Below are 46,118 nucleotides of genomic sequence, written 5' to 3' on the forward strand. Positions count from 1 at the left end.
TTAAGGAAACTGCCGGTGATAAGCCGGAGGAAGGTGGGGATGACGTCAAGTCCTCATGGCCCTTACAGGCTGGGCTACACACGTGCTACAATGGCATCTACAGTGGGCAGCTATTCCGCAAGGATGCGCTAATCTCCAAAAGATGTCTCAGTTCGGATTGTCCTCTGCAACTCGAGGGCATGAAGGCGGAATCGCTAGTAATCGCGGATCAGCATGCCGCGGTGAATACGTTCCCAGGCCTTGTACACACCGCCCGTCACACCATGGGAGTTGGATTCACCCGAAGGCAGTGCGCTAACCGCAAGGAGGCAGCTGACCACGGTGGGTTCAGCGACTGGGGTGAAGTCGTAACAAGGTAGCCGTAGGGGAACCTGCGGCTGGATCACCTCCTTTCTAAGGATACTTGCGAAAGCGCCGATGCTAGCCATCGGAAGTACTTCGCAGTCTTCCAAAGAACATTGCCGTCGTCCTCATGTCCTTTCATCAATCGGAATACAGCCTGCAGGCATGGAATGTTCCATGGTAGCGGGTTGTGTGCCTTCGCCGGCTCACGCCCTCGCGGCAGCCTGTTCCTTCGGGGATGGCGGCCGGTCGCAGTGGAGTGGGCCTGTAGCTCAGTTGGTTAGAGCGCACCCCTGATAAGGGTGAGGTCAGAGGTTCAAATCCTCTCAGGCCCACCATTGTCTGCGCGGGGCCTTAGCTCAGCTGGGAGAGCGGTTGCTTTGCAAGCATCAGGTCATCGGTTCGATCCCGATAGGCTCCACCAGGCACATCAAATTCCGATAGATGAAACGAAACCAGATCCTGCTTCCGCAGGTCAGGCGATCGTGCTGATTAGTCAGCGTCGCCGATCTTTGACATTGTGAATGGGTTTTTAAATCGATGCCGTGGCGCATGGATTGTAACGCGCAAGCTTTCGGGCTTGTGGCATACGATCGTGCATCACAAATCAATCAAATTGATTATCTGGCTGAGATAATTCTCCCACCATCTTCAAGCGTCCGGCTTTTATGCAGGCCTGACGTTGATGGTGTGGATTCTCAAGCGTGAGGTAAGAGCATTTGGTGGATGCCTTGGCATGTACAGGCGATGAAGGACGTGGCACGCTGCGATAAGCGTCGGGGAGTTGTGAGCAAACTTTGATCCGGCGATTTCCGAATGGGGAAACCCACCTTCACCATTTCTTCCAGTTGGCTTTCGGGCCGCCTGGGCGAGGTGGATAAGGTATCACCGAGCTGAATATATAGGCTTGGTGAAGCGAACCCGGGGAACTGAAACATCTCAGTACCCGGAGGAAAAGACATCAACAGAGATTCCCGTAGTAGTGGCGAGCGAACCGGGACTAGGCCAGTGCCTTCTTTTCAACTAGCAGAACACTCTGGAAAGTGTGACCATAGCGGGTGACAGTCCCGTATGCGAAAGTGATGAAGAAGGACTTGAGTAGGGCGGGACACGTGTAATCCTGTCTGAACATAGGGGGACCACCCTCTAAGCCTAAATACTCGTACATGACCGATAGCGAACACAGTACCGTGAGGGAAAGGTGAAAAGCACCCCGATTAGGGGAGTGAAACAGTACCTGAAACCGGATGCTTACAAGCAGTTGGAGCTCCATAGGGAGTGACAGCGTACCTCTTGCATAATGGGTCAGTGACTTAATCTAGCATGCGAGCTTAAGCCGTTAGGTGTAGGCGAAGCGAAAGCGAGTCTGAATAGGGCGACTGAGTATGTTGGATTAGACCCGAAACCCGGCGATCTAGGCATGAGCAGATTGAAGGTGCGGTAACACGCACTGGAGGATCGAACCGTTGCATGTTGAAAAATGCTCGGATGACTTGTGTTTAGGGGTGAAAGGCCAATCAAGCCGGGAAATAGCTGGTTCTCCGCGAAATCTATTGAGGTAGAGCGTCAGATGTATGCCGATGGGGGTAGAGCACTGGATGGGCTAGGGCTGCGCGAGCGGTACCAAACCTAACCAAACTCCGAATACCATCGAGTCTTGTCTGGCAGACAGACGGCGGGTGCTAAGGTCCGTCGTCAAAAGGGAAACAGCCCTAACCTACAGCTAAGGTCCCCAAGTCATATCTAAGTGGGAAAGCATGTGGGAATCCCAAAACAACCAGGAGGTTGGCTTAGAAGCAGCCATCCTTTAAAGAAAGCGTAACAGCTCACTGGTCTAAGTAAGGGTTCCTGCGGCGAAGATGTAACGGGGCTAAAGATATGCACCGAAGCTTAGGGTTGCAGTTTACTGCAGCGGTAGCGGAGCGTTCCGTAGGCGAGTGAAGGAGAAGGGTAACCGACTCTGGACGTATCGGAAGTGCGAATGCTGACATGAGTAGCGACTAACAGGGTGAGATACCCTGTCGCCGAAAGACCAAGGGTTCCTACGCAATGCTAATCAGCGTAGGGTGAGCCGGCCCCTAAGACGAGCCCGAAGGGGGTAGTCGATGGGAACCACGTTAATATTCGTGGGCCTGGTGGTGTGTGACGGATCTCGTAAATTGTCCTTCCTTATTGGATTGGTTGGGCAGTGAAGAGGTTCCAGGAAATAGCCCCACCGTATAGACCGTACCCGAAACCGACACAGGTGGTCAGGTAGAGTATACCAAGGCGCTTGAGAGAAGTATCCTGAAGGAACTCGGCAAATTGCCTCCGTACCTTCGGAAGAAGGAGGCCCCATCTTAAGGCAACTTTTGGTGGGGGGCACAGGCCAGGGGGTAGCGACTGTTTATCAAAAACACAGGACTCTGCTAAGTCGGCTTCAAGACGACGTATAGGGTCTGACGCCTGCCCGGTGCTCGAAGGTTAAGAGGAGGAGTGCAAGCTCCGAATTGAAGCCCGAGTAAACGGCGGCCGTAACTATAACGGTCCTAAGGTAGCGAAATTCCTTGTCGGGTAAGTTCCGACCTGCACGAATGGCGTAACGACTTCCCCACTGTCTCCAGGATATGCTCAGCGAAATTGAATTCTCCGTGAAGATGCGGAGTACCCGCGGTTAGACGGAAAGACCCCGTGCACCTTTACTGCAGCTTCAGAGTGGCATTAGGAAAGAGTTGTGTAGCATAGGTGGGAGGCTTTGAAGCACCGGCGCCAGCTGGTGTGGAGCCATAGGTGAAATACCACCCTGCTGTTTTCTGATGTCTAACCACGCACCGTTATCCGGTGCTGGGACCCTCTGTGGCGGGTAGTTTGACTGGGGCGGTCGCCTCCTAAAGAGTAACGGAGGCGCGCGATGGTAGGCTCAGGACGGTTGGAAACCGTCTGTTAGAGTGCAATGGCATAAGCCTGCCTGACTGCGAGACTGACGAGTCGAGCAGAGACGAAAGTCGGTCATAGTGATCCGGTGGTCCCTCGTGGAAGGGCCATCGCTCAACGGATAAAAGGTACGCCGGGGATAACAGGCTGATGATTCCCAAGAGCTCATATCGACGGAATCGTTTGGCACCTCGATGTCGGCTCATCACATCCTGGGGCTGGAGCAGGTCCCAAGGGTTTGGCTGTTCGCCAATTAAAGTGGTACGTGAGCTGGGTTCAGAACGTCGCGAGACAGTTTGGTCCCTATCTGCCGTGGGCGTCGATACTTGAAAGGAGTTGCCCCTAGTACGAGAGGACCGGGGTGAACGTGCCTCTGGTGTACCTGTCATCCTGCCAAGGGTGCCGCAGGGTAGCTATGCACGGACGGGATAACCGCTGAAAGCATCTAAGCGGGAAGCCTCCCTTGAGATTAGGTATCTTTGAACCGTGATAGACCATCACGTTGATAGGCCGGGTGTGGAAGTGCAGTAATGTATGGAGCTAACCGGTCCTAATAGTTCATATCGCGCTTGAGAGTCTGCACTATCAACGTCAGCCCTGCCTCGGCAGTGCGCGTTGGTGGAGAAAACTCCAGCCAGATACGCCTTCAAACCACTCTCTTGAGTGTGCATCGATTTGAAACCCGCATCCACTGGTCCCATTGCTTGGTGGCCATAGCGTCTGTGACCCACCCGATCCCATCTCGAACTCGGCCGTGAAACCAGACAGCGCCGATGGTACTAACGCTCAAGCGTTGGAAGAGTAGGTCGTCGCCAGGCATTGCGACCAGTGGGAGCGGGGTTGACCCATTCACAAGTCAACAGGGCTGAGCCGCAAGGGCGGCCCTTTTGGCGTCTGTGGTGCCCTCGGGTGCCATAAGCGCTTCCCTCGCTGGTAACAGCTTCCGAGGGGTGGGCCTCGGACCCGCAGGGTCCGCAAGGCCGGCTTGGCCGCCCGCAGCGATGCGACCACAGGTCGTGTGAGCGAGGAAAGCCAACAAAAACGGTATCGCGGGATGGAGCAGCCCGGTAGCTCGTCAGGCTCATAACCTGAAGGTCGTTGGTTCAAATCCAACTCCCGCAACCACCGTTCAAAACCCATCACAGATCGACGATCGAACGCCCGTAGCCTCGCTGCCGGGCGCTTTTGACGTATCCGGAAGTGCAGCTCTGACGCCGAGCCAGGAGAGTGTTCCGGATAAGCACGAATCAGCCTTAGGCCTCAGTGGCGCAGCTTCAGCCGCATGGCTTCAGGCGACCCGAGGGCATACCGGTCAGGCATCGCTCCAGTAAAGCCGCATGGGATTATCCACAAGGAGGCGCTGCTGCAGGGCGGCCGTAGGCGCGATCTGCGGGATGATGTCCACGAGGTGCCCGTCGTCGGGAACGACGTCCTGCATATTGGGATGGGGCCAATCCGTGCCCCACAGGCACCGCTCGGGATAATCAGATACTAACGGTGCCACGCTTCGGACGAAACTCTCCCAAGGAGGCCCGGCAGGGTCCAGCCGGTCCGGACAGGTCGCCTTGAACCAGATGTCCTCGCGGCTCTCGAGCAGCCGGCGGAAGGCCTTCATGTCCGCTCCGTCCGGTCCCTGCGTCACGTCGGGGCGGCCCATGTGATCGACGACGAGCGGCACCGGAATCGCGTCGATGAACCCACGCAGATCCTCGAGGATATCGGCTTCGAAATAGATCACCACGTGCCATCCTCTGGGCAGGCGCCGCGCCAATTCGAGGAAACGGTCCCGCGGCGCATCATCGACCAGACGCTTCAGGAAATTGAACCGCACGCCCCGGATGCCGCCTGCGTGCAAGGCGTGGAGATCCGCCTCGCCAATCGCGGGGTCGACCACCGCCACCCCGCGCGCGCGGCCTTTGGAGCGGGCGATCGCATCCAGCGTCGCGGCATTGTCGGTCCCGTGGCAGCTCGCCTGGACGATGACATTGCGCGCGAAGCCGAGATGATCGCGCAAGGCGAAGAGCAGATCGGGACCAGCATCGGCGGGCAGGTACTTCGCCTTGGGGCTGAAGGGAAAGCGCGCGGCCGGGCCGAACACATGGCAATGGGCGTCAACCGCGCCGGGGGGCGGCACATAGCGTGGCTTGGACGGATTTCCGTGCCAACTGACGGTGCGACCTTCATCCGCGACGTTCATGCGAAGATCAATCCGTCCATCAGTTTTCGCGCCGTCCGCAGCAACGCCGCGCTGATCACCGAGCCGTCCTCTGCGACCTCGAGCATACAGCTGATCTCGCCGGTCGGGTGCTCGACCGACAGCAGCTTGGCGGGACCCTCGGGAACGACGGCGACGGCAGCCGCCGGCGAGCCGGGGAACAGGCAGGCGGTCGCCACGCTGACCGCGCCGAGGACGCCGATCGCGGCGTGCGCGCGGTGCGGGATGAAGCTGCGCACGGTGACCACTCCACCATGACGCGGGGGCGCCACCAGCATCATCTTGGGCACGGACTTCTCGCGCACGTCGCCGAGGTTCATGAGGGGACCGACCGCGAGCCGGATCGCCTCGATCCGCGCCTTCAGCTCCTCCGCGCCGTCGAGCCAGTCGCGGTCCTCGTAACCGGTGATGCCAAGATCTGCCGCCTGCATCACCACGCAGGGCATTCCGTTGTCGATGAGGGTCACGCAAATGCCCTCGACCACGTCCACCGCGCGGCCCGTGGGCAGCAGCGCGCCGCAGGACGATCCGGCCGTGTCGCGGAATTCGAGGGCGACGGGAGCGTGGGTCCCAGGCACCCCGTCGATCCGCGCCTCGCCCGCATAGCGCACCGTGCCGCCGGGCGTGCTGACCGTCGCAACCGCGTGCTGCCCGGTGTTCTCCATCCAGATCGCGACGCGGGTCTCCTCGCCTTGGGCGGCGACCAGCCCGCGCTCGATCGCGAACGGGCCCACCCCGGCGAGGATGTTGCCGCAGTTCTGTGCGTCGGTGACGATCGCCTGATCGACGGACACCTGGAGGAACAGGTAATCGACATCGATTCCCGGCCGGCTCGAGCGGGACACGACCGCGACCTTGCTGGTCAGCGGATCGCCCCCGCCCATGCCGTCGATCTGGAGCGGGTCGGGGCTGCCCAGCGCGGAAAGCAGGAAGGCATCGCGCGCCGCCGGATCGGCGGGAAGATCCTCCTTGAGGAAGTAGCCGCCCTTCGACGTCCCGCCGCGCATCCACATGCAGCGGATCGCGCGCGTGGCCTCAGACATACCTGAGGCCCAGCGCCGCCAGCCTCTCGCGCATCTTGTACATGTCCAGCCCCAGCTCGCCCGCAGCAAGGCGGGCGCGCTTGTCGCTCTCGTTCGCCTCGCGTGCCTGTGCGGCGGCGAGCACCTCGGCGGCCTTTTCGCGCTTCACCACGCACACGCCGTCGTCGTCGGCGACGATGACATCGCCCGCCTCGATCGCGGCGCCGGCGCACACCACCGGCACATTCACGTTGCCGAGCGAGGCCTTGATTGTGCCTTGTGCGAAGACCGCTTTCGACCAGACCGGAAAGCTCATCTCGGTGAGATCGCGTACGTCGCGCACGCCCGCATCGATCACTAGTCCGCGGCAACCGCGCGCCTGCGCGCTGGTGGCCAGCAGATCGCCGAAATAGCCGTCCTCGCAAGGCGAGGTGGGGGCGAGCACGAGGATGTCGCCGGGCTGGAGCTGCTCGATCGCGACGTGGACCATCCAGTTGTCGCCCGGCGGGGCTGAGATCGTCACCGCGCTCCCCGCGATCCGCGCACCCGCATAGATCGGCCGCATATAGCTCGCGAGCAGGCCGGTGCGCCCTTGTGCCTCGTGCACGGTCGCGACCCCGCAGGCGGCGAGGGCGTCGATGACGGCGGTGGGGGCGCGTGGGATGTGCTGGATGACGACGCCCGGCATGAGGTGCTCCTGGAATGGAGCGCCGACCATGCGCCCGGGCTGCGTGGGCTTGCCAATCCGAAGTTGGCGCGGGGTATAGAAATTTGCTAATCGTCACCCATGGCCGAGCGCCCCGTCAATGTCCGCCACTTTGCCGCGCTGGCCGCGACGGTGCGCCACGGCAGCCTCAGCCGGGCGGCGCGGGCGGTGAACCTTTCGCAGCCCGCGCTGACCCAGGCCATCAACGGCCTCGAAGCGAGCCTCGGCGTCGCGCTCTTCGCGCGCGGCCCGCAGGGCATGGCCCCGACCGAGCCGGCGCTCCTCCTCGCCCCCCGTGCCGAGGCGGCGATCGCCCACATCGGCAGCCCGCGCGTCACCGGCACGCAGCTGCGCGCCTTCCTCGCGGTGGTGCGGGCCGGCAGCTACGCCGCCGCCGCCGAGGCGACGGGGATCGCCCCGGCATCGCTCCACCGCGCGGTGGCCGACCTGTCGGTGGCGCTCGGCCAGCGGCTGATCGACCGGCGCGGGCGCAGTCTCGCGCTCACCCCGGCGGGCGAGCGGCGCGCGCGCGGCTTCGGCCTCGCCATGGCGGAGCTGCGCGCGGGTCTTGCAGAGGTCGCGGCCTGGCAGGGCAAGGCAGGCGAGCGGATCGCCATCGGCGCGATGCCGCTGAGCCGCGCCCGCTGGCTCCCCGAGGCGATCGCCCGCTTCGCCGCCGCGCACCCGCAGGTCGACATCGCGGTGCACGAGGGCAGCTTCGCCGAACTGGTCGGCCCGTTGCGCGACGGCGACATCGACATGACGCTGGGCGCACTGCGCGAGGACACGCTGGCGCCCGACCTGACCCAGACCGCCGTCTTCGAGGATCGCCCGGCGCTGATCATGCGCGCGGGGCACCCGCTCTTGGCGCAGCAAGGCGACCGCACCGAAGCGCTGTTCGCCTACCCCTGGCTGATGCCCGCGCGCGAGACGCCGCTGCGGCGCCAGTGGGAGCAGATGGTGCGCGCGCTCGGTCGCGAGGTGCCGCACGTGCGTATCGAGTGCGGATCGGTGATCATGATCCGCCAATTGCTGCTGGCAGGCGACGGGCTCACCCTGCTTTCGCCCGATCAGGTGGCGGTCGAGCTCGCCTCGGGCGTGCTTAGCGCATTGCCCCCGCCGGTGCCGGTGCGGCGCACCATCGGGATCACCACCCGCACCGACTGGCGGCCCACGAGGGCGCAGGCGGCGTTCCTTGCGCTGCTCCACGAACTGGGGCGGCAGATCGCATGAACATTCGCAAAATCCGATAGCCCCGCCGCGCAATCGATTGGGCAGCAAAGCGGGCTTTCGACAATCATCCGCAGCGATGAAACAGGCCTGCGCCGTGATCGGATTCGGGGAAGCCGGGTCCACTTTTGCCGCCTCTGGGGGGTGGCTGGGGCGTGCCAAGGGGTGGGATAAGGCCCCGCAAAGGCGGGCTGGCGTGGGTCTGGCAGGGGCCAAAACGGGGCTGGAAATGGCTGCGAGCGCGGCCGAGGCGCTCGCCGATGCGCCGTTGGTGCTCTCGCTGGTGACCGCCGATCAGGCGCTGGCGGCGGCCGAGGCCTATGCCCCGCTGCTGGCGCGGCACGCGCTGTGGTGCGACGGCAATTCGGTCGCGCCGGACACCAAGCGGGCGGCGGCGCGCGCGGTCGAGGCTGCGGGCGGGCGCTATGTCGACATGGCGATCATGGCGCCGGTCCAGCCTGCCGGCCTCGCGGTGCCGATCCTGCTGTCGGGGGCCCATGCCGCCGCTGCCATGCCGTTGCTCCGCGATCTCGGCTTTGCCAACCTGCGGGTCGTCGGCGCTGACGTGGGCCGGGCGAGCGCGATCAAGATGATCCGTTCGGTGATGGTCAAGGGGCTCGAGGCACTGTCCGACGAGATGATCGCGGCGGCGGACGCAGCCGGGGTCGCCGAGGAGGTGCTCGCCTCGCTCGATGCGAGCAGCGATGGGCGCCCATGGCGCGAGCGGGTCGCCTACAACCGCGAGCGGATGTCCACCCACGGCACGCGGCGCGCGGCCGAGATGGAGCAGGCGGCGCTCACCCTGCGCGCGCTCGGCGTCGCACCGCTGATGACCGAGGGCACCGTTGCCCGGCAGCGGGCCGCCGCCCGGGAAAGGCTGCCGGCATGACGATGGTGATCGACTGCCACGGCCACTACACCGTGCTGCCCGCCGCGCACGATGCCTGGCGCGAGGCGCAGAAGGCCGCCTTCAAGACAGGCACGCCGTGTCCGCCCTATCCCGACATCAGCGACGACGAGATCCGCGCAACGATCGAGGCCAACCAGCTGCGCCTGTTGAAGGAGCGCGGCGCGGACATGACGATCTTCTCCCCGCGCGCCTCGGCGATGGCCCCGCACGTCGGCGACCAGAGCGTCGCGGTACCCTGGGCGCGGGCCTGCAACGATCTGATCGCGCGCGTGGTCGGCCTCTATCCGGAAACCTTCGCGGGCGTGTGTATGCTGCCGCAATCGCCCGAGGCGGACATGGCGAGCTCCATCGCCGAGCTGGACCGATGCGTCACCGAACTCGGGTTCGTCGGCTGCAACCTCAATCCCGATCCGGGCGGCGGGCATTTCAAGCACCCGCCGCTGACCGATCCCTACTGGTTCGGCTTCTACGAGAAGATGGTGGAGCTCGACGTCCCGGCGATGATCCACGTCTCGGGCAGCTGCAATCCGGCGATGCACGCGACCGGCGGCTATTACATCGCCGCCGACACGATCGCCTTCATGCAGCTGCTCGAGGGCGACCTGTTCAGCCGCTTCCCCACCTTGCGCTTCATCATCCCGCATGGCGGCGGCGCGGTGCCCTATCATTGGGGGCGCTACCGGGGGCTGGCGGATATGTTGAAGAAGCCGCCGCTCGACGCGCATCTGATGAACAACATCTTCTTCGATACCTGCGTCTACCACCAGCCGGGCATCGACCTCCTCGCCGAGGTGATCGACACCAGGAACATCCTGTTCGGCAGCGAGATGGTGGGCGCGGTGCGCGGGATCGATCCGACCACCGGGCACTATTTCGACGACACCAAGCGGTACATCGACGCGCTCGCCATCGGGGAGGAGGAGCGGCACATGATCTTCGAAGGCAATGCAAGGCGCGTGTTCCCGCGGCTCGACGCGCGGCTCAGGGAGCGCGGGCTGTGAGCACCTGGCCGAAGAACGCCTGGTATGCCGCCGCCTGGGATCACGAGGTGGGCGCAGGGCTGCTCGCGCGCACCATCTGCGATACGCCGGTGGTGCTCTACCGCACGCTGGCAGGCGAGCCGGTGGCGCTCCACGATGCGTGCCCGCACCGGCTGCTGCCGCTGTCGATGGGCTTTCGCGAGGGGGATTCGGTCCGCTGCCGCTATCACGGGCTGAAGCTCGGCGCGGACGGGGTGGCCGAGGAAATGCCGCTCAGGAACGCGTCCGTAAACCGCAAGGTCTGCACCCGCACCTACCCGCTGGTCGACCGGCACCGGCTGGTGTGGATCTGGCTGGGCGATGCCGACAAGGCCGATCCGGCGCTGATCCCCGACCTGTGGCCGTGCAGCACCGACGGCTGGGTGTTCGACGGCGGATATTACCGCGTCGCCTGCGATTACCGGCTGCTGATCGACAACCTCATGGACCTCACCCACGAGACCTGGGTCCACCAGACCTCGATCGGGCAGAAGGAAATCGTCGAGCACCCGCTCGAAACCGTCGTCGAAGGCGACAGGGTGCTGGTCAAGCGCTGGATGCCCGAGATCGACCCGCCGCCCTTCTGGCGCAATGCGCTGGGCAAGCCGGGGAAGGTGGATCGCTGGCAGATCTGCGAATTCGTCGCGCCGTCCAACGTCATCATCGATGTCGGCGTGGCGCCGGTCGAGGACGGGGCGACGCTGGAGGATCACGACACCGGCGCGCGCGCCTTCGTGATCGATTGCATGACGCCGGAGACCGCGACCTCTTGCCACTATTTCTGGGGCATGAGCCGCCATTTCGGGCAGGACGACCGGGGCCTCACCGGGCGGCTCCAGGCCGGGCAGGCGGGGGTGTTCTTCGAGGATGTCGAAGTGCTGGAGGCGCAGCAACGCTCGATCGAGGCCAACCCGCACCTCAAGATGACGGCCTACGAGATCGACAGCGGCGGGGTGAAGTCGCGGCTGATCATCCAGCGCATGATCCGGAGCGAACAGGCGCCATGACCCGCGACATCCACGAATATCTCGCCGAGTTCGAGGACATCCCGGGCACCCGTGTCTTCACCGCCGCGCGGGCGCGGAAAGGCTACCACGTCAACCAGTTCGCGATGAGCCTGATGAAGCCCGAGAACCGCGCCCGCTTCAAGGCGGACGAGCGCGCCTATCTCGATGAGTGGCCCATCACTGAAGAGGCCAAGGCCGCCATCGCTGCACGCGATTACAACGCGCTGCTCGACATGGGGGGCAACATCTACTTCCTCTCCAAGATCTTCTCGACCGACGGCATCGCCTTCGCCGAGGCGGTCAGCACCATGACGGACATGAGCTGGCCCGAATACCGCCAGATGATGCTCGACGGCGGGCGCCCGCCCGAGGGCAACCGCTCGATCCGGGAGGGCAACTGACATGGCGCGCATCACCGCCGGCGTGGGATCGAGCCATGTGCCGCTGCTCGGCGTGGCGGTCGATCAGGGCAAGACGGGGGACGACTACTTCGGGCCGATCTTCGCCGGGTACGAATGGACCAGGGCGTGGGAAGCGAGTGAAAAACCCGACGTCGTGATCCTCGTCTACAACGATCACGCCTCGGCCTTCGATATGCGCTTCATCCCGACCTTCGCCATCGGCTGCGGGGAGCGCTACAGGCCCGCTGACGAAGGCTGGGGCCCGCGCCCTGTGCCGGACGTGGAGGGCCACCCGGACCTCGCCTGGCACATCGCGCAGAGCCTGATCCTCGACGAATTCGACATGACCATCATCAACGAGATGGATGTCGACCATGGCCTGACCGTGCCGCTCTCGATGATGTTCGGCCAGCCTGCCGCATGGCCCGTGAAGGTCGTGCCGCTGGCGGTCAATGTCGTCACCTACCCCGTCCCCTCGGGCAACCGCTGCTGGGCGCTGGGCGAAGCGATCGCGCGGGCGGTCTCCAGCTTCCCCGAGGAGATCAACGTGCAGATCTGGGGCACCGGCGGGATGAGCCACCAGCTCCAGGGGCCGCGTGCCGGGCTTCTCAATCGCGCATGGGACAACCGCTTCCTCGACCTGCTCGAGGCCGAGGGCGACGCCGCCCGGCACATCCCGCACATCGAATACCTGCGCGAGACGGGGAGCGAGGGCATCGAGATGGTGATGTGGCTGATCATGCGCGGTGCCCTGGGCCCGCGCGTGCGCCGGCTCCACCGCCATTACCACATCCCGTGCAGCAACACGGCCATCGGCCACATCGTACTGGAACCCGCACCATGAGAATTGCCCTCGCCGGCGCCGGCGCCTTCGGAGAGAAGCACCTCGACGGCCTCAAGCTGATCGACGGCGTGGAGATCGTCTCGATCATCAGCCGCCGCGCCGAACAGGCCGCCGCCGTCGCCGCCAAGTACGGCGCGCGCCATTCGGGCACCGACCTCGCCGAGGCGCTCGCGCGCGACGATGTCGACGCGGTGATCCTGTGCACGCCCACGCAGATGCACGCCGCGCAGGCCATCGCTTGCATGGAGGCGGGCAAGCACGTGCAGGTCGAAATTCCGCTGGCCGACAGCTGGGCGGATTCGCAGGCGGTGCTCGCCAAGCAGCAGGAAACCGGCCTTGTCTGCATGGTCGGCCACACGCGGCGCTTCAATCCCTCGCACCAGTATGTCCATAACCGCATCAAGGCGGGCGAATTCAACGTCCAGCAGATGGACGTGCAGACCTATTTCTTCCGTCGCCAGAACATGAACGCCAAGGGCGAGCCGCGCAGCTGGACCGATCACCTGCTGTGGCATCACGCGGCGCACACGGTGGACCTGTTCGCCTATCAGGCCGGCCGGATCGTCAAGGCCAATGTGATCGAGGGGCCGCACCATCCCGAGCTCGGCATCGCGATGGATATGTCGATCCAGCTCAAGGCCGAGAGCGGGGCGATCTGCACCCTGTCGCTGTCCTTCAACAACGACGGCCCGCTCGGCACCTTCTTCCGCTACATCGGCGACACCGCGACCTATATCGCGCGCTACGACGATCTGGTCGACGGTCGCGAGAACCCGATCGACGTGAGCGGGGTCGATGTCAGCATGAACGGCATCGAGCTGCAGGACCGCGAATTCATCGCCGCGATCCGCGAGGGGCGCGAGCCCAATGCCTCGGTCGCCAAGGTGCTCGATTGCTACCGGGTGCTGGGCGAGCTCGAACAGCAACTCGGCAGATGAAGACCGAGGTCGCGATCATCGGCGCGGGGCCGGCCGGGCTCCTGCTCGGCCACCTGCTCAGGGCCGAGGGGATCGAGTGCGTGATCCTCGAAAGGGCAAGCGCCGACTACGTGCTCGGTCGCATCCGCGCAGGCGTGCTCGAACGCACCACCACCGACCTCATGCACCGGCTGGGGATCGACGAGCGGCTGAAGAAGGAGGGCCTGCTCGAGGAGGGCTTCTGCCTCGCCGACGGGGAACGCCTGATCCGCATCGACACCCTCGCGCTCACCGGCAAACACGTGACGGTCTACGGCCAGACCGAGGTGACGCGCGACCTGATGGGAGCCGCGCCCGAACGCGGGCTCGATATCGTCTACGAGGCCGAGGACGTGACCCTGCACGACGTCGACAGCGATGCGCCCTACGTCACCTATGCGAAGGACGGGCGCACCCACCGGATCGACGCGCGCTTCATCGCCGGGTGCGACGGCTATCACGGCGCCTCGCGCAGGGCCGTTCCGGCGAGCGCCGGGCGGAGCTTCGAGCGGGTCCATCCCTTCGGCTGGCTCGGCATCCTTGCCGACGTGCCGCCGTGCCATGACGAGCTGATCTACGCCAACCACGCAAACGGCTTCGCGCTCGCCTCGATGCGGTCGAAGACACGCAGCCGCTACTACATCGACGTGCCGCTGACCGAGCGGGTGGAAGACTGGCCCGACGAGCGACTGTGGGACGAGCTCGCGCTGCGGCTCGGCCCCGAGGCCGCCGCGCGCATCACCCGCGGCCCGGCGATCGAGAAGAGCATCGCGCCCTTGCGCTCCTTCGTGTTCGAGCCGATGCGCCACGGCAGCCTGTTCCTCGCCGGGGACGCGGCGCATATCGTCCCGCCGACCGGCGCGAAGGGGCTGAACCTCGCCGCCTCGGACGTCGCCTACCTTTCGGACGCGCTGATCGGCTTCTTCCGGCGCGGCTGCAACGAGGGGATCGGGGACTATTCGGCCAAGGCGCTCGCGCGGGTGTGGAAGTGCGAGCGGTTCAGCTGGGCGCTCACCAAGCTGATGCACCGCTTCCCCGACGACGGCCCCTTCGAGCGGCGGATGCAGGTGGCGGAGCTGGACTATATCGCCAGCAGCCCCGCCGCCCAGACCGCGATCGCGGAGAATTACGTCGGCATCCCGCTCTGACGCCAAGGCGGCGTCAGAAGCGGTTCAGCAGGTTCTCGCACCATTCCTGACGGCCCGAACGCGGCGCCGGGGCGAGGCCCTTGCCGACGGCAAGATCGGCGATGGCGCTCAGCGTGGTGCCGGGGGCGTGGATCATCCGCCCCAGATCGCCCTGCCATCCGGCATAGCGCTCGGCCCGGAAATCCTCGAGCCGCCCGTCCTCGATGATCGCTGCGGCCCGCAGCAGCGCGCGGGCGATGGTGTCGACCCCGCCGATATGGCCGTGGAACAGGTCGGCCGCGTCGATTGACTGGCGGCGCACCTTGGCATCGAAATTGAACCCGCCGTTGCCGAGCCCGCCTGCGCGCAGGATTTCCAGCATGGCGAGGGTCAATTCCTCGACCGAGTTGGGAAACTGGTCGGTGTCCCAGCCATTCTGCGGATCGCCCCGGTTGGCGTCGATCGAGCCGAGGATGCCGAGCGCCCGCGCCATCGCGATCTCGTGTTCGAAGGTGTGGCCCGACAGCGTCGCGTGGTTCGCCTCGATGTTGACCTTGACCTCGTTCTCGAGCCCGAAGCGCTTGAGGAAGGCGAACACGCTCTGGGTGTCGAAATCGTACTGGTGCTTGGTCGGCTCGTGGGGCTTGGGCTCGATCAGGATCGTTCCGGCAAAGCCGATGCGGTGCTTGTGATCGACCACGAGGCTGAGGAAGCGGCCGAAATTCTCCTGCTCGATGCCGATTTCGGTGTTGAGGATGCTGTCATAGCCCTCGCGCCCGCCCCACAATACGTAGTTCGCCCCGCCGAGCCGGTGCGTCGCCTCCAGCGCGTCGCGCACCTGGCTGGCGGCCCAGGCAAAGACCTCGGGATCGGGATTGGTCGCGGCGCCGGCCATGTAGCGCGGGTGGCTGAACAGGTTGGCGGTGCCCCACAGCAGCTTGCGGCCATGGCGGGCCTGCAACTCCTCGAGGTGATCGACCGCTTCGGCAAAGCTCCTGCGGAAGTCGCCGATGGTGTTGGCTTCGGCCATCACGTCGACGTCGTGGAAGCAGTAGAAGGGCAGGTCGAGCTTTGCGACGAAGGCGAGCGCCGCTTCGCGCTTGGCGGCGGCGTTGGCGGCGTCCATCGCGCCCTTGAGCCACGGGCGATCGAAGGTGCCCGCGCCGAACACGTCGCTGCCCGGCCAGCAGAAGGTGTGCCACATGCACACCGCAAAGCGCAGGTGGTCCTCCATCCGCTTGCCCAGCACCACGCGGTTCTTGTCATACCAGCGATAGGCGAGGTCGTTGTCGCTGTCCGGCCCCTCGAAGCGGACGGGGGCGAAATCGGCGAAATAGTCGGCGGACATGGGGCTTTCCTCTCAGACGGTCTTGATGGCGGCATAGGCGGCCCGGAAGCGGGCGAGCTTGGGCGCGAGGCGCTCGGCAAGGGCAGGGTCGGGGGTGATGCTGTGCTCGACCGGTGGGGCGATGCAGATGTCGGCAGGCGCGGCGCCGGTCGCCGCGATCTGCGCCAGCCGCGCAGCGCCCAGTGCCGGCCCGACTTCGCCGCCTGCGAGATAATCGAGCCGCACGCCCAGCGCCGCAGCGATGATCGTGCCCCAGAAATGCGAGCGAGCCCCGCCGCCGATCACGGCCAGCCGCTCGATCCGGGTGCCCGCCGCCGTGAGCGCGGCGAGGCCGTCGGCATGGGCGAAGGCGACGCCCTCCAGCACGGTGGCAGCGATCCGGCCGGGGCTGCTGTCGAAGCCTAGTCCCAGCAAGGCGCCGCGCACGGCGGGATCATTGTGCGGGGTGCGCTCGCCCGACAGGTAGGGGAGGAACAGCTCATCCCCCCGGCCCGCTCCCTCGGCCTCGGCGGCGGCGATGAGGTCAGCCGGGGCGAGGCCCATCATCGCCCCCGCCCAGTCGAGGCACGATGCGGCGGACAGGTGCACGCTCATCTGGTGCCACATGCCCGGCAGGCAGTGGCAAAAGGCATGGACGGCCCCGGCCGGATTGGCGCGCAGCTGGTTGGTGGCGACGAAGATCACCCCCGAAGTGCCGAGCGAAAGCAGCGCCTCGCCATCGCGCACCACGCCGACGCCCGCGGCCCCAGCCGCGTTGTCGCCCGCGCCGCCTGCCACGGGTACCCGGCCCATGCCCCAGCGCGCGGCCACCTCGGCGCGCAGCGTCCCGCCGATGTCGGTGCCTTCGACGAGGTGCGGCATGTGCGAACGATCGAGGCCGGTGGCAGCAAGCAGGCGGTCGGACCAGCAGCGTCCCGCGACATCCAGCCACAGGGTGCCCGCGCTGTCGGACATGTCGCTGACGGCCTCGCCGGTCATCAGCAGGCGCAGATAGTCCTTGGGCAGCAACACCTTGCGCGTCGCCGCGAAAATGCGGGGTTCGTGCGCGCGCACCCAGGCGAGCTTGGGGGCGGTGAAGCCGGGCATCGCGATATTGGCCGCCACTTCGCGCAGATCGGGCACCGCGGCTTCGAGCGCGGCACATTCCGCTGACGAGCGTCCGTCATTCCACAGGATCGCGGCACGCAAGGGCCGGTGATCCGCACCCAGCAGGGTCGCCCCATGCATCTGCCCGGCCAGCCCGATCGCCTTGACCTGTGCGCGCAGATCCCCCGGCAATTGCAGCACCGCCGCCTCGGTCGCCGCCCACCAATCGTCTGGGTCCTGCTCCGACCACAGCGGCTGCGGCCGGGACACGGTGAGCGGGGCGCTGGCCTGCGCCGCGACCGCTCCGTCATCGCCGATCAGGACCGCCTTGACGCCCGATGTCCCGAGATCGATCCCGAGATACACGGCGCTTACCCGCGCGCATCCTCTAGGATCAACTCGGCGGCGCGCTCGGCGACGGCGATGGCCGGGCCGTTGGTGTTGCCCGAGACCGGCGTCGGCATGATCGAACAGTCGACCACCCGCACCCCGCCGAGGCCGTGGACCCGGCACCGCGCGTCGACCACCGAGGTCGCAGGGTCGGTCCCCATCGAACAGGTGCCCGTGCCGTGCAGGCCGCATTCGGTCATCTTGCGCACCTCGGCGACGAGCGCCTCCTCGTCCTGCACCTCGGCGCCCGGCATCCGCTCCGCGCCGATGAAGGGCGCGAGCGCGGGCATGGCGGCGAGGCGGCGGAACAGCTGGAACAGTTCGAGCGCCTTGGTCTGGTCGTAAGGATCGCTCCACATCTTCGGGTCGACCACCGGCGCATCGCGGTGGCTGGGCGAGACGAGGGTGACCGTGCCGCGGCTGCGCGGACGCAGGTGATAGCCCGAGAAGGTCAGCCCCGGCCGGTCGGTGAGCGGGCTGCCGGGCCGCTCGGCCATCTCGTTGATGGTGCGCATCGCGAAGGGCGCGGCGGCGACCTGGAATTCGGGCCAGTGCTCCAGACCCTCGGTCGAGACCAGCCCGGTGATCGGCATCCCCACCCGCGCGAGCGGACCGCTGCGGGTCAGGAAATAGCGCAAAGCATTGCGATAAAGCCGCCAGCCGAGAAATTCGCGGTTGTTGCCGGGGTCGTTGTGGAGATCGAAGGACACGCCCATCTTCTGGTGATCGGCGAAATTCTGCCCCACCGCCGCATTCTCGTGGACGACCGGGATGCCGAGCCTTTGCAGCTCCGCTCCCGGTCCGATGCCCGACAGCTGGAGCAGCTGCGGCGAGCCGTAAACCCCGGCGCTGACGATCACTTCGCCCGCTTCGATGACCTCCTCGGCGCCGCCACGCTCGCACACCACGCCGGTGACCCGGCCCTCGGCGATGGTCAAGCGGGTGACGACGGCGGGGTGGATGACGGTGAGGTTGGGGCGGTGGCGGATCGGTTCGACGAAGGCTTTATAGGTCGACTGGCGCTGGCCCTTGCGGTCGACGGTGTATTGCGACCGGCCCGCGCCGGTGATGCCCGGTGTGGTGATGTCATCGACCCACGGCATCCCGCCTTGCGCGAAGGCGCCCGCCAGCGCATCGAACACCGGGCCGCGATAGTCTGACGGCGTGATCTGCTGTTCGCCGTCGCGCCCGCGCCCGGGGTGCGCGCCGGGCGCGCGGTAGCTTTCGACGCGGGCGATGCAGCGTGCCATCTCGTCCCAGCCCCAGCCAGCCAGGCCCATCGCCGCCCAGCCATCGTAATCGCCGGGCATGCCGGGCAGATACCAGGTGCCGTTGATCGCCGAAGACCCGCCGAGGCCCCGGCCATAGGCATGCATCTCCTTGCGCCGCCCGGGCTGCTGCGCGACCGGGAAGGCGCGGAAATAGGCCGGGTTGCCCATGATCTTCACGAAGCCGCCGGCCATCAGGATGAAGGGATGATCGTTGCGCCCGCCGTCCTCGATCAGCAGCACCTGGCGGCGCGGGTCGGCGCTCAGCCGGTTGGCGAGCACGCAGCCAGCAGAGCCAGCGCCAACGATGATGTAATCGAACCGGGCCAAGCCCCTCTCCCTTGGACACGATCGCCGAAAATGGAACCGTTGTTTTGATTTTTTGAACACCACGGTTGACCGGCTGTCAAGCACCAATTAGAAAGTGCGTTCTAATAATGACGGGAGAATGCGATGCTGCCGGTTGAACGGATCATCGGGGAGGAAGGCCTCTCCGCAACGCCTGACGGGCTGCGCCTGGCGATGCGCCTGCCGTGGTATCGCTCGCTGCCGTTCTCGACCATCGAGGTGGGCGGGGTCACGATCGACGGCGCGCCGGTGGACCTTGCCGAGGCGCGTGTCGAATTCGACGGCGCGGTGTGGCCGCTCGGCGAGCTGGGCGAGCAGACCAATGCCTTCTGGTTCGTGCGCGACAGCGCCTTCCTGCACATCCCCGGCGTTGCGGCCACGCCCGGCAGCGAGCACGAGGTCGCGCTGACCCTGTTCGTCAGCCCGCCCTACATTCCCGGCATGAAGCGCCACAACCTGCAGACGCAGACGCTGCGCGTCGCCTGAGGAGAGACCCCGCCATGAACATCGCCACCACCCAAGTCGCCGCCACCGGCCCGCAGACCGGCGTCACGCTCTATTCCTTCACCAACCCCTGGCTGACCCGCAAGTTCGACCTCAAGGACCTGCTTCACGAGGTCGCCCGGCGCGGGATGGGGCCGAACATCGAGATCATCGGCTTCCAGAGCTTCCGCGAGTTTCCCGATGTCTCGGACGCCTTCGCCGAGGACTTCCGGCGGATGGTCGCCGAGGCCGGGCTCAACCCGGTGTCCTGCGCGATCAATTCCGACCGCTTCCTGAAGCCCGGACAGCAGCCGATCGACGATGCCGCGCTGGTCGAATACCACAAGCGCCAGCTGCGCTCGGCCAAGAAGATGGGCTTCAGTCTGGTGCGCTACCAGTTCGCCCTGCCGGTCCACCTCCTCCCCGAAATCGCGCCCTATGCCGAGGCGCTCGATATCCGCATGGGGGTGGAGGTCCACGCACCGATGTGGGCCGGGCACCCGGCGGTGCAGGCCTATGGCGAGATGTACGAGAAGCTCGACACGCCCTACCTCGGCTGGATTCCCGATTTCGGGGGCACCGCCAGCCGGATCCCGGAATCCATGCTGAATGCAGCTCGCGCGACCGGGGCGAAGGAAAGCCTGATCGATAAGCTCAAGGAGGTCTGGGTCGAACCGGGGATGAGCCACGAGAAGGCCGGGCGCCTGCGCGAATGGGGGCTGGCCGAGGGGCACGAACCCGACCACATCCAGGCCGCGGGCCTCGCCTTCTTTATCCTCTCCAACCACGACCCCAAGAGCTGGGCGGCGCTGGTCGATCGCACCATCCACATTCACGGCAAGTTCTACGGCATGGGCGATGACGGGCGCGAGGAGGCGATCGACTACGAGACGATCCTGCCGCTGTTCCGCGACGGGGGGTTCACCGGCACGCTGGTCAGCGAGTGGGAAGGGCACGCCTACCTGTCGGACGACGGGTTCGACCAGGTCGAGAAGCACCAGGCGATGTGCCGCCGGATCTTCGCGGGGCACTGATCCGGATCGCACACGCCGCAGGGCGCGGACCTTCCCGGTCCGCGCCCTTTTTGCTGCCGGGCGATCAGGACACCGCGTGCGGGTTTGCGGCTTCGGGCGTCGGCCCGGGATGCGGCAGCGGGGGCGCCTTGTGCTCCTCCATCCGGAAGGTGCTGACCAGCCACGCCATCGCCCCGCCGGCGACCACGATCAGCGCCAGCACGAACAGCGCGAGCGCTTCGACCTTGTCCTGCGGCATCTGTTCGACCGGCAGGCCGACCGGGAAGGCGATCAGGCCGAGGAACGATCCCGCCAGCAGCGCCACCGCGCCGCTGCCCAGTTGCAGGCCGATGAACATGAAGCTCGACACGGTGCCCTGCGCCGGCCGCCCGGTGTTGCGGGCGTGCTCGTCGCCGATGTCGTAGGTGACGACGTTGAACGGCACGACGTAGAGCCCGTAGGCGAGCCCGCCGAGGAACCGCAGGCCCGCGATCAGCGCACCGATCGCCGCCGTGCCCGCCGCCGGGGCGAGCCCGCCGAGCGGGAGCAGCACCGCCAGCGCCTGCACCCCGAAGAAGGCCGCAAGGCCGATCACCATCGCCTGGCGCGTCGAGAACAGCTTGAGGAACAGCGGCGCCAGCAGCATCGCCAGCAGCGATCCCACCGTCGCCGCCATCAGCAGGCGCGGTGTCCAGCTGGGGTCGAGCTGCCAGAAATAGGTCGCAAGGTGCAGCGACAGCTGGTTGATGACCGAGTTCACGAACAGCACCAGGAAGGCGACCAGCAGCAGCTTGCCGACATTGGGGGTGATCCGCACCGCGCGCACCAGGCTGGCGAGCACCGCGATCGGGCCCACGCCGGTCCTATCGTCCGGCTGGGGCGGCGGCTCGTTCGCCTCGATCGCCCGCGCGCGGCGGTAGGTGCCGAGCGCGCCGGCGATCATCAGAACGCCGGCAAGCCCCGCGACGAACAGGCCGAAGCCGGGGTAGGGCGCGGGGTTGAGCTGCGGCTTGGGAAACCCCGGCGCGGCGACGAAGAACACCCCGAAGGCGACCGCCGGGACGGAGAGGATCACCAGCTGGTTGCCGATGTTGCGCAGCACCGCGACGCTGCGGCGTTCGGCGGTGTCGGCGGTCAGTTCGCCGCCCAAGGCATAGGCGGGCACCGTCCACAGCGAGATCCCGCAGCGCGCGAGCAGGCCCCAGCCGAGCAGCCAGGCGAAGATCTGCATCTGCGTCATTCCCGCAGGCGGCGCGAAGACCATCGCGATGCCGATGGTGAAGGGCACAATGGCAGCGAACATCAGCGTGTGCCGCCGCCCGAGCGGGGCGCCGCGCATCCGGTCCGATACCGCGCCGATCCACGGATCGACGATCGTGTCGAAGACGATGATGATCGCGATGGCGATGCCGATCAGCCCGCCCGACAGCCCGACGACCTGCGCGTAGAAGAACAGCACGAAGGCGTCCCAGGCGAAGGATTTGACCAGTTCCGGCATGGCGCAGACCATCCACGCCAGCTTCTGCAGCCAGCTCAGGCGCTGCGGGACCCCAGCGGTGGGCGCCATGGCCTCATCTCCCTCCCTCGGCACGCCCGTTCATGCGGGCACGCCGTTAATTAGAAGGAGCACTCTAATTGGCGGCGGGGCGTTGTCAATCGCCTCGCAGGTAGGCGAGGGTCATGCGCGCGAGTTCGCGCTTCATCAGGTTCCAGTCGTAGGCGTGGGCGGATTCGTCCGTCGAGCCGAGGCTGAGCTGCCGGGCGAGGGTGGCGAAGATCACGTGGTAGCCGGTCTGCACCTTGACGAGGTGATCCTCCGCATCGGTGCCGCCGAATTCGTCGGCATGGGCGAGCATCGCCTGCGTGGCGTCCCGCTCGGCGCGCAGCGCGTGCTCCTTGCCGGGCGCGGCGACCAGTGGATCGACCGCGGCCCGGTCCATCGTCATGCGCAGCAGCGGCGCGTGCTTGCGCAGGACCTCGGCATAGCCTTCGACATAGCCGTAGAGGAAGCTGCGCAGGTCCGTGCACTCGGCGCGCAGGCTGTCGACAAGCGCGGTCTCCTCGGCGGCGAGGGCCTCGAGCGCCTCGGCGATCACCCCGCGCACGAGGTTGTCCTTGCTCTCGAAGCGCAGGTAGATCGAGCCGATCGACACCTGCCCGCGGTCGGACACCTCCTGGAGGGTGAATTCCTCGTTGCCGCGCTCGAGCATCAGGTCGCGCGCGGCGCCGAGCATTCGCTTCAGGGAGGCGAGCGAGCGGCCCTGCTGCGGCTTGCGGCTGACATCGGCGACGGCGAAGGCCTTGCTTTTCTGCTTCTTGACGCTTCCCGGCATGGCAATCAGATCTTCCGTCACTCAGACCGCCAGCCTGAGGCAGGCCGCGGCGCGCGGAATGTGTGCAAGTGCGAAGGGACTGTCAAGGACGCGCGCCCTGCTGGTCCCGAGGTCAGGCCTGCGCCACCCGCGGGCGGCTCATCATCCCCATGAGCCCCGCCACCGCCGCTCCGCCGAGCGCGGCACACCCCGCGACGAGGAAAGCCCCCTGCATCGAGCCGACCTCGGCATCGAGCACGTGGACCAGCCGCGGCGATTGCGACTGGCCGAGGAAGAACGCGGCGGTCCACATCCCCATTCCGGTGCCGCGGTGGTGATAGTCGAACTTGCTCTGCGTCCAGTTGATGAGCGTCGGCACGGCCATGCCCGCCGCGGTCTGCTGGACGATCAGCGCCGCCGCCATCATCGCCGGCGTGCCCGCCACCCCCATCGCGGCAAGGCCCGCGCCCATCAAGGCGAGGAAGCTCGCGATTTGCACCGTGTAGCTGTGGTTCGACAGCAGCTTGAACAGCCCCGCGCCGGCGAGAATGAAGAACTGGGGGATGAAGATCAGCGCGGCGTAGGTCTGCGGTTCGGTGACGCCGACCTCGCGGAACACCAGCGCGCCGTTGATGATGAAGACGTAGTAGAGCATCGAGCAGAACAGCGTCACGCTCGCGATGATCGCGAGGTTCAGCGCCGGGAAGGGTGGCTTGGGCGCATCGATCTCAGCGGCGATGGCGACGCCCTTGGCGGCGGCCTGCTTGGGCTCGAACAGCCACACGAACATCATCGCCCAGATCGGGAAGGCGACGAGATAGACGAAGAACACCCCGTTCCACTGGACCGCGGTGGCATAGCCGACGATCAGCGCCACGAAGCCCGCCAGGAACGGCCCCAGCAGCCCTTGCAGGAACAGCCAGTTCTTGCGGCCCTTCTCGTCCCAGTAATCGCCGATCAGCGTGTTGACCACGGTCAGGATCCCGGCCTCGGACACGCCCAGCAGCAGGCGCGAATAGTAGATGTGGTCGAGGTCATTCAGCAGCAGCGGCGCCGCGCCGAACACCCCGTAAAGCGCAGTGCAGGCGAGCAGCAGCGGGCGCCTCCCGAAGCGGTCGACCAAGAGGCCGGCGAAGGGGGCAAGTATGGCCATCGCAAGGCCCGGCGCCCCGATCATTGCGGGCACCTTGGCCCGCGCATCGGGATCGTCGGCGAAGTGCTGGATCATCGCCGGGACCGCCGGTCCCATCGCGACGATGGCGATGATCGGCAGGAAGGCGGCGAGCACCACGATCACGCCCTGCGGCTTCAGGGTCAGATCCCTGAAGAAATTGGTCACTGCCTGCACGCCTCTCTCCCGGGAAACGACTCTCGTGATTATTAGAATTTGCGTTCGAGTTTATGGAGCACGGCGGCGTCGGTCAAGTGCTGACACGAAGCACCGGAGGGCACCGGCGCAACGATGCCGGGTTGACGGCGGGGCAAGGCATAAAATAGAATCGTGATTTCAAAATAACGAATGGGAGGGGCAGCGAGAATGCCACGCTTGCGAATGGGAATGATCGGCGGCGGGCCGGGTTCGTTCATCGGACCGGTCCACCGCATCGCCGCAGAGATGGACCGGGAGATCGAGCTGGTCGCCGGATGTTTCTCGAGCGATGCCGCGAAAAGCCGGGCTGCGGGCGAGAGCTACCGGATCGACCCCGCGCGCGCCTACCCGGACCTCGCGGCGATGTTCGCGGCCGAACGCGGGCGCGCGGACGGCATCGATTTCGTCGCCGTGGTCAGCCCCAATCACCACCACCTGCCTGCCGCAAGCGCGGCGCTGGCGGCGGGCTATCCGGTGATCAGCGACAAGCCCGCGACCGCCACCCTCGCCGAGGCGCGCGCGCTGGCAAGCGCGGTCGCAGCCGCCGGGCTCCCCTATGCGCTCACCCACACCTACACCGGCTACCCGCTGGTGCGCGAGGCGCGCGCGCGGATCGCAGGCGGGGCGCTCGGCACGGTGCGCAAGCTGGTGGTCGAATATCCGCAGGGCTGGCTCGCCGGGGAGGCCACGGGCAAGCAGGCCGAATGGCGCACCGATCCGGCCCGCTCGGGCCCGGGCGGCTGCATCGGCGACATCGGCACCCACGCCTTTCACCTCGCCGAGTTCGTGACCGGGCTGAAGGCGACCGCGCTGCTCGCCGACCTTGCGGCCGTGGTGCCGGGCCGGGCGGTCGACGACGATTGCACCGTCCTGCTGCGCTACGACAACGGCGCGCGCGGCGTGCTGCTCGCCAGCCAGATCGAGGTGGGCGAGATGAACGGCCTGCGCATCCGCGTCTATGGCGACAAGGGCGGCCTCCTGTGGCGGCAGGAGGTGCCGAACACGCTGACGCTCCACAGCGTCGATGGGCGCACCGAGATCGTCCACGCGGGCGGGCCGCAGCTCGGCCCCGACGCGGCCAGCCGCACCCGCACGCCGACGGGCCACCCCGAAGGCTATCTGGAAGCCTTCGCCAACCTCTACCGCGACTTCGCCGCAACCCTGCGCGGCGAGCCTGCCCCGCTGCTGCCGGGGATCGAGGATGCCCTGCGCGGCATGAGCTTCATCGACACCGCCGTGCGCGCCAGCCGGGACGAGGCCGGCTGGGTGCCCCTGACCATCTGAGAGGATTTGCCCACATGAAGACCATCAAGGGCCCTGCCATCTTCCTTGCCCAGTTCGCCGGCGACGCCGCTCCCTACAACAGCCTCGAGGCCATCGCCGACTGGGTAGCGGGGATGGGCTACAAGGGCATCCAGATACCCAGCTGGGACGCGCGCCTGTTCGATCTCGCGCTGGCGGCGGAAAGCCAGACCTATTGCGACGAGATCACCGGGATGCTTGCCGACAAGGGCCTCGCGATCACCGAGCTTTCGACGCATCTTCAGGGGCAACTCGTGGCAGTCCACCCCGCTTTCGACGCGCAGTTCGACGGCTTCGCCCCGCCCGAGGTTCACGGCAACCCCAAGGCGCGGCAGGAATGGGCGGTGGCCCAAGTCAAGAACGCCGCGATCGCCAGCCGGCGGCTCGGCCTCACCGCCCATGCGACCTTCTCGGGCGCGCTCGCCTGGCCCTATTTCTACCCCTGGCCTGCGCGCCCGGCGGGGCTGGTGGAGGACGCCTTCGACGAACTCGCCCGGCGCTGGAAGCCGATCCTCGACGTGTTCGACGATAACGGGGTCGATGCCGCATACGAGATCCACCCCGGCGAGGACCTCCACGACGGCGTGACCTTCGAGATGTTCCTCGAGCGGGTCGGCAACCACCCGCGCGCCAACATCCTCTACGATCCCAGCCACTTCGTGCTGCAACAGCTCGATTACCTTGCCTATCTCGACATCTACCACGAACGCATCAAGTGCTTCCACGTCAAGGACGCCGAGTTCCGCCCCAACGGGCGCAGCGGGGTCTATGGCGGCTACCAGTCGTGGGTCGATCGGCCCGGCCGGTTCCGCAGCCTCGGTGACGGTCAGGTCGATTTCCCGGCGATCTTCAGCAAGATGGCCGCCAACGATTTCGGCGGCTGGGCGGTGCTGGAGTGGGAATGCGCGCTCAAGCACCCCGAACAGGGCGCCGCAGAGGGCGCGCCCTTCATCGCCCGCCACATCATCCGCGTCACCGAACACGCCTTCGACGACTTCGCCGCGGGCGGCGCGGACCGCGCGCTCAACCGCAAGCTGATGGGCATCGACTGACGCCCGCCAGCTTCGACGCGCACAAAAAAGGCCGCCGGGGAGAGGGTCCGGCGGCCTTTTCCGTTGCTGCGTGGCCGACGCTTGTCAGGCGGCCAGCGCAAGCTCCTTGGAGGCGGTCATGGTCGGCACGAAGGGCAGGTAGGAGATGCGCTTGCGGACCGAGACCGTCACCTTGTGCGGGCCGGGCGCGAGATTAGCGCCGAGCACGGTGATCAGCGCCTTCTCGCCGAAGTTCCAGCGATTGTCGTAGCAGGTTTCCATCTCGTCGAGCGTGTAGGTCGTGCCCCGCACGGTGAAGCGCACCGCCTCGCGCGGGTAGCTTTCGCCGTCGACGGTGACGGCGATGTTCTCGACCATCGACAGGCCGAGGCCGCGGTAGTAGGGCAGGCGGGCTTCCAGCGCGAAGCCCCCTTCGACAGCGACGAGGCTGCCGGCGACGATCATCTTGTGGTCCATCATGGCGCTTGGTCTCCTCAGGCCGCGAGCGGGGTTTTCAGGGCGGGCGTCTCGGTCTCGCCGATCAGACGGGCGAGCATCACCTGCTGGCGCCGGACCTGCTCGACCGAATCCGGCTCCTCGGCGTCCTCGATCCAGCGGTTGCCTTCGTATTCGGAGCAGATGTAGCCCTCGTAGCCGCCCTGGTTCAGCACCCGCACGATCTCGTCGTAGGGGATGCTCTCGTCGACGTAGTCGGCGTTCACCTCATAGAACTTGCCGTGGATGTTGTGGATGCGCGGCATGTAGTCGAGCATCCGCTTGGGCTCGAACGCGGCGTTGTGGCGCAGGGTCTCGGCCATCGCGATCGCGGGCCCGGTACCGCCCAGTTCCTGCACGCCGAGGATCACATATTCCGACAGAACGCGGTCCTCGTAGGCCTTGACGATGTAGTCGGCGATGTCCTTGGGCACGCCGAGACGCATGAACTTCTCCTTCCACACGCGCGGGAAGGCGTGGAGGAACATCCCCATGTCGGGCAGGAAGCCCAGCGCATCCGAGCCCGATTTCTCGAAGGCTTCGGCATGGCGGATGATCCACGGGTGGTCGAAGTGCAGCGGGGCGTGGACCTCGATCAAAATCTTGATGCCCTTCTCCTCGGCATAGGGCGCGGCGGCGACCAGCACCTCAGGCGCGATCGAGACCAGCGCGCGGATATACTTCATGCCCAGAAGGGCGCCGAAGTCGATGTCCTTGCGCACGCTCGCGACCTGCTCCTCGAAGGGCATCGGGCGGCCTTTGTAGCGCTTGTAGTCGAGCATGAAATCGTGGCTGATCCCGATCCCACCGTAGCGCTTCATGCTGTCATGGAAGGCGGCGATGTCGGCATTGTCGACGCCGCATTCGGGCCAGCCCCAGAAGGACTGCTCGCCGATCACCTCGATCCCGTTGGCGCCGAGCTCGCACGAGATGCGGATGCAGTCGTCGCGGGTCAGGGTGCCGTCGAAGGTGTCGTTCTGGAAGGAATAGAGGCTCACGCCCCGCTTGATCTTGCTTGTCATTCTACCCTCTCCACGTGTGGGTTCTCGTCGGTCGGAGCCGGGATCGCTGGCGCGAATCCGGCTCCTGGGGCGGCGCCCTAATTAGAATTTACATTCTTATAGATCGGCCGGCGCGTCAACCCCTCAACCGCAGCTTGACAGAATTAGAATTATCATATTGATATAGCCTCGGGGCGAGGGGAGAGGACAGATGCTGCTGCAACGGCTGATCACGCTTGCCGCCTTGCCGGCGGCAACGCTGCTCGCGGCGTTCTTCGCCTTCGTCGGCGCGCACAAGGCCTTCTCGCCGCTCGCGGAGCTTGCGCAGCACCGGGTGTGGACCCTCGCCCTGCCGGAATGGGCAGGGCGCATCGTCGGCTGGAGCGAGCTGCTGCTGGCTGGCGGGCTGCTGGCGATCTGGCTGCCGGCGGGCCGGGGCCTCGCACGCGGCGCGGCGCTGCTGCTGATCGCCAACCAGCTCGTCGCGGCCCTCGTCCACGGCGCGCGCGGCGAGGTCGTTGCCCTTCCGCAGAACGCCGTGCTCGTCGGCCTGCTCGCGCTCGTCGCGCTCGCCGCACATCTTCGACAAGGACAGCACGCCTTGGGAGACACGCAATGACTGTCAGGAACACCTTGCTGGCCGCTGCCGCCGGCGTCGCCGTCATGGCGCTCGCACCGTCCGGCGCCGCCCTCGCCCAGAGCGCCGACCAGCGCGTCGCGGCGCTCGAGAGGGAGGTCGAGGCGCTGCGCCGCACCGCCGCCGCCGCGCAGGACCGCGCGCGGGTGGAGAACCTCTTCTCCCGCTACATGTACCTGCACAACGCCTTTCGCGACACCGACATCATCCCGCTGTGGGCCAAGAAAGGCACGCCCGACGTGCGCTCGCAATATTCGAACCTCGGCGTCTACACCGACTGGGACAAGATCATGTCCTACCACCAGGGCCGCCCCGCGCCGCGCGGCAAGCTGGTGATGCATTACGTCACCACCCCGGTCATCGAGATCGCCGGTGACGGCCAGACCGCCAAGGGCCTGTGGATCGTCAACGGCCTCGAATCCGGCCTCGTCGATCCCGAGCACGCCAAGACCATGCCGGCCTGGATGTTCGAGAAGGAGATGGTGGGCGGCAAGAAGGTGTGGATGCACAACGTCTATCTCAAATACGGCGTCGACTTCATCAAGCAGGACGGCGAGTGGAAGATCTGGCACTTCCACTGCTTCGAGGTCGCCCGCGCGCCCTACGGCATGGGCTGGATTCCCTTCGCGGCGGCCGCCCAGGACGATGCCTTCAACGTCGATCTCATGTACGTGGGCGAGGACGGCAAGCCGGTCTTCATGCCGCCGGTCGATGGCCCCGCGACGGTGCTGGGCAACATGTACCGCACCGACACGCCGCAGCGGCTCGAGGCGCGCCCGCCCGAGCCCTACCGCACCTTCAGCGAAACCTTCGCCTACTGATCCCCCGAACCGAAAGACCCAAGCGATGCCCTTCGAACTCAGCGTCAATCTCGAATACATGTTCCACGAAGCGGGCGAGCGGTTGAAAGACCGCATGGCGGCCGCGGCCGCTGCGGGGTTCCGCAAGGTGGAGATCTTCACCACCGCCAACCGCGACGTGCCGAGCCTCAAGGCGGCGCTGGCCGAGACCGGATGCGAACTGCTCGCCACCGTCACCGACCCGCGCATCGCGCTGGTGATGGCCGACCAGCACCACCGGTTCCGCGAGATGTTCGCCCAGGCGGCGGCCGAGGCGGCGGAACTGGGGGCGAGCAACATCGTGGTGCCTTCGGGCATTGCCGTGCCCTACATGAAGCGCCCGGCGCAGCTCGATATCGTGGCGGGGGCCATCGCCAGCGTGGTCGATATGGCGGCGGCGCATGGCCTCACCATCCTGCTCGAACCGGTCAACACCCGGGTCGATCACCCCGGCGTGCTGTTCGGGATGACCGAGGATGCCGTCGGCGTGATCGAACGGATCGGCAGCCCGCAGGTCAAGCTGCTCTACGACCTCTACCATTCGATCACCGAACGCGAGGACCCGCGCACGGTGTTGCCGAAGGTGGCGCATCTGGTTGGTCATATCCAGATCGCCGATGCGCCGGGGCGGGGCGAGCCGGGCACCGGTGCGATCGATTGGCCCGCGATGCTCGAACTGATCGCAAGCGTCGGCTACACCGGCCCGCTCGGCCTTGAACTGACCCCGACGGGCGCGGACACGGCAGCGGCGCTGGCGCATGTCCGCGCGCTCGCCGCCTGAGCCCGAGCGCACAACCGTCTCCTCACCTGGGGTGCCCGCGGGGCACCCCTTTTTGTTTCCTCAGTAGTCCTTGGCCTCTTCGAGCACCGGCAGCGTGACCTTGCCGGTCGCCGCCCATTCGGTGCCGCGCAGGATCAGCGTCTGGAGCGGCTGGAAGTGCAGGCTCACCTCGTCGTGGCCGAGCGTGATCGCAAACACCCGCCCCTTGCCGTAGTCCTGCACCCACAGCTGCGGATGATCGGCGTCGATCCCCTTCATCGCCTTGAGCTTCTCGGGCGTGTAGGCCTCCTTCGGATATTTGGGGCCGGTAAGCTTGGGATCATAGGCCGCCGCCGCGTCGTGCGCGGTGCCCAGCACCCGGATCTTCGCGTCGGGCGCGAAGGCCATGTTGGTGTACATATCGTCGTTGTAGGTCCACACGAACTCGCGCAGGCCCTGCGTGATCGGGTGGCCGCGGTCGATCAGCCGGACGGTGAAGGCCCCCGGCGGCGCGCGGCGGCTGGTGCCGGGCTCCATCACCGCGCCGATCAGCTTCTTGTATTCGGGGATGTCGCGGCCCCAGGTGAAGCTCGAATGGTAGGCGACCAGCCCGCCGCCCTCGCGCACATAGGCATAGAGCGCTTCGAAGGCTTGCGGCGACCAGATCTCCTGCACCGGATCGGCATAATTCCAGCGGCTCGAATAGTTGAGCAGCACGACGTCATAGGCCTCGAGCATTGCGAGCGTGCCGTGGTCGAAATCCTCCACCACCCGCACATCGAAGCGGCCGCCGTCCTGCATCAGCGTGCGCAGCATATTGTTCACGCCGGTCCAATCGTGCTCGTAGCTGTTGCGCCCCGAGATGATCAACACCTTCAGGCGCTTTTCCGCCGGGTTCACCGGGATCGCGACGCGCTGCACGGTTTCGGGCGGGCGATAGGGCACGGTGACGATCACCTGCGCGGCGGCGGTGCCGGCGGTGAGGATCAGGGCGGCGGCGATGGTCTTGCGCATCATGCGGCTCCTTCGAGGGTGAGGTGGATGTGCGGTGCCCGGGATGCGGCGGCGCGCGGCCAGGCGAGCACGATGCCGACCTGCGCGAGCAGCAGCGCGACCGTGCCGCCGTAATAGGTCCAGCGGATCGCCTCGCGCGCGGCATCGCTGACCGCGTCGGGCACGTAACCGCTCGCGGCGAGAACGAAGGCGACGCCCGCTGTGCCCAGGGCCATGCCGACCTTGGTCGAGAGGCTCACGCCCGCCGACAGCAACCCTTCGCGGCGCGAACCGTGGAGCGCCTCGTGGTGGTCGACCGCCTCGGCACACATGGTGAAGGCCGCGGTCGTCGTGATCGAGGTGGCAAGGCAGGCCGCCACATAGACCGCGAGGAACAGCGGCGGGGCGCCTTCGAGGAGCGGCAGCAGCGCAAACAGCGCCGCCGCCAGCCCGAGCGCGCCCGCGCTCCCCAGCCGGATGCCGGTCCGCGCGAGGATCGGCGGTGCGACGAAGGCAGAGAGCAGCAGGGTTCCCGCGACAGCCGGGAGCATGATCCCGATCATCCAGGGTGCGCGCATCACCTCGATCGCGAAATAGGCGGTGATCGCCATCATCCCGCCGAAGCGGATGAAGTAGGTGAAGCAGAACAAGAACGAGATGACCCATGCCCGGTTGCGCAGCATCCGCCCGATCTCCGGAAGGATCGGGAAACGCGCCGGCGCCTCGTCCACCACCCGTTCCCGGCAATTGCGGAACAGCGCGAGGATGCACAGCAGCGACAGCACGCCGAACATCGCCGCCGCGGCGAGATAGCCGTCCGGCTGCTTCTCGCCCCCGAAAGCCGTGAGGATCGGCTGCACCGCCGCCGTGCCCAGCACCACGCCGACCGAGGTCCCGAAGGAGCGCATCCCGCTGAGCTTCAGCCGCTCGTCCCGGTCCGCCGTCATCATCGGCATCATCGCCGTGTAGGGGATCGCGCCGAAGCTCATCAGGATGCCGAGCGCCTTGAAGGTGACGAAGGCATAGGCGAGCTGCGCGCCCTGGCTCCAGCCCTCGGGCACCGCGAAGACCGCGACCGAAAGCAGCGCATAAGGAAGCGCGGTGAACAGGAAATAGGGCCGGGTGCGCCCCCAGCGCGAGCGGGTGCGGTCGACCGCGATCCCCACCCCCATGTCGATCACCGCATCGAGCAGGCGCGCGACGAGGAAGATCGTGCCGACCGCCGCCGCCGGCAGGCCCACGACGTTGACATAGTAGAGCAGCAGGAAGCCGCTCGCCATGTTGTAGGGCAGGCTGTAGCCCATGTCGCCGAAGCCGTAGCTGAGCTTCTCGGACAGGCGCAGACGATCAGCGCTCATGGTCATTCTCTCTCCCATGTGCGGCACCGAGCGGCCTTGCCGGCCTGGATCGCCTGGCGGGCACCGGCCCGCTATTTGTTATCGTTCAATGGCTCCGGTCACGCCGGTGCGGCCACGAAGTCCGCCCCCGCTCCGTAGAAGCGCACGAGGCCGTCGCGGTCGTCGGCGGCCGTCACCATCACGCACAGCTGCACCCCGAAGCGCAGCGGCAGCGGGGCGGGCAGGGCGATCTCGGTGAGCTGGCGGTCGTTCTCCGGGCAGAAGGGGCGGAACGCGGGCGCGGGCTCGAAGGGCACCGGCACCGCGGGCGGCACCTGCATCCGCCCGGTCAGCTCGATCCGGTCCATGCCCCCGTGCTGCACCGTCATCCAGCCGATCGCGGCACCCTCGCCTGTCTCCCACAGGAGGCTCGCCGAGGCGAGCGCGAGCCGCTCGCCGCCCAGCTCCACGGTCGTCGGCAGCGGCCAGTGGAACCACACCGCCTTGCCCGCCCGCACGCAAAAGCTGGCGAAGAAACCGCGATAGAAGCCGCGCCCTTCGGACCATGCCGCATCGTCGACGATCCCGAGGTATTCGGGGCCGCATTCCTGCGCCACCACGGCGGCGGCCGGGACCCAGTGCCGGGCGATGACGGTCATGGCCTCACCCCCACGACGGGTCCTTGCCGGGCCGCCACTTGATCGAGCAGCCCGCGCTCGGCACCTGCGGCTGCGGGGCGGGCGCGCCCGCCAGCAGCGCGTCGGCGGCGCGGCGCATATCCTCGCCCGTCACGGCCACGTCGGTGCGCTGCGGCGGCGCGCCCGGCACCGGCGGATGCGGCAGGCGCGGACGGCTGGCGCAGAACTGCCCGGCGTAGAACAGCCTGCGGTCCGGGCCATAGAGGAAGAAGTCGGGCGTGCAGATCGCGTTGTAGGCGAGCGCGACGTCCTGGCTCTCGTCGTGGAGATAGGGGAAGGGCAGGTTCCGCTCGCGGGCGAAGGCCTGCATATGCGGGTAATCGTCCTCGGGAAATTCGTCGGGCCAATTGGACGAGATCGCGACGACCTCCACCCCCAGCGGGCGGTATTCGCGGGCGAAGGCGCTGAGGCCGTCGATCATGTGGAGCACGACCGGGCAGTGGTTGCAGATGAAGGCGACGAGCAGCGCCGGCGCGGCGAATTCGCGCAATGGGCGCATCGTGCCGTCGGTGTCCGGCAGGACGAAGTCGGGGGCCGGCTTTCCGTAATCCAGCTGCCGTGACCAGCGCAGCATCCCATCCCTCCCCTAGAAATAGAATTTGTATTCTGATAATCGCTTTTCTACACCAGCGCAAGAACAAGACGCGAGGAGAGGGTTCGGACCATGGACACAGCATCGCCAAGCGGCGGGTTGAGCCGGCGGCAGTTGATCGGCGGGGCGGCAATCCTTGCCGCCGTGATCGGCGTGCCGGTCGCGGCGCTGCGGGGCGATCTGTTATCGGGCGATTCGGCGCCGAGCGAGCGGCGCCGCGCGCTGCTGCGGCAGGTCAGCCAGATCGTCATCCCCGCCACCGACACCCCCGGCGCGGGCGATGTCGGCGCGGGCGACTTCGTGCTGCTGGCGCTCGATCACGGCCTCGAGAAATCGCGCGAGCCCCTGCCCGCGGATGCGCCCGCGGCCTTCGCCCGCCATGCCCGCAAGGACGGCTCGCTCGACCAGGCGACATGGCTGGAAGCGGAGCTCGATGCGCGCGCGGGCGGCGATTTCCTCGCCGCCGCCGCCGACCGGCAGGCGGGCCTTGTTGCCGCGCTCGATGCCGAGGCGTGGGGCGAGGGGGGCAAGGATCTCCCCTGGCGCACCGTCAAGGCGCTGATCCTCACCGGCTACTACACCAGCGAGGCAGGCGGTTCCGAGGAGCTCGCCTTCGAACTCGTGCCCGGCACCTTTGCGCCGGATGTTCCCGTCACCCCGCAGACCCGCGCTTTTTCGAGCGACTGGACCGCGGTGGATTTCGGCTGAGGGGCGGCAGACATGGATTTCGACGCGATCGTGGTGGGTTCGGGGATCACCGGCGGGTGGGCGGCCAAGGAACTGACCGAGGCCGGATTGAAGGTGCTGATGATCGAGCGGGGGCGCAACATCCGCCACCAGCAAGATTACGCGACCGAGCTCAAGACCCCCTGGGAAATGCCGTTCCGCGGCGAGGGCGACCAGGCGGCCTATGCGCGGGACTACCCGGTGCAGATGCTCAACCGCCACTTCAACGAGTACACGCAAGGCCACTTCGTCAAGGATTCGGAGAACCCCTACACAAAGGCCGAAGGCACCGATTTCAACTGGTTCCGCTCCTACCAGCTGGGCGGGCGCTCGCTGACCTGGGGGCGGCAGTCCTACCGCTGGTCGGACTACGATTTCGCGGCCAACAAGCGCGACGGGCACGGCACCGACTGGCCGATCCGCTACGCCGATCTCGCCCCGTGGTACGACAAGGTCGAGGAGTTCATCGGCGTCTCGGGCGCGGCCGAGGGCCTCGCGCAGCTGCCCGACGGGCGCTTCCAGCCGCCCATGGCGCTGAACCCGGTCGAGCGCCACGTGCGCGAGGTGATGAAGGCCAACTGGCCCGAACGCTGCCTGACCATCGGCCGCACCGCCAATCTGACGCAGGCCATCGGCGAACGCGGCACCTGCCAGAACCGCTCGATCTGCGCGCGCGGCTGTTCCTACGGCGCCTATTTCTCGACCCAGTCGAGCACGCTTCCGGCCGCGATGGCGACCGGGCGGCTGACGGTCGTCACCGATGCCGTGGTGGAGAAGGTCGACTATGACCCCGCCACCCGCCGCGTGACCGGGGTGCGCTATCTCGACCGCACCAGCAAGACCCGCAAGAGCGCAACCGCGCGCATGGTGTTCCTCAACGCCGGCGCCTTCAACTCGGTCCACCTGCTGCTCAATTCGGCGAGCGAGGCGATGCCCGGCGGGCTCGCCAATGCGAGCGGGGTGCTCGGCACGCACATCATGGATCACGCCAGCACCCTGTCGGCCATCGCGCTGATGCCGGGCTTCGAGGGGCGCACCACCACCGGCAACCGCCCGACCGGGGTGATCGTCGCGCGCTACCGCAACATGGAGGCGATGGACGGGGAGGGGCACACGCGCGGCTATTCCTACCAGGGCGGCGCCCTGCAGAGCACCTGGACGGCGGGCAAGCGCGATCCGGGCATCGGCGCCGATCTCAAGGCGAAGCTGCGCCAGCCGGGGATGTGGCGCATGGTGCTGGTCGCCTTTGCCGACTGCGTCCCGCGCGCGAGCAACCGCCTGACGCTCGATCCCAAGGCGGTCGATGCGGACGGCATCCCGCAGCTCAACATCGCCTTCGCCTTCGGCAAGGAGGAACGCGCCGCGCTTGCCCAGGCCAAGGCCGATGCGGCCGAGATGCTGACCAGGGCGGGTGGCAAGGTCATCATGGGCTTCGACCAGCCCGGTGCCGGCGGCAGCGCGATCCACGAGATGGGCGGCGCGCGCATGGGGCATGACCCGGCAACCTCGGTGCTGAACCGCTGGAGCCAGGCGCACGACATCCCCAACCTGTTCGTCACCGACGGGGCGCAGATGAGTTCCTCGGCCTGCCAGAACCCCTCGCTCACCTACATGGCGCTGACCGCGCGGGCCTGCGATGCGGCGGCCTCGATGCTGCGCGAGGGCAAGCTTTGACCCCTCACGCCAGCCCCGATGACGCCGCGCCGCCGCCGGCGCTGACGCCGCGCCAGAAGAACCTCGCGCTGATGACGCTGATCGTGGCGGTGGTGCTGGAGATCGTCGATCTCACCATCGTCAACACCGCGCTGCCGGCGATCACCACCGGCCTCGGCGCCTCGGCCGAGGCGGTGCAGTGGATCGTCGCGGGCTATGCGCTGAGCTTCGCGCTGCTGCTGATGGCGGGCGGGCGGCTGGGGGACGCGCTCGGCTACCGGCAGGTGTTCCTGCTGGGGGTGACGGGCTTCACCCTCGCCTCGGTCGCCTGCGGCCTTGCGCAGAGCCCGAGCCAGCTGGTGCTGGCGCGGCTCGCACAGGGCGCCTCGGGGGCGATCATGTCGCCGCAGGCGCTGGCGCTGATGCAGGTGCTGTTCACCCCGCTCGAGCGGGTGTCCAAGCTGGCGCTGTTCGGGCTGGTCGGCGGCCTCGCGGCGATTGCCGGGCCGGTGCTGGGCGGGCTGCTGATCGAGCTCGACCTCTTCGGCCTCGGCTGGCGGCTGATCTTCCTCATCAACCTGCCGGTGGGGATCTTCGCGCTGGTTTCGGGCTTCCTGTTCCTGCCCGACCGCCGGTCTGCGCGCGCGGGCGGGTTCGACGGGCAGGGGATCGTGCTGTTCGGCCTCGCCGTGCTGTGCCTGCTCTGGCCGCTGACCCGCGCCGAGCGCGGCTGGGGCATGGCCGAGCCGCTGCTGATGGCGCTGGCGGTGCCGCTCGCGGCGCTCACCTGGCGCCATGCCGGCGCACGGGTGCGAGCGGGCCGCGCGGCGGTGTTCGATCCCTCGCTGCTGGCGATCCGGCCGTTCCGGCTCGGCCTTGCGATCTCGACGACCTTCGCCACGGCGAGCGCCGGGTTCCTGCTGACCTTCGCCTTCGCGCTCCAGACCGAACGCGGGGAGAGCCCGCTCGCCACCGGGCTTCTGCATATGCCCTATGGCCTCGGCGCGATGCTCGGGATCGCGGTTCTGGGGCGCAACTTCCTGCCGCGCATCGGCAAGTGGGTGCTGGTGGCAGGCGGCGTCACGATGATGGCAAGCGTGCTGGTGATCCTCGCCGGGATCGGCCCGTGGGCCTGGCCTTGGACCCTGCTGGTCGCGCCGCTGGTGCTGGGCGGGACGGGCATGGGCTCGCTGTCGGGCTGCATCGCCCCGGTCACCCTCGCGCAGGTCGACAGGGACCATGCCGGCGCGGCGAGCGGGATGCTCAAGACCTCGCAGCAGATCGGCAGCGCGCTGGGGATCGCGCTCAACGGGAGCGTCTATTTCCTGCTCGCCGACGGCGGGGGCCTGCGACCCTCGCTGGGCGCGGGGCTGGTGACGGCGAGCCTGCTGGCGCTTGCCACGCTGCTCGCGCTGCGCCTGCCGGGCGTGATCTTCCGGCCCGAACCGGCGCTCGCCAAGGCGGCCTGAGCGGCGCTCAGGGCTGCGGCGGCGGCGCGTCGCCCAGCATCCCGATTGCCCCCAGCCAGCGGTGGAAGAGCGTGATCCAGTCCTCGCTCGCCTTGCCCGCCGTGCCTTGCGCCAGCCCGAAACCGTGACCGCCATTGGCGAGGAGGTGGAACTCGATCGGCGCGCCCGCCGCGCGGTAACTCTCGATCAGCGGCAGGCCCTTCTCGCGCTGGAGCAGGAAGTCGTCCGCCGCGATCAGCACGAACATCGGCGGGGCTTTGGCGGGGACGGTCATCGGCGCCATGCTGGGATAGATCGGTGCGGCGAAGGCGGGCGCGTCCGCGCCGCCCTTCTCGACCACCGAGCGGGTCAGGAACCCCCCGGCGGAGAAGCCCATGAAGCCGACGCGCTCCGGATCGACGCGGTAGGCGGCAGCATTGGCGCGCACATGGCGCAGCGCGGCAATCCCGTCGGCCAGCGCCGCATCCGGGGTGTTGCCCGGCGGCGCGAAGCTTGCCTTGCCGCCGTTGCGCACCGCGTTGTTCTCGTCACGGAACTGCATATTGTCGCGCGGGGTGGGCAGCACCCGGTACTTGAGCACGAAGGCGGCGATGCCGTGGTTCGCCAGCCAGCGGGCGACCTGCCAGCCTTCATGATCGATCGCGAGGCCCAGGAACCCGCCGCCCGGCGCGACGATCACCGCCGCGCCCGTCGATGGCCCGGCCGGCAGGACCGGCACCAGCGTCGGCCTGCTGACGTTGCGCACGCCGATCACCCCGTTCTGGGTCATCCACTGTTCGGTGTCGGTCGCGTCGGCGGCAACGCTGGGGAGAAACACCGCACCCGGCTGATGCGGCGGGGAAATCGCAACATAGTCGGCATGGAATTCTTGGCCGCTGACCGGCGCGGCTGAGATCGCGGCGGCCAGCAGGATGGTCATGGCGATACGCTTCACAGGGACGATCTCCTCTCTGTGCGGATGCTCCGGGCTGCTGCCGGATTGACGCAAGGATAAAATTATAATTATTGTTCGGTAAAGTCCACAGCGCACCGGCACAGGAGAGGGGATGCGGGGCGCGATCCATGACGCGATGCGCGAGGATGCCGGGCTGGCATCGGCCCTGCGCGCACCGTTGCAGGGGCGCAGCCGCGAATCCTACGACCGGATGATGGCCGCCACCGAGGTTCTGCTGGGCGAGCGGGGCAGCGGCGACTTCACCCTGGGCGAGGTCAGCCGGCTCGCGCGGGTCTCGATCGGGTCGATCTACAACCGCTTCGAGAACAAGGAGGCGCTGCTCCATGCGGTGCAGCTGCGCGTGCTCGAGCGGGTCAACCGCGAGATGGGCGAGCGGATCGGGCAGGCAATCGCCACCCGCGCGTCGCTCGACCAGCTGGTGGAGCGCCTGATCGAGGCGATCGCCGAGACGCTGCGCGCCCATGCCGCACCGATGGCGGCACTGATGCGGATCGCCAGCGACGATCGGCAGGTCGCGGTCACCGGCAAGCGCTTCTATTCGCAGACGGTCGCAACCTACACGGCCGCGCTGCTGGCGTACCGCGAGGCGATGGGCCACCCCGATCCGGCGCGCGCCGTCGATAGCTCGTTCCGCATCCTCTACGCCGCGATCGCCCGCTACCTCGGCTTCGGCTCGGCGACGGATGCGGCGTGGGAGGGCGACTGGACGATGCTGAAGCAGGACCTCGCGTCGATGATCGCCGCCTTCTTCCGCTCCGCTCCCGCGCCGAAAGTGGAGACGCAAGGCGGGGTGTTGACAGGTGCGGGGGACCTCATTACTAGAACATAAATTCTGATATTAGTTTCATAGGATCCGCCAAAAAGGCGGACCGGATATTGGGGGAGTGATCATGAAACTCATCGCAAGCCTGCTCGCGTCCACTATACTGGTCGTCCCGGGCGTCGCTTTCGCGCAGGAAAAAACGGCCGAAGATGCCGAGCCCTACGATGGCACCATCGTCGTCACCGCGCAGAACCGTACGGAGAACGTGCAGGACGTGCCGATCGTCATCGACGTGGTTAGTGGCGAGCAGGTAAAGGATGCCGGCATTACCGATCTGGCCGGTATTCAGCGTCTCGCTCCGGTGCTCAACGTCACCGTCGACGGCGTCAACGCCCGCGTAGCGATCCGCGGTGTCGGCACGAACAGCAACGACGAAACCCAGGATCAGACCGTTGCCATCAACATCGACGGTGAATTCCTCAATCGCGGCGGGGTGCTGAATGCCTCTCTGTTCGACATGGAGCGCGTCGAAGTCCTTCGCGGCCCGCAGGGCACTCTCTACGGCCGCAACTCGACCGCCGGTGCCGTCAACTTCATCACCCGCAAGCCCGGCGACACTTTCAGCGCCAATGGCAGCATCAGCTACGGCAATTTCGATCACCTGATCGTGGAGGGGGGTGTCGATGTGCCGCTCGGGGACGTTGGCGGAATCCGGTTCGCGGGCCAATATTCCAAGCGCGACGGGTACAACTTCCACCCCAACTTCAACGCGCGCAGCCAGGATGATGACACCCTTGGCCTGCGTGCCTCGCTGCGGCTAGAGCCGGTCGAAGGCTTGACGATCAATGCCGCCATTGAACACGTCTACAGTGAGGTGGTGCCGCCGATCACCGCAACCTTCAACTTCCTGCTTCCGGGCAATACGCCTGGGGCAGGTTGCGGCGGGGTCCAGGGCTTCGTCGAGATCGCGCCGGCTGTTCCGGGCACGCAGTGCATTCCGCGCAACACCAACCGGCTCGAAGGTATCAACCGGCAGAGCTACAACGCGCCTTCGACTGGTCTGGGGCGTTTCGTCAACGATGCCTGGATTGGCCGTGGCCGCATTGCGTATGACTTCGGCGGTGTCACTGCCGCCTACCGCGTGGGTTACCGCACCACCGATCGTGGCGGACCGCTTACGCTCCAGCCCAACTACATCTTCAACAACTTCAGAGAGGATGTTGAGACCCAGAGCCACGAGTTCCTGCTGACCGGCGAGGAGACCGGCTTCAAGTGGCAGGCTGGTGCTTTCTATTTCAACGAGAAGCAGGACATCGAGCGCGGCCTTTACCGTGCTCCGCCGCCGCCCTTCCTGCTCGGACCCAACGGCGGCTACGTCAACTACTTCCTGCGCGACGTCAACTCGGACAGCTATGCCGTCTTCGGTCAAGCCGACGTCAGTCTGACAGATAAGCTCACCCTAGTTGTTGGGGGGCGGTACACGTCCGAGGATCGTGACGCCTTGTTCGTCAACTATCCGGGGGCGATCAACCAGCCCGCCAATCCGCTGTTCAACACCGGTCCGGTTCGTCCGACTGTGTTCCCAGCGCCGATCGTGAACCGGAATCTCGTCGCCGAGGATGAAGCCTTCACATGGACCGTGGGCCTCAATTATCAACCCGACGCGGATACGCTGGTTTACGGTCGGGTCGCGACCGGGTTCAAGGGCGGCGGCTTCGATGCCGTGGGCACCTACAATCCTGAAAAGAACACCGCCTATGAGGCTGGAGCGAAGTTCAATTTCGGCCCCAACGGTCAGAGCTTCGTCAACATTGCGGCGTTCTACTACGATTACACCGATCTGCAGGTGAACGTGCTGATCGACTCCGCGCTCGGCGGGCAGGTGTTCAACGCGGGTTCGGCCGAAATTTATGGCGCGGAACTCGACGCCCAGATTGCGATTGGGGAGAATGGCAGACTGCGCGGATCGATCAATTACGTCAACGCGTCCTACGGTTCGTTGCTGGCGTCGATCCCGGTCTTGTGTGTCAATCCCGGGTGCAGCGGAAACGGGTCAGCGGCAGTGGGTGACCTTGCAACCACACCGGGTCGGATCACACAGCCCGACCTTGGCAACAACACACCCCCCTACACGCCGGCCTGGACGCTCAATCTCGGCTACGATCACGATTTCAAGATTGGCGATATCGGGACGCTGACGGCCAGCATCTTCTCAGTGTTCAAGAGCGCCTATTTCACGGACATCTTCAACTACAACGACTCCCGTCAGGGATCCTTCACGCAGACCGATGCAAACCTCACGTTCCGCCCGACCGGCGGCCAATGGTTCATCCAGGCTTTCGTCCGGAACATCGAAAACGAGCGTCCCTTATCCTTCGCGGCCTTCGTCGTCGCGGGAGCGGATCGCATTTACAACTGGCAGTTCGCTCCGCCGCGCACTTACGGAATGCGTGTCGGCTTCGACTTCTGAACCTGACAGGCGGGGCCCCAGACCCCGACCGATCGCAAGGGGCCGGGCGGATCGCATCCGCCCGGCCCTTGCCGTTTGGCAGCCGACCTCACGCGACCCTCGGGCAAGACGGCGCCGCGCTTGCCAAACCCCGCATCGGTGATAGGGTGTTCTGGCAGAGCCCGGCCCCCGTGTGAGGGCGCGCCGCGCTTCCGCTTTCAACAGCCCGATTGTCGCCATCCGCGTCCGCAGCCTCGCTGCCGGACGATCCTGGTGCGCGGGCTCCGGACGACAGGAGGATCCAGCGATGAACGACGCCGCCGCCACCCCCCTTCTCACCGAGCGCTTCGACGATGCGCTCGCCTATGCCAGCCGGATCCACCGCCTCCAGGTGCGCAAAGGGAGCGGTGTGCCCTATGTCTCGCACCTCCTCGGCGTCGCGGCGATCGCGCTCGAGAACGGGGTGGACGAGGATCAGGCCATCGCCGCGCTGCTGCACGATGCGGTCGAGGACCAGGGCGGGCTTCCGCGCCTCGCGGACATCCGCGAGCGCTACGGCGAGGATGTCGCGGCGATGGTTGCCGACTGCACCGACGCGCACGGCGATCCCAAGCCCGCGTGGCGCCCGCGCAAGGAGGCCTATATCGCCAGCCTCGCGACAAAGCCCGCGCGCAGTCTCGCGGTGAGCCTTGCCGACAAGACCCACAACGCGGCCGCCATCAACGCCGACCTGCGCGCCCATGGCGCGGCGGTGTGGGCGCGCTTCACCGGCGGCAAGGACGGGAGCCTGTGGTATTACCGCGCGCTCTCCGACGCCTTCCGCGCGCACGCCCCCGGCACCGCCGCCGAACGCTTCGCCCGCGAGGTCGATGAGATGGAGGAACTGGCGGTCCGCGCCTGAGGCGCTTGCGGTTTACCCGGCGCGCACGGTGCGCAGGAAGCCGCGCACCTGGTCGCCGAGGTGGGCGGCCTGGGCTTCCAATTCGTTGGCGCTGGACAGCACCTGGCTGGCCGCCGCGCCGGTCGAGAGCGAGAGCTGGCGCACGTCCTCGATATGGCCTGCCACCTTTTCGGTGCCGCGCGCGGCAAGGTCGATGGACTGGGCCAGATCGCGGCCCGCGACCGATTGCTGGTCGACGGCGGTCGCGATCGAGACGGCGGTGGATTCGAGGTCCTTGACCTGCCCCGCGATGGCCCTGAGCGCCTTGACGGAGGCGCCCGTGGTCGATTGCATCGCGCGGATCTGCTCGGCGACCTTCTCGGTCGCGCGGCTGGTCTGCATGGCGAGTTCCTTGACCTCGCTGGCGACGACCGCAAAGCCGCGCCCCGCCTCGCCGCCGCGGGCGGCTTCGATCGAGGCGTTCAAGGCGAGCAGGTTGGTGCGCTGGGCGATGGTCTGGATCAGCTCGACGATCTGGCCGACTTCCTCCGCCGAGGCAGCAAGGGCGGAGATGGTCTCGTCCGCCTCGCCGGTGGCCTCGGAAGCGAGCCGCGCGAGTTCGCTCGAGGAGGCCGCCTGGCGGCTGATCTCGCTGATCGACAGGGCGAATTCGTCGCTCGCCGCGGCGGCCGCGGTGGCGCCGGCATTGGCTTCCTCCATCGAGGTCGCGACCTCGCCGGTGCGGCGGCTGGCTTCCTCGGCGCTCTGGGCCATGCGGGTGGCGGTGGTGTGGAGCTGGCTCGATGCCGCCGCCACGCCGCTCACCACGTCGCCGACCGTGCGTTCGAACTGGCGCGCGACCTCGTCGAGAAGCGCCGCCTTCTTCGCTTCGGCTTCCAGGCGCTCGCGCTCGCGGTCCTGCTGGAGTTGCAGCTCGAGCTCGGCCTTCTCCGAACGCTCGCGCGCCCAGGTCTCGAGCCGCTTGCTGGCGCGCTTGAACAGGTCGAGCGCGCGCACCATCGCGCCGATTTCGTCCTTGCGGTCAGCACCGGCGATGGCGAATTCGCGGTTGCCGTCGGCCAGCCGGGTCATCGCCTCGGTGATCTCGACGATCTTGCGCGAGAAATCGCGCGACAGGTAGGCAAGGCCGAGTACCAGCACGCCGCCGCCGACCACCGCGAGCACGCCGAGGATCATCACGAGGTCGAAGAAATAGCCGATGCCGGTCGCCTCCTGCGCTTCGCCGCGCGCGGCGATCGCGGCGGCAAGTTCGCGGCTGGCGGCGATCAGCGCATCGCCCTCGGCGGCGACGGTCGCGGCGGCGGCATTGGCATCGCCCCCGCTGCGCGCGGCATCGCCGGCGCGGTCGAAGGCGGTCTCGAAGCGGGTGATGGCGCTGCGCACCGTGGCGGCGCGGGGCGCAAGCTCGGGCGCCTCGGCCGCGAGCGCGGTTTCGATCGCGGCAAGCTGCGTCAGGACGGCGCTGCCCGCGCCGCGCTGCGCCTCGCGCAAGGGCCCGCTGGGGTCATAGAGCACCCGCACCGAATTGTAGCGCAGGTCCCCCGCCGCCGTCTGCAGCTGGCCTGCCGCCACCAGCGTCTCCTGCACGCGGGCCGAGGCGTTGTAGCGGGTCCACAGCTCCGTCAGACCGCCGCCCAGCACAACCACCATCAGGAGGCCGACGCCGAGGAAGGTGCCGAACACCGTGTTGATCTTGTGCGCAAGCGGCAGGTTGCGGAACCAGGTGATGCGTTCAAGCAGCGTGGCGCGCGGCGCGGCAAGGTCCGCCGCCGGGGCCGCGTCCTCGCCGAGCGCGAAATCGGCGCGCAGATCGCGCACGAAATCGGGCACGGCCTCCTCCTCGCGTCGCTCCTGAAGGCTCATCATGTTCATGCCGCTCATCCCCCGGGGCTCGTTCGCAAGCTTTTGTGAAGGATAATCCTTGCAAAAAGCTTGATGCTTACGGGGGTTTGCGGATCAGCCGGTGCGCACTCGGGAAAGGAAGGCCTGCACTTCGCCGCGCAGGGTGGCGGCCTGGTGTTCGAGACTGGTCGCGCTGTCCAGCACCTGCGCGGCGGCCGCCCCGGTCGAGAGCGACAGGTCGCGCACGGTCTCGACATGGACGGCGACCCTTTCGGTGCCGCGCGCGGCCAGATCGATGCTGCGGGCCAGATCGTGCCCGGCGACCGATTGCTGGTCGACGGCGCTGGCAATGGCGATGGCGGTGGTTTCCAGCTCCTCGATCTGCGCGGCGATGGTGCGCAGCACGGCGACGCTCGCATCGGTCGTGGACTGCATCGCGCGGATCTGTTCGGAAACCTGCTCGGTCGCGCGCGCGGTCTGGTTGGCGAGTTCCTTGACCTCGCTCGCCACCACCGCAAAGCCGCGCCCCGCCTCGCCGCCACGTGCGGCCTCGATGCTGGCGTTCAAGGCGAGCAGGTTGGTGCGCTGGGCAATGGTGCGGATCAGCTCGACGATCTGGCCGACTTCGCTGGCCGAATGCGAAAGCGCGCCGATGGTGCTGTCGGCCTGCCGCGCGGATTGCGTCGCCTCGCGGGCGAGCGCGGCGGAGGAGGCGGCCTGGCGGCTGATCTCGCCGATCGACATGGCGAACTCGTCGCTCGCCGCAGCCGCCGCGCTGGCGCCGAGATTGGCCTCCTGCATCGCCGCCGAAGCCTCGCCGGTGCGCGCGGCGGCATCCCCGGCGGTGGCGGACATCGCGGTGGCGGTCGATTGCAACTGGCCGGAGGCGGCAACCACCCCGGTGACGACCTCGCCGACGGTGCGTTCGAACTGGTCGGCGATGGCGCGGATCGCGCGCACCTGCTCGGCGCGCGCTTCCTCGGCGAGGGCCTGCTCTCGGCCCCGCGCCTCGAGCTCGGCGCGGGCCGCCTCGGCGCGTTCGCGGCTCAGTTTCTCGAGCCGCATCCCGGCGCGGTGGAACACCTCGGTGGCGCGGGCCATGGCGCCGATCTCGTCGGCGCGTTCCTTGCCGCTGATCGCGACGTCGCGTTCGCCCGCGGCGATCCGGGTCATCTGCCCCGCCATCGCGGAAAGCGTCGCGCCGACGCTGCGGTTGAAATAGCGCTGGGCCATGAGAGTGACGAGCGTCAGCAGCGTGGCAAGCGCGATCCACAAGGCAAGCAGCCGCCCGATCAGCGCCGCCTGCCGCGAACGCGCACGGCCGATCGTTATGACGACGCTCGCGATGATGGTCGGGATGCTGCCC

General features: G+C 67.1%; 40 protein-coding genes, 3 tRNA genes and 3 rRNA genes (1 of these 46 running past the window's edge). 27 read left to right on the forward strand and 19 right to left on the reverse strand.

Features of this window, described 5'->3' with window-relative positions; all coding sequences use genetic code 11:
- The 6 genes from OPU67_RS08545 to OPU67_RS08570 all read left to right on the forward strand — a co-directional run.
- Positions 1-393 (forward strand): 16S ribosomal RNA (locus OPU67_RS08545); it begins 1,092 nt to the left of the window's first position.
- Between the two features lie 210 nt (positions 394-603).
- A tRNA-Ile gene (locus OPU67_RS08550) sits at positions 604-680 on the forward strand.
- Between the two features lie 10 nt (positions 681-690).
- Positions 691-766, forward strand: a tRNA-Ala gene (locus OPU67_RS08555).
- Between the two features lie 275 nt (positions 767-1,041).
- Positions 1,042-3,829: ribosomal RNA gene (locus OPU67_RS08560) — 23S ribosomal RNA — on the forward strand.
- 129 nt (positions 3,830-3,958) lie between these two features.
- Positions 3,959-4,073: ribosomal RNA gene (rrf, locus tag OPU67_RS08565) — 5S ribosomal RNA — on the forward strand.
- The 16S, 23S and 5S rRNA genes sit together here with 3 tRNA genes alongside, the layout of an rRNA operon.
- Before the next feature lie 230 nt (positions 4,074-4,303).
- Positions 4,304-4,380, forward strand: a tRNA-Met gene (locus OPU67_RS08570).
- Between the two features lie 187 nt (positions 4,381-4,567).
- Here the strand turns inward: OPU67_RS08570 and OPU67_RS08575 are convergent.
- Genes OPU67_RS08575 through ligK form a run of 3 tightly spaced genes read right to left on the reverse strand, consistent with a single transcriptional unit; the run spans position 4,568 to position 7,180 of the window.
- On the reverse strand, positions 4,568-5,452 hold the full coding sequence (locus OPU67_RS08575) for an amidohydrolase family protein (RefSeq protein ID WP_267619117.1): 885 nt from the start codon (positions 5,450-5,452) through the stop codon (positions 4,568-4,570).
- On the reverse strand, positions 5,449-6,513 hold the full coding sequence (locus tag OPU67_RS08580) for a 4-oxalomesaconate tautomerase (protein WP_267619118.1): 1,065 nt from the start codon (positions 6,511-6,513) through the stop codon (positions 5,449-5,451). Before OPU67_RS08580 ends, OPU67_RS08575 begins: the two co-directional genes overlap by 4 nt.
- Positions 6,506-7,180, reverse strand: coding sequence for a 4-carboxy-4-hydroxy-2-oxoadipate aldolase/oxaloacetate decarboxylase (ligK, locus tag OPU67_RS08585; RefSeq protein WP_267619119.1), 675 nt, complete (start codon positions 7,178-7,180; stop codon positions 6,506-6,508). The genes OPU67_RS08580 and ligK overlap by 8 nt, the downstream gene beginning before the upstream one ends.
- Before the next feature lie 99 nt (positions 7,181-7,279).
- Here ligK and OPU67_RS08590 point away from each other — a divergent pair, with 99 nt between their 5' ends.
- The 8 genes from OPU67_RS08590 to pobA all read left to right on the forward strand — a co-directional run bounded on the left by OPU67_RS08590 (position 7,280) and on the right by pobA (position 14,713).
- Entirely contained in the window at positions 7,280-8,431 is a 1,152-nt protein-coding gene (locus tag OPU67_RS08590) for a LysR family transcriptional regulator (protein ID WP_267619120.1), read from the forward strand.
- A gap of 76 nt (positions 8,432-8,507) precedes the next feature.
- Entirely contained in the window at positions 8,508-9,317 is an 810-nt protein-coding gene (locus OPU67_RS08595) for a DUF1932 domain-containing protein (protein WP_267619121.1), read from the forward strand.
- Complete coding sequence (locus OPU67_RS08600; protein WP_267619122.1) at positions 9,314-10,339, forward strand: amidohydrolase family protein; 1,026 nt, start codon at positions 9,314-9,316, stop codon at positions 10,337-10,339. The genes OPU67_RS08595 and OPU67_RS08600 overlap by 4 nt, the downstream gene beginning before the upstream one ends.
- The gene (locus tag OPU67_RS08605) at positions 10,336-11,364 is read left to right on the forward strand and encodes an aromatic ring-hydroxylating dioxygenase subunit alpha (protein ID WP_267619123.1); all 1,029 of its coding nucleotides are present in this window, start codon (positions 10,336-10,338) and stop codon (positions 11,362-11,364) included. Before OPU67_RS08600 ends, OPU67_RS08605 begins: the two co-directional genes overlap by 4 nt.
- On the forward strand, positions 11,361-11,765 hold the full coding sequence (gene ligA / locus OPU67_RS08610) for a protocatechuate 4,5-dioxygenase subunit alpha (RefSeq protein WP_267619124.1): 405 nt from the start codon (positions 11,361-11,363) through the stop codon (positions 11,763-11,765). Before OPU67_RS08605 ends, ligA begins: the two co-directional genes overlap by 4 nt.
- Position 11,766: 1 nt before the next feature.
- Positions 11,767-12,609 (forward strand): class III extradiol dioxygenase subunit beta, encoded by an 843-nt coding sequence (locus tag OPU67_RS08615; protein ID WP_267619125.1) that lies wholly within the window; start codon positions 11,767-11,769, stop codon positions 12,607-12,609.
- On the forward strand, positions 12,606-13,547 hold the full coding sequence (locus OPU67_RS08620) for a Gfo/Idh/MocA family oxidoreductase (RefSeq protein ID WP_267619126.1): 942 nt from the start codon (positions 12,606-12,608) through the stop codon (positions 13,545-13,547). The genes OPU67_RS08615 and OPU67_RS08620 overlap by 4 nt, the downstream gene beginning before the upstream one ends.
- Positions 13,544-14,713, forward strand: coding sequence for a 4-hydroxybenzoate 3-monooxygenase (pobA, locus tag OPU67_RS08625; RefSeq protein ID WP_267619127.1), 1,170 nt, complete (start codon positions 13,544-13,546; stop codon positions 14,711-14,713). Before OPU67_RS08620 ends, pobA begins: the two co-directional genes overlap by 4 nt.
- A 13-nt stretch (positions 14,714-14,726) precedes the next feature.
- Here pobA and xylA read toward each other — a convergent pair whose 3' ends face one another.
- The 3 genes from xylA to OPU67_RS08640 are packed head-to-tail and all read right to left on the reverse strand — an operon-like array spanning position 14,727 to position 19,114.
- Positions 14,727-16,040: a xylose isomerase gene (gene xylA / locus OPU67_RS08630; RefSeq protein WP_267619128.1), complete on the reverse strand. Its 1,314-nt coding sequence runs from the start codon at positions 16,038-16,040 to the stop codon at positions 14,727-14,729.
- Positions 16,041-16,052: 12 nt separating this feature from the next.
- Positions 16,053-17,492, reverse strand: coding sequence for a xylulokinase (gene xylB / locus OPU67_RS08635; RefSeq protein WP_267619129.1), 1,440 nt, complete (start codon positions 17,490-17,492; stop codon positions 16,053-16,055).
- Positions 17,493-17,497: 5 nt separating this feature from the next.
- A complete protein-coding gene (locus tag OPU67_RS08640) occupies positions 17,498-19,114 on the reverse strand; it encodes a GMC family oxidoreductase (RefSeq protein ID WP_267619130.1) in 1,617 nt (538 codons plus the stop codon).
- A gap of 123 nt (positions 19,115-19,237) precedes the next feature.
- On the opposite strand from OPU67_RS08640, the gene OPU67_RS08645 reads away from it, so the two are divergent.
- Positions 19,238-19,618, forward strand: coding sequence for a C-glycoside deglycosidase beta subunit domain-containing protein (locus OPU67_RS08645; protein WP_267619131.1), 381 nt, complete (start codon positions 19,238-19,240; stop codon positions 19,616-19,618).
- Positions 19,619-19,632: 14 nt separating this feature from the next.
- Positions 19,633-20,649 carry a sugar phosphate isomerase/epimerase family protein gene (locus OPU67_RS08650; protein WP_267619132.1) on the forward strand — a complete coding sequence of 339 codons (1,017 nt, stop codon included), beginning with the start codon at positions 19,633-19,635 and terminating at the stop codon, positions 20,647-20,649.
- Between the two features lie 64 nt (positions 20,650-20,713).
- Here OPU67_RS08650 and OPU67_RS08655 read toward each other — a convergent pair whose 3' ends face one another.
- The 4 genes from OPU67_RS08655 to OPU67_RS08670 all read right to left on the reverse strand — a co-directional run bounded on the left by OPU67_RS08655 (position 20,714) and on the right by OPU67_RS08670 (position 24,527).
- Positions 20,714-22,195 (reverse strand): MFS transporter, encoded by a 1,482-nt coding sequence (locus OPU67_RS08655; RefSeq protein WP_267619133.1) that lies wholly within the window; start codon positions 22,193-22,195, stop codon positions 20,714-20,716.
- Positions 22,196-22,280: 85 nt separating this feature from the next.
- Positions 22,281-22,961, reverse strand: a complete 681-nt coding sequence (locus OPU67_RS08660) for a TetR/AcrR family transcriptional regulator (protein ID WP_267619134.1) — start codon at positions 22,959-22,961, stop codon at positions 22,281-22,283.
- 112 nt (positions 22,962-23,073) lie between these two features.
- Entirely contained in the window at positions 23,074-24,279 is a 1,206-nt protein-coding gene (locus tag OPU67_RS08665; protein WP_267619135.1) for an MFS transporter, read from the reverse strand.
- Between the two features lie 41 nt (positions 24,280-24,320).
- On the reverse strand, positions 24,321-24,527 hold the full coding sequence (locus OPU67_RS08670; protein ID WP_267619156.1) for a hypothetical protein: 207 nt from the start codon (positions 24,525-24,527) through the stop codon (positions 24,321-24,323).
- Between OPU67_RS08670 and OPU67_RS08675 the strand changes: the two genes are divergently transcribed.
- A complete protein-coding gene (locus OPU67_RS08675) occupies positions 24,478-25,593 on the forward strand; it encodes a Gfo/Idh/MocA family protein (protein ID WP_267619136.1) in 1,116 nt (371 codons plus the stop codon). The two genes, OPU67_RS08670 and OPU67_RS08675, sit on opposite strands and share 50 nt — an antisense overlap.
- Before the next feature lie 14 nt (positions 25,594-25,607).
- Complete coding sequence (locus tag OPU67_RS08680) at positions 25,608-26,663, forward strand: sugar phosphate isomerase/epimerase family protein (protein WP_267619137.1); 1,056 nt, start codon at positions 25,608-25,610, stop codon at positions 26,661-26,663.
- An 84-nt stretch (positions 26,664-26,747) separates the two neighbouring features.
- Here OPU67_RS08680 and OPU67_RS08685 read toward each other — a convergent pair whose 3' ends face one another.
- Positions 26,748-27,122 carry a C-glycoside deglycosidase beta subunit domain-containing protein gene (locus OPU67_RS08685; protein ID WP_267619138.1) on the reverse strand — a complete coding sequence of 125 codons (375 nt, stop codon included), beginning with the start codon at positions 27,120-27,122 and terminating at the stop codon, positions 26,748-26,750.
- 14 nt (positions 27,123-27,136) lie between these two features.
- A complete protein-coding gene (locus tag OPU67_RS08690) occupies positions 27,137-28,159 on the reverse strand; it encodes a sugar phosphate isomerase/epimerase family protein (RefSeq protein WP_267619139.1) in 1,023 nt (340 codons plus the stop codon).
- 190 nt (positions 28,160-28,349) lie between these two features.
- Between OPU67_RS08690 and OPU67_RS08695 the strand changes: the two genes are divergently transcribed.
- From OPU67_RS08695 to OPU67_RS08705, 3 genes are read left to right on the forward strand one after another with little or no spacing between them, the layout of a single operon-like run.
- Positions 28,350-28,757 carry a DoxX family protein gene (locus OPU67_RS08695; protein ID WP_267619140.1) on the forward strand — a complete coding sequence of 136 codons (408 nt, stop codon included), beginning with the start codon at positions 28,350-28,352 and terminating at the stop codon, positions 28,755-28,757.
- On the forward strand, positions 28,754-29,596 hold the full coding sequence (locus tag OPU67_RS08700) for a nuclear transport factor 2 family protein (RefSeq protein WP_267619141.1): 843 nt from the start codon (positions 28,754-28,756) through the stop codon (positions 29,594-29,596). Before OPU67_RS08695 ends, OPU67_RS08700 begins: the two co-directional genes overlap by 4 nt.
- Before the next feature lie 25 nt (positions 29,597-29,621).
- A complete protein-coding gene (locus tag OPU67_RS08705; protein WP_267619142.1) occupies positions 29,622-30,395 on the forward strand; it encodes a TIM barrel protein in 774 nt (257 codons plus the stop codon).
- Positions 30,396-30,455: 60 nt separating this feature from the next.
- Here OPU67_RS08705 and OPU67_RS08710 read toward each other — a convergent pair whose 3' ends face one another.
- From OPU67_RS08710 to OPU67_RS08725, 4 genes are all read right to left on the reverse strand, one after another.
- The gene (locus tag OPU67_RS08710) at positions 30,456-31,391 is read right to left on the reverse strand and encodes a ThuA domain-containing protein (protein WP_267619143.1); all 936 of its coding nucleotides are present in this window, start codon (positions 31,389-31,391) and stop codon (positions 30,456-30,458) included.
- A complete protein-coding gene (locus OPU67_RS08715) occupies positions 31,388-32,725 on the reverse strand; it encodes an MFS transporter (protein ID WP_267619144.1) in 1,338 nt (445 codons plus the stop codon). Before OPU67_RS08715 ends, OPU67_RS08710 begins: the two co-directional genes overlap by 4 nt.
- A gap of 98 nt (positions 32,726-32,823) precedes the next feature.
- Positions 32,824-33,363, reverse strand: a complete 540-nt coding sequence (locus tag OPU67_RS08720; protein ID WP_267619145.1) for a hypothetical protein — start codon at positions 33,361-33,363, stop codon at positions 32,824-32,826.
- 4 nt (positions 33,364-33,367) lie between these two features.
- Positions 33,368-33,976: a thioredoxin family protein gene (locus tag OPU67_RS08725; RefSeq protein ID WP_267619146.1), complete on the reverse strand. Its 609-nt coding sequence runs from the start codon at positions 33,974-33,976 to the stop codon at positions 33,368-33,370.
- Between the two features lie 90 nt (positions 33,977-34,066).
- Here OPU67_RS08725 and OPU67_RS08730 point away from each other — a divergent pair, with 90 nt between their 5' ends.
- Genes OPU67_RS08730 through OPU67_RS08740 form a run of 3 tightly spaced genes read left to right on the forward strand, consistent with a single transcriptional unit; the run spans position 34,067 to position 37,842 of the window.
- On the forward strand, positions 34,067-34,702 hold the full coding sequence (locus OPU67_RS08730; protein WP_267619147.1) for a gluconate 2-dehydrogenase subunit 3 family protein: 636 nt from the start codon (positions 34,067-34,069) through the stop codon (positions 34,700-34,702).
- Between the two features lie 12 nt (positions 34,703-34,714).
- Positions 34,715-36,394: a GMC oxidoreductase gene (locus tag OPU67_RS08735; protein WP_267619148.1), complete on the forward strand. Its 1,680-nt coding sequence runs from the start codon at positions 34,715-34,717 to the stop codon at positions 36,392-36,394.
- On the forward strand, positions 36,391-37,842 hold the full coding sequence (locus OPU67_RS08740) for an MFS transporter (RefSeq protein WP_267619149.1): 1,452 nt from the start codon (positions 36,391-36,393) through the stop codon (positions 37,840-37,842). Before OPU67_RS08735 ends, OPU67_RS08740 begins: the two co-directional genes overlap by 4 nt.
- A 7-nt stretch (positions 37,843-37,849) precedes the next feature.
- Here OPU67_RS08740 and OPU67_RS08745 read toward each other — a convergent pair whose 3' ends face one another.
- Complete coding sequence (locus tag OPU67_RS08745) at positions 37,850-38,776, reverse strand: alpha/beta hydrolase (RefSeq protein ID WP_267619150.1); 927 nt, start codon at positions 38,774-38,776, stop codon at positions 37,850-37,852.
- A gap of 112 nt (positions 38,777-38,888) precedes the next feature.
- On the opposite strand from OPU67_RS08745, the gene OPU67_RS08750 reads away from it, so the two are divergent.
- From OPU67_RS08750 to OPU67_RS08760, 3 genes are all read left to right on the forward strand, one after another.
- A complete protein-coding gene (locus tag OPU67_RS08750; protein ID WP_267619151.1) occupies positions 38,889-39,626 on the forward strand; it encodes a TetR/AcrR family transcriptional regulator in 738 nt (245 codons plus the stop codon).
- Positions 39,627-39,687: 61 nt separating this feature from the next.
- On the forward strand, positions 39,688-42,030 hold the full coding sequence (locus OPU67_RS08755) for a TonB-dependent receptor (protein ID WP_267619152.1): 2,343 nt from the start codon (positions 39,688-39,690) through the stop codon (positions 42,028-42,030).
- A gap of 286 nt (positions 42,031-42,316) precedes the next feature.
- Complete coding sequence (locus tag OPU67_RS08760) at positions 42,317-42,910, forward strand: HD domain-containing protein (protein ID WP_267619153.1); 594 nt, start codon at positions 42,317-42,319, stop codon at positions 42,908-42,910.
- A gap of 12 nt (positions 42,911-42,922) precedes the next feature.
- Here the strand turns inward: OPU67_RS08760 and OPU67_RS08765 are convergent, their stop codons facing one another.
- Positions 42,923-44,782, reverse strand: a complete 1,860-nt coding sequence (locus OPU67_RS08765; RefSeq protein ID WP_267619154.1) for a methyl-accepting chemotaxis protein — start codon at positions 44,780-44,782, stop codon at positions 42,923-42,925.
- 84 nt (positions 44,783-44,866) lie between these two features.
- The coding region (locus OPU67_RS08770; RefSeq protein WP_267619155.1) for a methyl-accepting chemotaxis protein at positions 44,867-46,118 on the reverse strand (1,252 nt) is incomplete at its 5' end.

The organism is Erythrobacter sp. WG, from assembly GCF_026586795.1.
GTDB lineage: Bacteria > Pseudomonadota > Alphaproteobacteria > Sphingomonadales > Sphingomonadaceae > Erythrobacter.

What these genes read in the sequence shown, in the direction of transcription:
- OPU67_RS08575 (WP_267619117.1), bottom strand. Translation starts at nt 5,452, where the DNA reads ATGAACGTCGCGGATGAAGGTCGCACCGTCAGTTGGCACGGAAATCCG.
- OPU67_RS08580 (WP_267619118.1), bottom strand. Translation starts at nt 6,513, where the DNA reads ATGTCTGAGGCCACGCGCGCGATCCGCTGCATGTGGATGCGCGGCGGG.
- ligK (WP_267619119.1), bottom strand. Translation starts at nt 7,180, where the DNA reads ATGCCGGGCGTCGTCATCCAGCACATCCCACGCGCCCCCACCGCCGTC.
- OPU67_RS08590 (WP_267619120.1), top strand. Translation starts at nt 7,280, where the DNA reads ATGGCCGAGCGCCCCGTCAATGTCCGCCACTTTGCCGCGCTGGCCGCG.
- OPU67_RS08595 (WP_267619121.1), top strand. Translation starts at nt 8,508, where the DNA reads ATGAAACAGGCCTGCGCCGTGATCGGATTCGGGGAAGCCGGGTCCACT.
- OPU67_RS08600 (WP_267619122.1), top strand. Translation starts at nt 9,314, where the DNA reads ATGACGATGGTGATCGACTGCCACGGCCACTACACCGTGCTGCCCGCC.
- ligA (WP_267619124.1), top strand. Translation starts at nt 11,361, where the DNA reads ATGACCCGCGACATCCACGAATATCTCGCCGAGTTCGAGGACATCCCG.
- OPU67_RS08615 (WP_267619125.1), top strand. Translation starts at nt 11,767, where the DNA reads ATGGCGCGCATCACCGCCGGCGTGGGATCGAGCCATGTGCCGCTGCTC.
- OPU67_RS08620 (WP_267619126.1), top strand. Translation starts at nt 12,606, where the DNA reads ATGAGAATTGCCCTCGCCGGCGCCGGCGCCTTCGGAGAGAAGCACCTC.
- pobA (WP_267619127.1), top strand. Translation starts at nt 13,544, where the DNA reads ATGAAGACCGAGGTCGCGATCATCGGCGCGGGGCCGGCCGGGCTCCTG.
- xylA (WP_267619128.1), bottom strand. Translation starts at nt 16,040, where the DNA reads ATGTCCGCCGACTATTTCGCCGATTTCGCCCCCGTCCGCTTCGAGGGG.
- OPU67_RS08645 (WP_267619131.1), top strand. Translation starts at nt 19,238, where the DNA reads ATGCTGCCGGTTGAACGGATCATCGGGGAGGAAGGCCTCTCCGCAACG.
- OPU67_RS08650 (WP_267619132.1), top strand. Translation starts at nt 19,633, where the DNA reads ATGAACATCGCCACCACCCAAGTCGCCGCCACCGGCCCGCAGACCGGC.
- OPU67_RS08655 (WP_267619133.1), bottom strand. Translation starts at nt 22,195, where the DNA reads ATGGCGCCCACCGCTGGGGTCCCGCAGCGCCTGAGCTGGCTGCAGAAG.
- OPU67_RS08660 (WP_267619134.1), bottom strand. Translation starts at nt 22,961, where the DNA reads ATGCCGGGAAGCGTCAAGAAGCAGAAAAGCAAGGCCTTCGCCGTCGCC.
- OPU67_RS08675 (WP_267619136.1), top strand. Translation starts at nt 24,478, where the DNA reads ATGCCACGCTTGCGAATGGGAATGATCGGCGGCGGGCCGGGTTCGTTC.
- OPU67_RS08670 (WP_267619156.1), bottom strand. Translation starts at nt 24,527, where the DNA reads ATGAACGAACCCGGCCCGCCGCCGATCATTCCCATTCGCAAGCGTGGC.
- OPU67_RS08680 (WP_267619137.1), top strand. Translation starts at nt 25,608, where the DNA reads ATGAAGACCATCAAGGGCCCTGCCATCTTCCTTGCCCAGTTCGCCGGC.
- OPU67_RS08685 (WP_267619138.1), bottom strand. Translation starts at nt 27,122, where the DNA reads ATGATGGACCACAAGATGATCGTCGCCGGCAGCCTCGTCGCTGTCGAA.
- OPU67_RS08690 (WP_267619139.1), bottom strand. Translation starts at nt 28,159, where the DNA reads ATGACAAGCAAGATCAAGCGGGGCGTGAGCCTCTATTCCTTCCAGAAC.
- OPU67_RS08695 (WP_267619140.1), top strand. Translation starts at nt 28,350, where the DNA reads ATGCTGCTGCAACGGCTGATCACGCTTGCCGCCTTGCCGGCGGCAACG.
- OPU67_RS08700 (WP_267619141.1), top strand. Translation starts at nt 28,754, where the DNA reads ATGACTGTCAGGAACACCTTGCTGGCCGCTGCCGCCGGCGTCGCCGTC.
- OPU67_RS08705 (WP_267619142.1), top strand. Translation starts at nt 29,622, where the DNA reads ATGCCCTTCGAACTCAGCGTCAATCTCGAATACATGTTCCACGAAGCG.
- OPU67_RS08710 (WP_267619143.1), bottom strand. Translation starts at nt 31,391, where the DNA reads ATGATGCGCAAGACCATCGCCGCCGCCCTGATCCTCACCGCCGGCACC.
- OPU67_RS08715 (WP_267619144.1), bottom strand. Translation starts at nt 32,725, where the DNA reads ATGAGCGCTGATCGTCTGCGCCTGTCCGAGAAGCTCAGCTACGGCTTC.
- OPU67_RS08720 (WP_267619145.1), bottom strand. Translation starts at nt 33,363, where the DNA reads ATGACCGTCATCGCCCGGCACTGGGTCCCGGCCGCCGCCGTGGTGGCG.
- OPU67_RS08725 (WP_267619146.1), bottom strand. Translation starts at nt 33,976, where the DNA reads ATGCTGCGCTGGTCACGGCAGCTGGATTACGGAAAGCCGGCCCCCGAC.
- OPU67_RS08730 (WP_267619147.1), top strand. Translation starts at nt 34,067, where the DNA reads ATGGACACAGCATCGCCAAGCGGCGGGTTGAGCCGGCGGCAGTTGATC.
- OPU67_RS08735 (WP_267619148.1), top strand. Translation starts at nt 34,715, where the DNA reads ATGGATTTCGACGCGATCGTGGTGGGTTCGGGGATCACCGGCGGGTGG.
- OPU67_RS08750 (WP_267619151.1), top strand. Translation starts at nt 38,889, where the DNA reads ATGCGGGGCGCGATCCATGACGCGATGCGCGAGGATGCCGGGCTGGCA.
- OPU67_RS08755 (WP_267619152.1), top strand. Translation starts at nt 39,688, where the DNA reads ATGAAACTCATCGCAAGCCTGCTCGCGTCCACTATACTGGTCGTCCCG.
- OPU67_RS08760 (WP_267619153.1), top strand. Translation starts at nt 42,317, where the DNA reads ATGAACGACGCCGCCGCCACCCCCCTTCTCACCGAGCGCTTCGACGAT.
- OPU67_RS08765 (WP_267619154.1), bottom strand. Translation starts at nt 44,782, where the DNA reads ATGAACATGATGAGCCTTCAGGAGCGACGCGAGGAGGAGGCCGTGCCC.